General features: G+C 54.5%; 36 protein-coding genes. 11 read left to right on the top strand and 25 right to left on the bottom strand.

Annotation, left to right across the window (positions count from 1 at the left end; genetic code table 11):
• Positions 1-167: 167 nt before the first annotated feature.
• The 7 genes from QSV34_RS13100 to QSV34_RS13130 all read right to left on the bottom strand — a co-directional run bounded on the left by QSV34_RS13100 (position 168) and on the right by QSV34_RS13130 (position 7,811).
• Positions 168-419: a GlsB/YeaQ/YmgE family stress response membrane protein gene (locus tag QSV34_RS13100; RefSeq protein WP_289155408.1), complete on the bottom strand. Its 252-nt coding sequence runs from the start codon at positions 417-419 to the stop codon at positions 168-170.
• 35 nt (positions 420-454) lie between these two features.
• Positions 455-1,279, bottom strand: coding sequence for a mechanosensitive ion channel family protein (locus tag QSV34_RS13105; RefSeq protein WP_289155410.1), 825 nt, complete (start codon positions 1,277-1,279; stop codon positions 455-457).
• Positions 1,280-1,435: 156 nt separating this feature from the next.
• Positions 1,436-3,688: a DNA topoisomerase IV subunit A gene (parC, locus tag QSV34_RS13110; RefSeq protein WP_289155412.1), complete on the bottom strand. Its 2,253-nt coding sequence runs from the start codon at positions 3,686-3,688 to the stop codon at positions 1,436-1,438.
• Positions 3,689-3,855: 167 nt separating this feature from the next.
• Positions 3,856-5,739, bottom strand: coding sequence for a DNA topoisomerase IV subunit B (gene parE, locus QSV34_RS13115; RefSeq protein WP_289155414.1), 1,884 nt, complete (start codon positions 5,737-5,739; stop codon positions 3,856-3,858).
• A gap of 83 nt (positions 5,740-5,822) precedes the next feature.
• Positions 5,823-6,398, bottom strand: coding sequence for a YqiA/YcfP family alpha/beta fold hydrolase (locus tag QSV34_RS13120; protein ID WP_289155416.1), 576 nt, complete (start codon positions 6,396-6,398; stop codon positions 5,823-5,825).
• Between the two features lie 61 nt (positions 6,399-6,459).
• Positions 6,460-7,278 (bottom strand): metallophosphoesterase, encoded by an 819-nt coding sequence (locus tag QSV34_RS13125; protein ID WP_289155418.1) that lies wholly within the window; start codon positions 7,276-7,278, stop codon positions 6,460-6,462.
• A 59-nt stretch (positions 7,279-7,337) separates the two neighbouring features.
• Entirely contained in the window at positions 7,338-7,811 is a 474-nt protein-coding gene (locus tag QSV34_RS13130) for a DUF1249 domain-containing protein (protein ID WP_289155420.1), read from the bottom strand.
• Between the two features lie 249 nt (positions 7,812-8,060).
• On the opposite strand from QSV34_RS13130, the gene QSV34_RS13135 reads away from it, so the two are divergent.
• Positions 8,061-9,455, top strand: coding sequence for a TolC family outer membrane protein (locus tag QSV34_RS13135; RefSeq protein WP_289155422.1), 1,395 nt, complete (start codon positions 8,061-8,063; stop codon positions 9,453-9,455).
• Positions 9,456-9,569: 114 nt separating this feature from the next.
• On the opposite strand, the gene waaA is transcribed toward QSV34_RS13135, so the two are convergent.
• From waaA to ppk1, 14 genes are all read right to left on the bottom strand, one after another.
• A complete protein-coding gene (gene waaA, locus QSV34_RS13140; RefSeq protein WP_289155424.1) occupies positions 9,570-10,844 on the bottom strand; it encodes a lipid IV(A) 3-deoxy-D-manno-octulosonic acid transferase in 1,275 nt (424 codons plus the stop codon).
• A gap of 125 nt (positions 10,845-10,969) precedes the next feature.
• On the bottom strand, positions 10,970-11,707 hold the full coding sequence (locus QSV34_RS13145) for a glycosyltransferase (protein WP_289155426.1): 738 nt from the start codon (positions 11,705-11,707) through the stop codon (positions 10,970-10,972).
• A gap of 28 nt (positions 11,708-11,735) precedes the next feature.
• Positions 11,736-14,657 (bottom strand): bifunctional [glutamate--ammonia ligase]-adenylyl-L-tyrosine phosphorylase/[glutamate--ammonia-ligase] adenylyltransferase, encoded by a 2,922-nt coding sequence (gene glnE, locus QSV34_RS13150; RefSeq protein WP_289155428.1) that lies wholly within the window; start codon positions 14,655-14,657, stop codon positions 11,736-11,738.
• A 146-nt stretch (positions 14,658-14,803) separates the two neighbouring features.
• Positions 14,804-16,579: a type IV pilus assembly ATPase TfpB gene (tfpB, locus tag QSV34_RS13155; protein WP_289155430.1), complete on the bottom strand. Its 1,776-nt coding sequence runs from the start codon at positions 16,577-16,579 to the stop codon at positions 14,804-14,806.
• A gap of 128 nt (positions 16,580-16,707) precedes the next feature.
• Positions 16,708-18,135, bottom strand: coding sequence for a tetratricopeptide repeat protein (locus QSV34_RS13160; RefSeq protein ID WP_289155432.1), 1,428 nt, complete (start codon positions 18,133-18,135; stop codon positions 16,708-16,710).
• Positions 18,136-18,193: 58 nt separating this feature from the next.
• Entirely contained in the window at positions 18,194-18,826 is a 633-nt protein-coding gene (locus QSV34_RS13165) for an energy transducer TonB (RefSeq protein WP_289155434.1), read from the bottom strand.
• A 3-nt stretch (positions 18,827-18,829) separates the two neighbouring features.
• Positions 18,830-19,234, bottom strand: coding sequence for an ExbD/TolR family protein (locus QSV34_RS13170; RefSeq protein WP_289155436.1), 405 nt, complete (start codon positions 19,232-19,234; stop codon positions 18,830-18,832).
• A gap of 74 nt (positions 19,235-19,308) precedes the next feature.
• Positions 19,309-19,839 carry a MotA/TolQ/ExbB proton channel family protein gene (locus QSV34_RS13175; RefSeq protein ID WP_289155438.1) on the bottom strand — a complete coding sequence of 177 codons (531 nt, stop codon included), beginning with the start codon at positions 19,837-19,839 and terminating at the stop codon, positions 19,309-19,311.
• A gap of 2 nt (positions 19,840-19,841) precedes the next feature.
• Positions 19,842-21,224 (bottom strand): MotA/TolQ/ExbB proton channel family protein, encoded by a 1,383-nt coding sequence (locus QSV34_RS13180; RefSeq protein WP_289155440.1) that lies wholly within the window; start codon positions 21,222-21,224, stop codon positions 19,842-19,844.
• Positions 21,224-21,991 (bottom strand): DUF3450 domain-containing protein, encoded by a 768-nt coding sequence (locus QSV34_RS13185; RefSeq protein WP_289155442.1) that lies wholly within the window; start codon positions 21,989-21,991, stop codon positions 21,224-21,226. Before QSV34_RS13185 ends, QSV34_RS13180 begins: the two co-directional genes overlap by 1 nt.
• Before the next feature lie 316 nt (positions 21,992-22,307).
• Entirely contained in the window at positions 22,308-22,823 is a 516-nt protein-coding gene (locus QSV34_RS13190) for a dihydrofolate reductase (RefSeq protein WP_289155444.1), read from the bottom strand.
• A 12-nt stretch (positions 22,824-22,835) separates the two neighbouring features.
• Positions 22,836-23,669 (bottom strand): thymidylate synthase, encoded by an 834-nt coding sequence (locus QSV34_RS13195; RefSeq protein ID WP_289155447.1) that lies wholly within the window; start codon positions 23,667-23,669, stop codon positions 22,836-22,838.
• Between the two features lie 120 nt (positions 23,670-23,789).
• Complete coding sequence (lgt, locus tag QSV34_RS13200; RefSeq protein ID WP_289155449.1) at positions 23,790-24,572, bottom strand: prolipoprotein diacylglyceryl transferase; 783 nt, start codon at positions 24,570-24,572, stop codon at positions 23,790-23,792.
• A 115-nt stretch (positions 24,573-24,687) separates the two neighbouring features.
• Positions 24,688-26,817, bottom strand: coding sequence for a polyphosphate kinase 1 (ppk1, locus tag QSV34_RS13205; protein ID WP_502929021.1), 2,130 nt, complete (start codon positions 26,815-26,817; stop codon positions 24,688-24,690).
• 144 nt (positions 26,818-26,961) lie between these two features.
• Here ppk1 and QSV34_RS13210 point away from each other — a divergent pair, with 144 nt between their 5' ends.
• From QSV34_RS13210 to QSV34_RS13230, 5 genes are all read left to right on the top strand, one after another.
• Positions 26,962-29,121, top strand: coding sequence for a dihydrolipoyl dehydrogenase family protein (locus tag QSV34_RS13210; RefSeq protein ID WP_289155451.1), 2,160 nt, complete (start codon positions 26,962-26,964; stop codon positions 29,119-29,121).
• Between the two features lie 103 nt (positions 29,122-29,224).
• Entirely contained in the window at positions 29,225-30,304 is a 1,080-nt protein-coding gene (locus tag QSV34_RS13215; protein ID WP_289155452.1) for a methyltransferase domain-containing protein, read from the top strand.
• Between the two features lie 361 nt (positions 30,305-30,665).
• Positions 30,666-31,877, top strand: coding sequence for a 2-octaprenyl-6-methoxyphenyl hydroxylase (gene ubiH / locus QSV34_RS13220; RefSeq protein ID WP_289155454.1), 1,212 nt, complete (start codon positions 30,666-30,668; stop codon positions 31,875-31,877).
• Entirely contained in the window at positions 31,877-33,064 is a 1,188-nt protein-coding gene (locus QSV34_RS13225; protein WP_289155456.1) for a UbiH/UbiF/VisC/COQ6 family ubiquinone biosynthesis hydroxylase, read from the top strand. Before ubiH ends, QSV34_RS13225 begins: the two co-directional genes overlap by 1 nt.
• A gap of 101 nt (positions 33,065-33,165) precedes the next feature.
• On the top strand, positions 33,166-33,618 hold the full coding sequence (locus QSV34_RS13230; protein ID WP_289155457.1) for a phosphate-starvation-inducible PsiE family protein: 453 nt from the start codon (positions 33,166-33,168) through the stop codon (positions 33,616-33,618).
• 12 nt (positions 33,619-33,630) lie between these two features.
• Here the strand turns inward: QSV34_RS13230 and QSV34_RS13235 are convergent, their stop codons facing one another.
• From QSV34_RS13235 to QSV34_RS13245, 3 genes are all read right to left on the bottom strand, one after another.
• The gene (locus QSV34_RS13235; RefSeq protein ID WP_289155459.1) at positions 33,631-34,452 is read right to left on the bottom strand and encodes an aminotransferase class IV; all 822 of its coding nucleotides are present in this window, start codon (positions 34,450-34,452) and stop codon (positions 33,631-33,633) included.
• A complete protein-coding gene (locus tag QSV34_RS13240; protein ID WP_289155462.1) occupies positions 34,449-37,070 on the bottom strand; it encodes a bifunctional diguanylate cyclase/phosphodiesterase in 2,622 nt (873 codons plus the stop codon). The genes QSV34_RS13235 and QSV34_RS13240 overlap by 4 nt, the downstream gene beginning before the upstream one ends.
• A 64-nt stretch (positions 37,071-37,134) precedes the next feature.
• Positions 37,135-38,139: a serine/threonine protein kinase gene (locus tag QSV34_RS13245; protein WP_289155463.1), complete on the bottom strand. Its 1,005-nt coding sequence runs from the start codon at positions 38,137-38,139 to the stop codon at positions 37,135-37,137.
• A gap of 99 nt (positions 38,140-38,238) precedes the next feature.
• On the opposite strand from QSV34_RS13245, the gene gcvT reads away from it, so the two are divergent.
• From gcvT to QSV34_RS13270, 5 genes are all read left to right on the top strand, one after another.
• Positions 38,239-39,330, top strand: a complete 1,092-nt coding sequence (gene gcvT / locus QSV34_RS13250; RefSeq protein ID WP_289155465.1) for a glycine cleavage system aminomethyltransferase GcvT — start codon at positions 38,239-38,241, stop codon at positions 39,328-39,330.
• Positions 39,331-39,453: 123 nt separating this feature from the next.
• The gene (gcvH, locus tag QSV34_RS13255) at positions 39,454-39,843 is read left to right on the top strand and encodes a glycine cleavage system protein GcvH (RefSeq protein ID WP_289155467.1); all 390 of its coding nucleotides are present in this window, start codon (positions 39,454-39,456) and stop codon (positions 39,841-39,843) included.
• Positions 39,844-40,018: 175 nt separating this feature from the next.
• Positions 40,019-41,215: a class I SAM-dependent rRNA methyltransferase gene (locus tag QSV34_RS13260; RefSeq protein ID WP_289155469.1), complete on the top strand. Its 1,197-nt coding sequence runs from the start codon at positions 40,019-40,021 to the stop codon at positions 41,213-41,215.
• A complete protein-coding gene (locus QSV34_RS13265) occupies positions 41,205-41,423 on the top strand; it encodes a DUF1653 domain-containing protein (protein ID WP_289155471.1) in 219 nt (72 codons plus the stop codon). The genes QSV34_RS13260 and QSV34_RS13265 overlap by 11 nt, the downstream gene beginning before the upstream one ends.
• Positions 41,424-41,642: 219 nt before the next feature.
• Positions 41,643-43,085, top strand: a complete 1,443-nt coding sequence (locus QSV34_RS13270; RefSeq protein ID WP_289155473.1) for a PhoH family protein — start codon at positions 41,643-41,645, stop codon at positions 43,083-43,085.
• A gap of 215 nt (positions 43,086-43,300) precedes the next feature.
• Here the strand turns inward: QSV34_RS13270 and QSV34_RS13275 are convergent.
• Positions 43,301-43,470, bottom strand: a 170-nt coding sequence (locus tag QSV34_RS13275) for a transposase (protein ID WP_289151995.1), incomplete at its 5' end; no start/stop codon positions are given.

The following is a 43,470-nucleotide window of genomic DNA, read 5'->3' on the forward strand; positions in this document are numbered from 1 at the left end:
TGGTCGGCAGGAACTAGCTCGTCAATGCTGACGAACTCCATAGTGGACTGGGTTTGGGGGCGGTCTTTTAACATGCCCCATTATAAAAAGTCCCCGCACGAGGGCGAGGACTTTGTCAGCAGTCTGAGGGCAGCTTTTGCTGCCCTTTTTGCTTTCTGAATAAACGGCTACTTCTTAATCACTTTATTGTAAATAAACAGCAACAACAGTGCGCCAATCACAGCGGTAATCAAACCGCCAAAACTGAACTCACCTACGGCGCCCATGCCGAACAATGAACCCACCCAGCCGCCGACAAAGGCGCCAGCAATGCCGAGTAAGGTGGTCATAATAAAACCGCCACCGTCCTTGCCAGGCATGATCCATTTGGCCAGTATGCCCGCCAAAAGTCCCAGTACAATCCACGAAAGAATTCCCATTTGAAATCTCCTGATTGATGGTTGAAAACTGATCTTTAGTCAGCGCCGTTAGCTGCCACAGTGTGCATATGCACATCCTGTTGTGGGAACGGGATAGAGATGCCTTCGGCGTCGAAGCGTTTCTTAACCTGCTCGTGAACGTCGTTGTACACACCCCAGTAATCCGCAGTACCCACCCAGGGGCGCACGTTGAAGTTGACGCTGCTGTCAGCCAGTTCGGCTACCGCAACCGCTGGGGCCGGATCGGCCAGTACGCGATCATCTGCCTCAAGAATGGCTTTGATGATATTGCGCGCCTTGTCGATGTCGTCGCCGTAGCCAATGCCAAATACCATGTCTACACGGCGGGTATCGTGGGCGGAATAATTGACGATATTGCCGCCCATGGCCGCAGAGTTAGGCACGATCACTTTTTTATTGTCGGGAGTAGCCAGTTCAGTGGTGAAAATCGTGATTTCTTTTACTGAGCCAGAGGTACCGGCCAGTTCCACAAAATCGCCAATTCGGAATGGCTTGAAAATCAGAATCAGCACACCGGACGCGAAGTTCGACAGGGAGCCCTGTAGCGCCAAACCAACCGCCAAACCGGCGGCACCGAGAATGGCCACAAAGGAGGTAGCAGCAACGCCCACTTTCGACAGTGCAGCGATCACCACAAAGGCAACAATGCCGTAGTAGCAAAGGCTGGAAACAAACCCGGCAACCGCTGGGTCTACGTTTTTCTTGCCCATTACATTGCGTATGCCGCCGCGAATTTTCTTCGCCACCCACATACCAATAAACAAAATGACCAGTGCAGCCACCAGCTTGGGTGCCCACTCGATGGACATATTGGTTGCAGTTTCGATCAGTTCTTCCACGATATTCCCCTTTTATTGTTGATAGCTTGCCTGAAAATATAGGCTGTTTTTAATGGTCAGGCACAAAATGACAGTCTAAATAAGAACACTACGCCTTTAAGATCAGTGAAAAGTACCAAACCCTGTAACAGGGTTTTGACATTCAATCACTCTTTGTCAATCCACCACCTCAACTGAGTCCACTTTTTGAAAGCCCCTTGGCAATTTATGCCCACGGCGACCGCGCTCGCCCACATAGTGTTCCAGATCGCTGCGCTTGAGGCCAATATGGCGTTTGCCGGAATAAACTTTCAGGGTTTGCGAATCGTTTAAAGTAACCAACGCCACCATAAACTCTTCCCGATTCTGCACCCTTGCAGTGGGGATGCTGAGAATTTTGTTACCCTTGCCTCGCGCCAGTTCCGGCAGCTCTTTGACTGGGAAAGCCAGCATACGGCCTTCGTTACTGATGGCCACAAGCAGATCATTTTCCGGGTCGTCCACCAATTTGGGCGCCATCACCCGCCCGCCTTTGGGCACTGACAGGGATACTTTTCCTGCTTTATTTTTGGTGTACAGCTCACCGAGGCGGCCAATAAAACCGTAACCGGCATCGGTACACATCAGGATAGCCTGCTTATCGTCACCCATCATCGCGCCCTCAAACGTCGCACCAGACGGCGCGTTGAGGCGGCCAGTGACAGGCTCCCCCTGCCCTCGCGCCGACGGCAGAGTGTGGGCGGCCAAGGCGTAACTGCGACCGGTGGAATCCAGCAGAATCACATTCTGGTTGCTGCGCCCTTTCGCGGAAAGAGCGTAATCGTCGCCAGATTTGTAGTTAAGCGCCGCCGGGTCAATCTCGTGGCCCTTGGCAGCGCGAATCCAGCCCATTTTTGAAATCACCACCGTCACCGGGTCGGAACTGAGCAGGTCAGTTTCCGAGAAGGCTTTGGCTTCATCCCGTTGCATTAATGGCGATTTACGCTCGTCGCCAAATTCCTCCATGGCCGCCAGCAGTTCTTTTTTGACCAGGGTTTTCAGGCGCGCTGCAGAACCGAGGATCAATTCCAGCTGCTCTTTTTCTTTTTGCAGCTCTTCCTGCTCGGCGCGGATTTTCATTTCTTCCAGGCGCGCCAGCTGACGCAGCTTGGTATCGAGAATGTAGTCCGCTTGCACCTCGGTTAGGTTAAAGCGCTTCATCAGCACTTGTTTCGGCTCATCCTCGGTGCGAATAATATGAATCACTTCGTCGATATTGAGGAAGGCGACCAGCAAACCATCCAACAGGTGCAGGCGCTTGTTGACCTTTTCCAGCCGATATTCGAGACGGCGGCGGGTGGTGTCGGTACGGAATTTCAGCCACTCCGCGAGAATACGATTGAGCGGTTTGACCCCCGGTTTGCCATCGATACCGATCATATTCAGGTTGATGCGGTAGTTGCGCTCCAGGTCCGTGGAGGCAAACAGGTGGCTCATCATCTGTTCCAGATCCACGCGGTTGGAACGGGGCACAATCACCAGTCGAGTGGGATTTTCATGGTCGGACTCGTCCCGCAAATCCGCCACCATGGGCAGCTTTTTGGCTTGCATCTGGCTGGCAATTTGCTCCAGCACTTTGGAACCAGACGCCTGATGCGGCAGTGCAGTCACCACCACATCACCGTCTTCCTTGTGCCATACCGCGCGCATTTTTAGCGAGCCGCGACCGGTTTCGTAGACCTTTTGAATTTCGACCTGCGGGGTAATGATTTCCGCGTGAGTGGGGAAGTCCGGCGCCGGCACAAACTGACACAGGTCTTCCACGGTGGCCTTGGGGTTTTCCAGCAAATGTACCGTGGCTTTGACCACTTCATTCAAATTGTGCGGCGGAATATCCGTGGCCATACCCACCGCAATACCGGTGGTGCCATTGAGCAACACATTAGGAACTCGCGCGGGCAATACTTCCGGCTCGTCCAATGTGCCGTCGAAATTCGGCTGCCAATTCACTGTGCCCTGGCCCAGCTCCGACAGCAGCGCCTCGGAATATTTAGTGAGCTTGGATTCCGTATAACGCATAGCGGCGAACGACTTGGGATCGTCCGGCGAACCCCAGTTACCCTGGCCATCCACCAGCGGATAGCGATAGCTGAACGGTTGCGCCATCAGCACCATAGCCTCGTAGGCGGCGCTGTCTCCATGTGGGTGGAATTTGCCGATCACATCCCCCACGGTGCGCGCGGACTTCTTGTATTTGGCGCTGGCCTTTAAGCCCAGCTCACTCATGGCGTAAACGATGCGCCGCTGCACCGGCTTGAGACCGTCGCCAATATGAGGCAACGCCCGGTCGAGAATCACGTACATGGAATAGTCCAGGTACGCCTTCTCCGCGTAGGTGCTGAGGGAGGCTTTTTCGATGCCGTCGTCGTCGATTTTTACGTAGTCAGTCATAATTTTTTGTCGCTTCGCTGTCATTCTGAGCGAAATAAAAGTAGTGCCTACAAATACACTACCGTCATTCCCGCGCAGGCGGGAATCCAGATACCACCTTTTTTCAATTCTGTAGTGCCATAGCCGACATGGATCCCCGCCTTCGCGGGGATGACGGCACTAAGCCTTTACACTTCCGCCAGATCGCCCTTGCTCTCCAACCACGTCTTACGGTCAGCAGCGCGCTTTTTCGCCAGCAGCATATCCATGATGGAATTGGTGTCATCGCCGGGTTCGATGGTGAGCTGCACCAGGCGGCGGGTATCCGGATCCATGGTGGTTTCACGCAATTGCAGCGGGTTCATTTCGCCCAGGCCTTTAAAACGCTGTACGTTCACTTTGCCGCGCTTACCCTCCGCAGCGATACGGTCGAGCACACCCTGTTTTTCGTACTCATCCAGGGCGTAGTACACCTCTTTGCCGATATCGATGCGATACAAAGGTGGCATGGCCACGTACACGTGCCCAGCCTGCACCATATGACGGAAGTGGCGCACAAATAAGGCACAAATCAGAGTGGCAATATGCAGGCCGTCGGAGTCGGCATCCGCCAGAATACAAATTTTGTGGTAGCGCAGGCCGGAGAGGTCATCACTGGCCGGGTCGATGCCCAGAGCCACGGCAATATCGTGTACTTCCTGGCTGGCCAAAATTTCCTGAGAGTCCACTTCCCAAGTGTTGAGAATCTTGCCCCGCAAAGGCAGGATCGCCTGGGTTTCGCGGTTGCGAGCCTGCTTGGCGGAGCCACCGGCAGAATCCCCCTCCACCAGAAACAGCTCACCAAAACTGGGATCGTCCCCGGAACAATCTGCCAACTTACCCGGCAACGCTGGCCCTTGGGTAACTTTCTTGCGCGCCACTTTTTTGCTGGCACGCATACGCTTTTGGGCATTGCTGATACACAGGTCAGCAAGTTTTTCCGCCTCTTCCGTGTGCTGATTTAGCCACAGGCTAAAAGCGTCTTTGACCACGCCGGAAACAAATGCTGCCGCCTCCCGTGACGACAAGCGCTCTTTGGTCTGACCGGAGAACTGCGGGTCTGCCAGCTTGGAGGACAGCACGTAACAGCAGCGATCCCAGATATCATCCGGGGTCAGTTTCACACCCCTCGGCAGCAAATTTCGGAATTCACAGAACTCGCGCATGGCTTCCAATAAGCCGCTGCGTAAGCCGTTAACATGAGTGCCACCCTGAGCGGTGGGAATCAGGTTAACGTAGCTTTCCTGGGTGAGTTCGCCACCTTCCGGCAACCACTGCACTGCCCAGTCCACTGCTTCTGTTTCCGCACTAAAGGTGCCCAAAAACGGTTCCGTGGGCAGTACGTCCCAACCATGAGTGGCACTGATCAGATAATCGCTGAGGCCATCTTCATAACACCATTCTTCGGTGTCACCACTGGCCTCTTCTTTAAAGGTAACCGTGAGCCCGGCACACAGCACTGCCTTGGCGCGCAATACGTGCTTGAGGCGGCGCACGGAGTATTTGGTGGAGTCGAAGTATTGCGGGTCGGCCAAAAACCGTACCGTGGTGCCGGTATTGCGCTTGCCGCAGCTGTCGATCACTTCCAGGTCGTTGTATTTGTCGCCGTTGGCAAAGGCAATCTGGTGCACCTTACCGTCCCGGCGAATGGTCACTTCCAATTTCAGGGACAGGGCGTTAACTACCGACACCCCAACCCCGTGAAGACCGCCGGAAAACTGGTAGTTTTTGTTGGAAAACTTGCCGCCAGCGTGGAGGGTGGAGAGGATCACTTCCACACCGGGCTTACCCTGCTCCGGGTGAATATCCACTGGCATACCACGGCCATCGTCAGTCACTGACAGGGAGCCATCTTTGTGCAACACCACATCCAGCTTGCGGGCGTGCCCGGCCAAGGCTTCATCCACAGAGTTGTCAATGACTTCCTGGGCCAAGTGGTTGGGGCGAGCGGTATCGGTGTACATGCCCGGGCGTTTCTTTACCGGGTCGAGGCCGGTAAGGACTTCAATATCTTCGGCGGTGTAGTTGGTCATTCGCTGTGTTCTTATGGTTTGACGTTGGATGTTCGACGTTTGACGAAAAGTCGTATCTGGATCGAGCGTAACTCGTCCAACGTCTAACGTCGAACATCAAACAAAAATTGGTAAATTTCCGGCAGAAACCGCTCATAGCCTTGAAAGCCGTGATCGCCACCTTGCTCTATGGTGAGTTTACAGGCAGCGTACTTTTCTTCCGCATCGCGATAATCCAACACTTCGTCCTCGGTCTGCAAGAGCGCCCACAAATTTTCTGGGCGCTGCAGAGTTTCCACGTCAAACTGGCGGTACTGCTCTACATGGTGATGCTCCATCACCCAGGTTTCGCCGGTGTGGTAGTTGGCGTTTTCGCCAACGTATTCGTGCATACCCCGCCAGGGGCGCACAGCGGGGTTAATAATAGTCGCACGCAAAGCGTATTTTTCAGCAAGGTAAGTGGCAAAGAAGCCGCCCATGGAGCTGCCTGCCAGTGCCGGAGGTACATCGCACTGGACAATAATATCTTCCAGCTGAGCAATGGCCCGCTCTGGGTAGTTATGAAGCTGTGGGCAGTGGAACTCTACTTCGGGGTGGTGCTCTTTCAGCCAGAGACGGGTAGCTTCAGATTTAAAAGATAACGGTGAGCTGTTAAAACCGTGCAGATAAAGTAGGAGCATGAAAAATCGGTACCTGAAAGATACCGATTATAACGATGTGCTGCTGGCTAACAAGGAGTGATCAGTAGCCAACACAACGCCGGTCAAGGCTGTCCATGGCGGGCAATTCAACCACACCGGTATCGATGGTACCGTCGTCATTGAAGTCGATCCAGCGAAAGCCCGGCCCTTGATCACCAAAGGCAAACTCGTCGCTGTTAGCGGCAAACTGGAAGCAGGTAGACGGTGTGGTGTACACCGTGATGCGATAGCGCTTGACCGCAGTTGGCTGGTGAACATGGCCGCCAAACACGGCTTTGATGTTGGAGCACTCCGCCAACTGCTCAAGGATGGCATCGCCATCGGAAACTTTTTGCTTGTCCAGCCAGGCACAGTTCACATCCACCAGCGGGTGGTGCATAAATACTGCCACCGGGCCGTTGTGTTTTTCGGCAGCAGCCAGTGCGGACTGCAATTGCCGCTCACCAATATGGCCACCCACTTTTCCGGGTTGGCGACTGTCGAGCATCAATAACAACCAGTTGCCCACTGTCACTTCGAAGCGAAACGGGGTGTTGAGGGTAGCGGCCATGGTTTCCAGGTCGTCGTGATTGCCGGGCAGCCAATAGTAGGGAACAGCTTCTGCTGACAGTTTTTTATCAAACAGTTCGTAGGCAGGCAGCGCACCATCACCGGCAATATCACCGGTCACAACAAAGGCATCTGCCATCTCCCGACAACGCTCCAAGACCGCATTGAGGCTGTCGCAGGTATTGATACCCGCCAACTGGTAGTCCGCCGACGGCCCCAGGTGGGGGTCGGTGAGTTGAACCACTCGTACCCGCTGTTGGCAAGTTGGTTGGCAGGCTTGTTTGTTAATGGTTTTCACCGTTGCTGTCATGCCCTGTTAATCTCTGCCGATCGCCCTGTTCTTTAACAAGTGAGGGCTTATCCATAAGCTCAGCTGGATACGCGATCAAAACAGTTCCCCGTTTCATAGCCGTGTTGCAGGCAGTGCGCCAGCAAATCGGCCAGGAACTTGTTCCACTGAGCCTTTTCATCCTGCTGGTACATTTTCGGGTTGGGGTATTCAAAGCGTGGGCTCGGGCTTCTGTGGCCTTCGCAATCCAGCACTTCGGCAACCTTGGCATCGTGATAAAGGCGAACCTTTAACGCCGGTATTTGTAACCAGCCGATATCACTGCCCTGTTTCTGTTCCAGCTCCGTTTGTTTCAACGTCAGCAAGGTGGTGTAGGGGGTGCGCTCAAGTACTGTGATGGTGACCACACGATTCTGTCCATTGAGGACAAAAGTGCGCGAGGATGCTGACTGGTACTCCGGAAACAGCTTGATAAACCGGAGATAGTTGGCATCGCAATCCGCCATGTACCGCCTCAGGTCTACCTTGTATCGAAATTTATCAATAACAGCCACTGTCACCTACCCAGAATGTTAACCAGTTGCCATTCGCAAAATGGAGTTGTGAAATGCTTCCAAAAAACCTCTACTTAGTGGATTTTTTACGGTGTCGCCAAACCACTCTACCCATGGTATCGGCAGCTGTCTAGCGAGCCTGTAGCAACGGTTAACAAAACCTTACTCTGTGAACAGCCTCACAAGTGTATCCGGAATGGCCGTTCTGATAGACTCGCGGCAACGCAAATGGACGCAAGGCATCCCCCGATGAAGAATTTCACCAAGCTGGCTCTCGCTACCCTGTTGGCTTCAAGCACAACCGCTCAGGGCGAAACCCTGGCAGAGATTTACCAATTGGCGCTGGAAAACGACGCCACGTTTAAAGCCTCGGAAGCGCGCTTTTTGATCGATCAAGAGGCGATTGTGGCACCGCGTAAAAACCTGTTGCCGTCGTTTGCGGAGAACGCGTCGATTGGGTACGGCCTTGGGGCGGGGAAAAGCCGTTCCCGCCAGGACAACACGCCACTGAGCCAGACCCGCACATCCGATGGCATTAAAACCTTCTCCGTAGATGGCCTTAACTACAGCTTTAATGTGCGCAACTGGTTTGACTTTAAAGCCGCCGGGCACGATCTGGAACGGGCCGAGGCGCAGTTTGCCCTGGATCAACAAAACCTGATTGTGCGGGTTGTCGGTGCTTACCTTGACGTGCTGCGCGCCAGCGAAGCCCTGCGCATTGCCCGCAGCAACGAAACCGAATCCAGCCAGCGACTGCAAAATGCCAAGGAACGATTTTCCGTAGGGCTGGTAGCCATTACCGATGTTCACCAGGCCCAATCCACCTTCGACAACGCCGTAGTGGCGGTGTTGCAGGCGGAAGGCGATTTCGCGATTCGCTTTGAAGCTCTGGAAGTGCTTACTGGCAAACGCCACTTCGAGTTATCCGGACTGAAAAACGACTTTCCTATCGACGACCCGGAACCCCTGGACAGGGAGCAATGGGTGGACTTCTCCCTGCAAAACAACAATAGCCTGAAGATCGCTAAGTCCACTCAGGAAAGCACGGTAGATCGCGCCAAAGGCAGTCAGTACAACTACACACCAACCGTTTCCGTCACCGTCGGGGGGTTCAGATACACCGACACGCCGGGCTCGGTGATCGACTTCGGTAATGGCCCGTTTCTCACCAATGCCAGGGAAAGTTCTTCCTACCGGGATACCAACGTGCGTGTGTCAGTGCCTATCTTTACCTGGGGGCTCAATCAATCTCAACGCAAAGTAGCCGCTCAACAAAAAGTGCAGGCTCATCACAACTACGTAGGCGCCCGCCGCCAGGTGATCCAAAGTGCCCGCACCTCGTTCCTCACCGCCAAGACCAACGCCGCCCGGGTGCGAGCACTGGACTCAGCGGTGACCTCTGCAGAGAGTGCTTACAAGGCGACTCTCTCTGGCTATGAAGTCGGCACACAGAATATTCTCGATGTACTCAGCGAGCAGTCGCGTCTGTTCCAGGCGCAGCAAAATTACGCCAACGCTCGCTACGACTACATTCTGAGTTTTATGGAGTTGAAACTGCAGTCGGGACAACTGAGCCCTGAGGATGTGTTTACCTTGAATGGTTGGCTGGAAGACAGCGCCAAGGTTATAAAAGAGAAAGGCTGACCACTTACCGTCATTCTGAGGAGGCGGAGCCGACGTGAGAATCTCACAAGTTGAAAGTTGTGGGATCCTCGCGGTCGCTTCGCTCCCTCAGGATGACAAAGAAAAGACGCAGCCTCAGGGTGAAGGGCTGGTGTCTTCAATAACTGTCATTAACCGCTGTAACGCACCACGATTTTGTTCCGCCACCGCTTGTGCGGCTTCGCCCATGGCAACACGACGCTGCGGATCATTGAGCAACGATTCCATTTCAGCGGCAATCTGCTCGCTGTTATCGCACACCACCATGCCTTCCGCCGACAATAGCAAGCGGGACGCTTCAGCAAAGTTAAACAGGTGAGAGCCAGACAACACCGGCACCCCCCAGGCCGCCGGCTCAATCAAATTGTGACCCCCGACGGGCACCAGCGAGCCGCCCATAAACACCACATCACTGGCGCCGCAAAACGCCAATAACTCGCCCATGGTGTCGCCCAGCAGCACCTGACTATCCGCTGGCGCCACTGCTTCACTGCGTCGGGTTACGGTCAGTTTGCGACTTTCACACAGCTGTGCCACTTCGTCAAAGCGCTCTGGATGACGGGGGACCAATACCAGCAACAAGTCGTCGTGGTACTTTAGAAGCTCCTGAAAACTGTCGAGAATAACTTCATCTTCGCCCCGGTGGGTACTGGCCACCAGCCAGACAGGGCGCTGATTGTCACCGCGCCACTGTTGTTTCAGGTCATTGGCTTTTTGACGAACATCATCGGTAAGCAGTAAATCAAACTTGATATTGCCCGTAATAGACAGGCTTTTTTCCGGTAAACCTAAGTCGAGAAAACGCTGGCCGTCATCGCTGTGCTGAGCCGCCACAGCACTGATATTTGCCAACAACGATTGCATAAGCGCCGGCATTTTTGCGTAGCCGTCTGCGGACTTTTGCGACAACCGGGCATTGGCCACCACCACCGGAATATCCCGTTTTGCGCAGCCGAGAACCAGGTTGGGCCACAACTCTGTTTCCATAATCACCAGTACATCCGGCTGTACCCGTTTGAGAAAACGCGCTACCACATCCGGCAGGTCGTAAGGCGCGTAAACGTGATACACCGAATCACCAAAGCTGGCCACAACCCGCTCTGAGCCCGTGGGGGTCATGGTGGTCACCACCAGCTGCGCATTGGGATAACGCTGTTGCAGTTGTTTGATCAGCGGCACTGCTGCCAGGGTTTCGCCCACGGAAACCGAGTGCACCCAGATAACCTTGTCCGCTTTCAGGCGCGGCACAAAACCAAAACGCTCACCCCAGCGTTTGCGATACGCCGGCGCTTTGCGGCCGCGCAGCAGCAGCCTCAACAGCACCAGAGGTACAGCGAGGTAGAAAGCGATGGTGTAGAGGGCTCTTATCATAGTCTTCAGCCTCGTCATTGCGAGCCGCGAAGCGGCGCGGCAATCTCGTGAAGTTTACTCCGTATCAGGAGATTGCCGCGTCGCCTTTCTTTGGAAAGCAAGGCTCCTCGCAATGACGGACTTTTTTATTTCCAGTAATTTTTCAACCACGGACATGGACGAATCGGGCGATACCATTTGTGGGTCACCCCTTCGATGGCTTCATCCGGCAACGGGTGGCCATGGAAAATCAGAATCTTGCTGCCTTCAGGGGCTTTGGGCGTTTTGAACAACCCCAACGGCCATGGGGAAGCACAGTCGTATTTGAAGCTGACACACCACTGGGTTGGCCAAAACCTCAGCTCGCCGCGCTGATGCACCTCGTCGCTCAGATAAGCCTGCTCATTGCGGAAGCTGTTTTTTACCTGGTCAAAATTTTGCTGGAATTTGCGCAATGATTGGTCGTAGCGACCAATTTTAAAGCGGTATACAGACGAGTTACCGATCAGGCGCTTTTTGAATTTCTTGTCGCGGATAATCAGGAATTCACCAGGGTGATCAAACAGCTCGTCGATATTGCCTACAATCACTACATCCAGATCGAGAAACAGAGCCTCCCCTTCCAGCCCACCAAACCCTTCTGCCAGTGTGGAGAGTTTGTTCCAACCCCGCTCCGGGGTGCCGGGGGGCAGCTCCAGGGATGGCAGCGGCTGCGCCTCAATGCCATCCAGCAGGCCATTGTCATCATCGGTAAAGCAGATAAACCGGAATGGCCGGGTGATGTTGCGATCCACCATGCGGTAGAGGCGATTGGCGTATTCGGCGCCGTATTTCTGACCCCATTTCATACAGATAATATTGACCGGCTGCTGCTCGTTGGCCATGGCATTCTCTCTGTCGTTCTTTGAATGGTTAATTGGGTAACAAACGCTGCCAAAGGTGGCTCACTTGCTGGCGATATTGGTGAAACGGCTGGCTGGCTACCACCGTCGGTTGCTGCTGCAACTGGGCACGGTGGCCAGCGGCGCGATACTCCCGGTAGGCATCGATCAACCAGTGAGCTTGTTGCGGGGAGGGGCCATCGGCGAGCGCCCCGCTTTCTGTACCGATCGCTGCCAGGGTTTCCAGTATGCGAATGTTATCGCTCCAGCGCAGCAATTGCGGGTGCTGGCTGCCCCAAGCCAAGACGGCAAATTGAACCATAAATTCAATATCCACGATACCGCCGCTACCCTGTTTGAGGTCAAAGCTGGTGTTGTCTGTTTCCTTGCTTAAGTGGGCGCGCATTTTGTCGCGCATTTCCACCACATCCGCTGACAGCTGCTGTACGTCCCGCACTCTGGCCAATACGTCTCGACGCACCTTCTGGAAAGCCTCTGCCAATGGCTCGCTGCCCGCGACCGGCCGCGCCCGCACCAACGCCTGGTGCTCCCAGGTCCAGGCGTCGCTTTCCTGATAGCGCTGAAAGGCGTTGAGCGAAGTTACCAACATGCCGGAATTCCCGGATGGTCGCAGGCGCATATCCACCTCGTACAGCTGGCCAGAGCTGGTCTGGGTGGTGAGCAAATGGATAATGCGCTGCCCAAGGCGCAGATAGAAGGTGGCATTGTCGATACTGCGGTCGCCGTCGGTGCTGCCCTGGGGATCAGCGTCGTAGAGGAACACAAGATCCAGGTCAGAACTGTGGCCCATTTCAATGCCACCTAACTTGCCATAACCAACAATCAGAAAATCTGCCCCGCCACTGCGGAGAACCCCCTGCGGATAGCCGTAGCGCTGGGTCATCTGTATCCAGGCCATATCGAGCACCTGTTCCAGAAGCACTTCGGCGATCCAGGTAAGGTTGTCACTCACTTGCATCAGCGGCAGTGCATCGGTGACTTCACAGGCGGCCACCCGCAAGCGGTTGGAGCGTTTGAAATAACGCAACACTTCCAGTTGGGCTTCCAGATCATCTTCCGGAACCCGCAACACTTGCTGGCGCAGTTCATCCGCCAGCATGGCGCGATCACGGGCGCTGTAGAGGGTGCGCGCATCCAGCAGCTCATCCAGCAGAGACGGGTGTGCCGCCAGCTGACTGGCAATCCAGGGGCTGGCAGCACACAGCAATAGCAGCTGTTGAAGAGCCTGGGGATTTTCCGTCAACAACAACAGGTAGGCGCTGCGGCGGGTAACCGCCTCCACCAGGGCGAGGGTTCGCTGCAACAATTGCGATGGATATTGCCCCCGGCTACAACCTTCCAGCAGCATGGGCATAAAACGCTTGAGGCGGTCGCGGGCGCTGCTTTGCATCTGCTGTACCGCACGGCTATTCAACAAAGCCTGCAGAGTGCGCTCTGTATCGTCTGGCTGGTCATAACCGGCATTCTGCAGAATTTCGCTCACCGGCTGGTCACGGCGCAACAGCTGCCAGGTCAGGGTGGCCCACTTCGGTGTTTGCTGACCATTATCCGCCCCTGGCACCGGCTCGGCAACCACGGCGGCGAACTCTGTGGCTACCGTTTCCCGCGCCTGTACAAGGCGCTCACAAAACTCTTCCCAGCTGTGGCAACCGACAACCGCAACCAAGCGCTCCCTGCCCAAATGATCATCCGGCAGGCGTTGAGTTTGTTGATCGGCGATGCCTTGCAGGCAGTGTTCCACCTTTCGCAGTAATTGATAGCTGTCTGCCAGTTGACCAGCCTTACCTGCAGGCAGCAGTTTTTCTTCTTCCAGAATTGGCAGTACCCGCAATAACGGCGGTTGCTGCAACCGGGTATCGCGACCGCCGCGAATAATTTGAAAAGCCTGGGCGATAAACTCCACTTCCCGGATGCCGCCACGGCCTCGTTTGACGTCATTTTGAGCGCCGCTGCGATGCACTTCCTGCTCGATCAATGCCTTGATGTCGCGCAGCGCCTCAATGGCGCTGTAGTCAATGTACTTGCGATACACAAACGGCTTGAGCGCTGTTTGCAGCTGTTCACCAGCGGCAATATCACCGGCTACCGGGCGGCCCTTGATCATGGCAAAGCGCTCCCAGTCACGTCCCTGGCTTTGGTAGTACTGCTCCATGGCGGCAAAACTGCCCACCAGTGGGCCACTGCTGCCATAGGGCCGCAAGCGCATATCGACACGAAACACAAATCCCTCGGCAGTACGGCTATCGAGCAATTGAATCAGTTGCCGCCCCAGGCGCTCAAAAAACTCCTGGTTGCTGCGGCTGCGTTTTGATGAGGCTTCGCTGGTATCGGTTTCTCCGCTCTCCGGATAAGCAAATATCAAATCGATATCAGAAGAAACATTCAGCTCCCCAGCTCCCAGTTTGCCCATGCCAAACACCACCAGTCGCTGCGGCTGACCACTGGCTGCGCCTATGGGCACACCGTAGCGGTTGCACAGGCTGGGGTAGAGAAAGTCGATGGCGGAATCGAGACAACAACGTGCCATTGCCGTCATATCTGCGGTGGTTTCCGCCAAATCTGCCAAGTCGCTGAAATCCCGCCAGACAATGCGCACCATATCCCGGTTGCGCAGTTGTCGCAGAATGGTGGCTAACTGTTGCTCGCTGTCGATTCCTGCGAGTGCTTGCCGATAGCGTTGCTGCCACTGTTGATAATTAAACGCGCGCTGTAGATCACCGCTACTCACCAGCTCCATAAATGCGTCGGGGCGCTGACAGGCATAGTCAGCGACAAAGTCGCTGCAGCTCCACAGCAGTTGCAGTTGGGCGGCAAATTCGGGCTGCTGCTGACAGAGTTGTTGCAGTTGCTCGGCACACTCAGGAGAGACATTTTGAAAACGGGACAGGGTTTGTTGCCACTGGTTTTGCAGTGGGGGGCTGGACTCAAACACCTTAAATACTCACCGTCATTGCGAGGCCGCAGGCCGCGGCAATCTCAGCCAGTTTAGCAGCGTAATTCGGGAGATTGCCGCGTCGCCTTTCTTTATAACAAAGGCTCCTCGCAATGACGGGAGAACTAAACGATTTCACCAACAATTTACTTCCCAGAGTCCGGAGCCACCCGCATCACTTCGGTGATGGAAGTCAGCCCGGCGGCCACTTTCTGAGCGCCGGACAAGCGCAGAGTACGCATGCCTTCCTTCATGGCCTGAACCCGCAGGTGCTCAATATCGCCATCGTCTTTTACCAGAGGCCGCAAGCTATCGCTGAGGGGAAGAATTTCGTAGATGCCCTGGCGGCCCAAGTAACCAGTGCCGCGACACTCCAGACAACCCACCGGGCGGTAAACCGCTTTTGGTGGCGCCACTTTCCAGGGGCGCACCAGTTGTTGCCAGGCATCTTGCTCCAGCTCCGTGGTTTCCTTGCAGTGCGGGCACAATGTGCGCACCAGGCGCTGGGCCATCACACCGTTGAGGGTAGCGCGAATCAAGTGGGCGGGCACGCCGATATCCAGCAGCCGGGTAATGGCGGTGGGGGCGTCGTTGGTGTGCAAAGTGGAGATCACCAGGTGGCCGGTCAGCGCCGCCTGGGTGGCCATATCAGCGGTTTCCCGATCACGGATCTCACCCACCATAATGATATCCGGGTCCTGACGCATCAGAGTGCGGATACCGGCGGCAAAATCCAGGTCGATTTTGTGATGCACCTGAGTCTGGTTGAAGTTATCCACCACCATTTCGATGGGGTCTTCCACGGTGCTGACGTTAACGCTCTCGGTGGCCAGCTGCTTGAGGCTGGAGTAAAGGGTAGTGGTTTTACCGGAACCGGTGGGGCCGGTGACCAGTACGATGCCATGGGGGCGTTCCACCATTTGCTGCCAGCGCTTGCTGTCTTCCCCCACCAGTCCCAGCTCGGCGAAGTTACGCAGTAAGACATCCGGGTCGAAGATGCGCATCACCAGCTTTTCACCAAAGGCGGTGGGCAAGGTGGAAAGCCGCAATTCCACTTCGCCATTGTCCGGAGACATGGTTTTGATGCGTCCATCCTGTGGTTTGCGCTTTTCCGCCACATTCATGCGTCCCAGCACTTTCAGGCGGCTGGTCATGGCAATCATGATTTGCAGTGGCATCTCGTACACGAGATGCAAAACGCCGTCGATGCGAAAGCGGATTTTGCCCTTTTCCCGTCGCGGCTCGATATGAATATCACTGGCCCGCTGTTCAAAAGCGTACTGCAGCAGCCAGTCGACAATAGCGACAATGTGCTGGTCCTGAGCATCCGGGCTGGCCGCTTTGCCCAGCTCCATCAACTGTTCTACGTTGGTGACCACCGAACTGGCACCGGGCTGCTTGTCTGCACCGGAAATAGAACGCGCCAGCGTATAGAATTCCATGCGGTACTTGTGAATATCCGCTGGATTGGCCAGCACCCTGCGCACGGTTTTGCGGGTGACCTGCTCCAACCCCTCTACCCAACTGCTGGCGTAGGGTTCTTCGGTGGCAATCACCAGCTCATCACCCAGCACATCCACACAGAGAATGCCGTGGCGCTTGGCAAAGGCGAATGACATCACCTCGGTTACCGCCGATACTTGTATTTTCAGTGGGTCGATATGCACCACCGGCATGCCGGTCTGCTCGGCGAGCCAATGCGTCAGGCGGTCCAGATCCAGCACCCGCCCTGACATATCGCCACAGCCTTCCAACTGCTGTTTGGCAATATAGATCAGTGGGTGTTGCAGAGCCTCCTCACGGCTGCGGGTGCTACCCGAGACCAGGTTTACACACTCCTGGGACAACAAACCCTGCCCTTGCAGCTCTGCCAACAGGGGACGCAGTTCCAAACGACGGTCTTGTACGGTTACTTCAACCATGCATTTCTTCCCGCAAAATCACACATTTATCAGGAATTGTAGCGACTATAGTGATGAGTTTCAGCCAAGAAAAAAGCCGACCACTTTGCAGTGATCGGCTTTGATAACAAAAGCTGTGAAAAGAGAGATTAACCGACGCCTTTGGCCAATTCCTCTTTCAAGTCCTTCTCCATTTTACGGGTGGCCTCAAGCTCTCTAATACGGCTTTTTACGTAGGCCGCCCAGGATTGGGCATTTTTCTTCATTTTGTCGTGCTTGGACGCTCTTTCAAAGGCTTTGGCGGCTTTGGCATAGGACTTCAAATAGAACAGTGCCTCGCCTTCGCGCATGTGGCTAAGCCCCGGTTGCCTGCCCTGATCTTTCAACTTCTGGGCTTTGCGGGCCGTATCCACAGCTTTCTGGTAAGAGCCAACACTGGTGTATTCGCCTGAAAGTGCGTTCATCATATCGACATCATTGGGGTCGAGTTTGATATAGCGCTCCAGAACCTTGATGCCTTCTTTGCGCTCACCCGCCTGACTCAGAGTGAAAAACAAATCTTTCAGGTGCTTTGGATTTTCTTCCAAGTAGCCCTTTTGCAGACCGTATTGGTAAACCTTGGCCATCTGATAAGGAGCACTGTTGCTGTTGTAGCCATAGGCCAATGCCTTGAGGAACTGAGCTTTGGTTAACTGATCCTGCATAAACAGGGTGTCCAGCAAAACCATAGAATCCACCGGTTTCTCAAGATCCTGTTGGAAAATAACCGCCAACTCCTGCCAATAACGTTTCTTGGGGAAGTGAGTCACCAGAATCTCGAGAATTTCCGCCACTTTTTTGGGATTTTTCTTTTCGTAGTAAATCCCTTTCTGGGTGCGGTACCAACTCTCTTTGGGAAGTTCACCCTTGGCCTTAACATCAGCGATGGCTTCTTCAACCCACTCAAGGGACAGATCGTACTCTTTCAGAAAGAAATGAGCCTGACCAATCTGAAATTTTTCCGCAGGCCTGATTTCCTGCCCCATACCCAGCCATTCATGGTAGTACTTGAGTGCGGTGCGAAAATCGCTGGATGCCATATGCATTTGCGCCAGGGCACTGAGTATCTGGCGAATCGCCGACTCACGCATTTCCGTATGGAAGGTCAGCAATTTCTCGTAAAACCCTACGATTTTACTGTAGTCACTTTCGTAATTGGGATCTTGCTCACTCTTGATACTTTCCTGGGCAAACTCATAGGCAATCTCACGCCACAGGAAACTGACCTTTTCCCCCGGCGCGTATTTGTCGTATCGCGAGCGCATACCCGCAAGCACTTCACCGTATTTTTTCCAGTCCTTTGCCTCCTCAGCCTTTATCAGCTGATCAATTTTTCGGCCAAAGGACTGGCTCGGCGGCGTAAAACGCTTTTTTTCCTTTTCTTTTTTGTATTTGGATTTTTTCTCGGGCCAGGTAGCCGCCTCAGCAGAGGCGCCGACATCCACATAGGTTGTCAGCACCGGAGGCGCCGCCATTATGGCCAGAGCCAACGCGCCACCCGTAGTGGCTTTTATCGCCATTTTGTGAAAACTAAACATCATCTCGCTCCGACTTAATACCTGTCTGAAACCAAATTACTTAACTTGGGACAACCAATCAGCTGTCTTTCTCCAGCTCAAAGGTAAACTGGTAAGTGGTAATAAATTCAACCGGCTGGTTATCTTCCATTTTCGGTTTGAACTTCAGCTTTTTGGCCGCTCGTATGGATTCGCTATTAAACACCGTGCTGGGCTTAAAGCTGCCATCTTTATTTTTCACCTGGCCGTCAACTACTCTGGGGTCTAACACAACACCATTAACGGATACGGTGAATTCCACCACCACAAAACCTTCCAGCCCACGTTCCAAAGCACGTTGTGGGTAACGGGGTGCCACCCGCTTGATGGGGCGGGCTTCACTGTTGCCACCAAAACCACCAGAGCCAATATTAAGGCCAGAATCAACTCGAGGGGCGTCAATATTCACCGCCAGTTGCACATCTTCCGCTTTAGCGGCTTGTTGTTGCACACGGGGCGGTGGTGGTTCTTTGGGCTCCGGTTTTTGAGGGTCAAACTTTTTAAAGTTGTCCTCAATTTCTTCTTCAGCCTGGAAGATGTTGGCCAGCACTTCACCTTCACCTTCGTCGGGAGCTTCAACATCTGAAGAAACCAGGGTATACATCAGTACCAGCAGACCAAAGGTAATGGTAAAACCCAAGAGACCAGAGAGGCCTAATCTTACTACCTTCATGTTTTACTCCCCTTTGCTCGTGGCAATGATCACACCAGCAACGCCGGCATCTTTGGCAGCGTCGTATACTTTGCCGACCGCTTCCAGGGTGGATTTCGCATCCACCTGAATGACCACATTACCCTTGGGGTTTTCCAGGAAAAGTCGCTTGATTGTGGGTTTCAAGTCGTTGTCTTCAACTGGCTTTTTGTCGATGTGAACTTGGTTGTTGGCGTTAACGGAAACCAACACCGAAGTTGGCTTCAGCCGCGCTGTAACGGTTTCTACTTTGTCGATTTCCTGTCCCGGCGTCTTGATAAAGGACGCGGTAACAATAAAGAAAATCAACATAATAAAAACCACGTCGAGCATGGGCGTCAGGTCAATGGACTGACCCTGTGCATCCGCTTTGCGTGTTCTTTCCCGCATAACAGTTCTCGTTTGCTATGTGACTTGAATGTAAACCATTCAAATTAAAACCACTGAGCCCGGCTGGGCCGAACTCAGTGATCCATGGTCATATGGTCTTCAAGCAGGCCTTTCTCACGGGTTGAAACCCGATCCAGGTACGTATTACCGAATACACCGGAGATGGCGGTAACCATGCCAGCCATGGTGGGAATAGTGGCTTTAAAAACACCACTGGCCATGGATTTGGCGTCACCGCCTCCGGTAATACCCATAATGTCGAAGACGTGAATCATTCCCCATACAGTGCCCATCAGGCCAAACAGCGGCGCCAGGGCAATCATGGTTTTCACCATGTCCATATTTTCGTCGATTTTCATTTCAACGCGGGAGATCAACGCATCGCGTACTTGGTGAGCCCGTTTGGAGCGACGCTCGGCGCGCTCCTCCCAGGTGTCAATAGCAGCCTGAACGTCCCCTTTCAGGGAGGTCTTGAAATACCATACGCGCTCGAATATCAGCGTCCACAACAGGAACAGCAGGGGAACGATGAAATACTTGAGTACTTCTCCCCCCATGTTGAGGAAATCCTGAATTCCAGTGAGTGCGTCGTTCAGTGCATCCATGATTAATGGCCCTCGGCGTTCTCAGCAACAATACCCGCGCTTTGCTCTTCCAGTATATGGAGGACACGCTGTGCGCGGCCATTTACCAGGGTATGCAGCAGAATGGTTGGAATGGCAACTACCAGACCCAATACGGTGGTAACCAACGCGGAGGAAATACCGCCTGCCATGTTTTTCGGGTCGCCGGCGCCGAAGATGGTGATCGCCTGGAAGGTCAGGATCATACCGGTTACGGTACCCAACAGACCCAGCAGCGGTGCCACCATGGCAATAATCTTCAACAGGTTGAGACCAGATTCGATGGCCGGGCGCTCTTTCAGCACCGCTTCGTGCAGCTTCAGCTCCAGAGATTCGGCATCGGCGTTGGGGTTCTCTTCCGCCACTTTCAATACGCGACCCAGCGGGTTGTTGGTATTGGCTGTGGAAGTGTCACGCAGCTGCGCATTCACTTTGGCGCCAATGCCAGAGAGAACAACGAAGCGCAACAGTGCCAACAATACGGCGAATACACCCACGCCACTGATGACATAACCAACAAGTCGGCCTTCATGCCATTTTTCAGTAAGGGTCGGCAAGTCGACCAATTTGGTCATAAGGGTTGGCCCCTGAGCACCTTGCGGATCCAGTGCGGCTGCAGTAAACCCGGAAGTCGCATTACCGAGTGCGGCAACAGATGAGGTGTAAGAACCCTGCGGCTGACGGGGCAATGAAGAGATGTTGCCAGTCACCTTGTCATAGTTAAGGTACTCATCACCGGATACCAGCGCGTAGTTACCCACTCGCATCACTTCGGCGTCCACCTTCTCACCACCGCGGAAAATGGCAGTGTTGTACTTGACGATCTTGGTGCTCTGGTTGATTTCAAACAGAATCGCCTTCCACATGCCTTCAATTTCACTGATTTCCGGCAGCGTTGGAGTAGCACCTGAAATTTTTGAACGCAGGCTGTCGATTGCCTCAGTACGACCAGGGTATTGAGCGCTGACAATGGAGTCGCCCAAGTAGCTGATCACGTCACCGGAAGTACCGGACAGGTGGCCAAACAATTCTTTCAATGAACCCAGACGCTTGTTGTACTGCTCCTGAAGTTCACCAATCGCCCTTTCGTTATCGGCTTCGGTTTTTTCCAGAGCCTCGGATTTTCTCTTTGCGGCATTGAGCTGCGCCTTGACGTCATTCAGCAGTCTCTGGCGATTTTGTTGCTCGCGCAAAAAGCGCTGCTCGCGCTCGCGATGCTCTTTGGACTCACTGAGAGTGCCCTGGTCAATCATCTGCAGCAGCTCTTCAAGAGACTTGGCTTTTTCCTCTTCGGCAGCGTTAACAGAGAACGCCAGAGTAGCCGCAGCGACAGCCATCAGGCCTTTTTTAAGAATTCGCTTGTTCATTATTGTGCCTCCGGCGCTTTGATAGGCATGGTCATAATATCCAGAGTCGCTGTTTTCTTGGCGATACGAATCGCAGTAGAAATGGCGTTGCGGTACTCACTGGGGTCCAAGGCAACCCAAGCACGGCTGTCCTGATCCCAAACACCGGCTTTGCTCTTGTCTTTGGTCTGATACACCAGCGCGGTGCGGCCCATACGGAAGATGTTTACTTCCTGGGGTGCGCCATCCACTTCAATTTCGGTGACGTAGGTGTCGATCTTGTTGCCGTATTCCAGCTCGATACGGTAAGCCTCCAGCACCTGGCGGAATTTCTCGGCAACACTTTTGCCGGAATCACCCAGGCCTTCGCGGAAGCGTTTCACGCGCCCTTCGCGCTCTTCCATATCGAACGGCAGGTCGAGGGCAATGTGCTGCTCAAGCCCTTCAATCATGCGCTCAATCAGCGGTGGGATGCTGCGCTCAGTATCCTGAACACCGGCAATAGACGCTCTGAGGCGGTCCATTTGCAGCTGCTGGTGGGCAATCACCAGCTCTTTCTGGCGGTTGTACACTTTGGTGTCTTCCAGCTCATCGCTGGCAGTCTGGAAATCCAGCACCAAGTCGTCAGTCGCAGCAGAAATTTTGTCTACACGTTTCTGCGACGCCTGGGCGTTAGCCAATTTCTTTTTACCAGCCTTGAGAATGTCGTCGACATCAGCGGCCTGTGCACCGGCAGCGCCAACACTGAGTGCGGCGGCGGCAATCATCAGTTTCAAAGAGTGTTTCATACGTCCCTCGATATGGGTATCAAACAGTTATAACGAGCTGCCCTACCATTTCGGGTTAGGCATGGGTCACCGTTTTATGGCAACGGGGCAGCAATTATTAACAGGCGCCGATTTGTTTGGCAAAGAATGGGGCGGGAAAAGAGGCGTTTTTCTGGAGGCTGTTACCTTAGGTAACAAATGATAAATATGTAGAATTCAAAAAGTAGGCGTAGGGTGGATTAGACGCGAAGCGGCGTAATCCACCATTTAAAGAATACTCGGTGGGTTACGCTGCGCTAACCCACCCTACATGAGGTTGCTATTACCGCACCAAGTGTCAGGAATTACGATCCAGCACCACAAAGTCGTAGCTGTAATCACCACCGGGGTCACCTGCGGTGCGTTGTAATTCGCGCCACTGGCTGTCGTCCATTTCGGGGAAAAACGCATCGCCTTCAACATCGGCGTTCACTTCGGTGATGTAGAGTCGTTTGGCAAGGGGCAATGCCTGGCGGTAAATCTCCGCTCCGCCCATTACCATCAGTTCGGACACGCCATCCGCTGTGGCCACCTGTTCTGCCAACTGCAAAGCCTGCTCCAGAGAATGGGCAACTTTTACCGTATCGGGGTTATCGCACTCGGGGAGCCAGCCAGCTTGTCGGGTAATGACAATATTGGTGCGCCCCGGCAGCGGCCTGCCAATGGATTCCCAGGTTTTGCGCCCCATCACCACCGGCTTGCCCATGGTCACCGCCTTGAAATAACGCAGGTCGCCAGACAGATGCCAGGGCAACTCATTGTTGCGGCCAATGGTGCCATTGCGAGCCATAGCGACGATCAGAGCAATATCCATGGACTTTCCTTTTTAAACGGCAATGGGTGCGGGAATATGGGGGTGGGGATCGTAGTCAACGATCTCGAAATCCTCAAACTTGTAGTCGAAAATCGAGTCCGGTTTGCGGTGTATCAGCAGCTTGGGCAACGGGCGGGGCTCGCGCTCAAGCTGAATACGCGCCTGTTCCAGATGGTTCTGGTAAAGGTGCAAATCCGCCATGGAGATCACAATTTCGCCGGGCTCGTAGCCACACTGCTGAGCCAGCATATGGGTGAGGAACGCCAAGCTGGCGGTGTTGTAGGGGTTGCCCAGGAACAGGTCATTGGAACGGATGTAGAGCATCGCCGACAGTTTGTTGTTCACCACATAAAACTGATACAGCAGGTGGCAGGGCGGCAGCGCCATGCGCCCCTCAGCGGCGTTTTGCCAAGGCTTTTTGCTCTCGTCTGGCAACTGGGCAACGTTCCAGGCGTGGAAGATATGGCGGCGGCTGTTCGGGTTGTTTTTCAGGCCGTCCACCAACTGGGCAATCTGGTCGATATGACCACCATCGCCATCGGGCCAGAAGCGCCATTGATAACCGTACACCGGCCCCAGTTCACCATCAGGAGTAGCCCACTCATCCCAGATGGTCACGCCATTGTCTTTCAGGTATTGAATATTGGTTTCGCCATTCAAAAACCACAGCAGTTCGTGAAGGATAGAACGGATATGGAGCTTCTTGGTGGTGAGTAGAGGAAAGCCTTCGGCGAGATCGTAGCGCACCATTCGGCCAAATACGGAACGGGTGCCTGTGCCGGTGCGGTCACCTTTATCAGTGCCATTTTCCAGCACATCACGCAGCAGGTCGAGATAGGCTTTCATTAAATTACCCCTTTTTGTAAATGCACGTCATTGCGAGGAGCCGCAGGCGACGTGGCAATCTTTTGAATGCGAAGTGGCAGGATGGAGATTGCCGCGTCGCTTCGCTCCTCGCAATGACGATTAATCTATTTTCTTTTTGCGCCAGGCCCAGGCAATCAGCACAATGCCCGCCACCATCATCGGCACACACAACTGCTGGCCGCGCGTCATCCAGTCAAACAGCAGCGGTATGCCCTCATCCGGTTCGCGCACAAACTCCACCAGATAACGGAACAGGCCATAAAGAAATAGAAACAGGCCGCCAACTAAACCGGCCGGACGGGGTTTGCGGCTGACCCAAAAGAGAATGGCGAACAGCAAAATGCCTTCCAGGAACATTTCGTAGAGTTGCGATGGATGGCGCGGCTGGTCGCCAGCACCGGGAAACACCATGCCCCACCAGCCATCGGTAGGCCTGCCCCACAGCTCGCCGCCAATAAAATTGCCCAGGCGACCAAAGGCCAACCCCAGCGGCACCATAGGCACAATAAATTCAGCTGTGGCCACAAACGGCTTTTTGATACGGCGGCTAAAGCGCCACAGGGCCACCAGCACACCAATCAAACCACCGTGGAAGGCCATACCGCCTTCCCAGATGCGGAATATCCACAAGGGGTCAGTGATCCAATGACTGAAGTTATAAAAGATTGCTGACCCCAAACGGCCACCAATAATCACACCAAAGGCGATGTAGACAATCAGGTCTTCCACGTCTTTGGTTTTCACCACCGACCAGGACTGGCGGCTACGGTAACGCGCCAGCAACCAGGCGCTGGCAAACGCCAGCAGATACATCACGCCGTACCAGTGAATTTTGACAAATCCCAGGTCAAGGGCGACGGGGTCGATATTGGGGTAAGTCATTGGCAGGGGGTTCTCGTTGACCGTTGGACAGCGAGGGGATTCTAACGTGGATGCTTTGGAATGGCACTACTCGCCCGTCATCGCTTCGCTCCCTGGCAATGACAAAAATATTGAGTTATCCGGAAAACTTCTCCAACAACTCCAGCTGTGCGCTGCGAGCGTCTTCCCCTTCCGCCGGTTGCAGCTGGCGATATTCGCCATTGGCTTGCAGCTCCCAGCTGTGGGTGTTGTCGTTCAAGTAGCAGTTGAGCTCCTCGACAATGCGCTTGCGCAGCTTTTTGTTTTCCACCGGAAAGGCGATTTCCACCCGGTGTTTGAGGTTGCGCTCCATCATATCGGCACTGCCGCAAAACAGTTGTGGGGCGGCGTTCTCGAAGTAATAGGTGCGAGTATGTTCCAGGAAACGACCAATAATGGACACTACGCGGATATTCTCTGACAACCCTGGAACGCCGGGGCGCAGACAGCACATACCGCGCACAACCAGGTCAATGGTTACTCCTGCCTGACTGGCTTTGTAGAGTTCCTGGATGATGTTGCCTTCCGTCAGGCTGTTCACCTTCATAATAATGCGCGCGGGTTTGCCTTCCTGGGCGGCGCTGGCCTCGGCGCGAATCATGCGGGTAATTTTTTTGTGCAGACTGAAAGGCGCACTGAGCAACCGCTTCAAGCCCTCCGCTTTACCCATTCCAGTGAGTTGCTGAAAGATTTTGTGCACATCGCTACCCAGTTCCTCGTCGCAGCTGAGCAGGCTGTAGTCGGTGTACAAACGGGCATTGCCGGCGTGGTAATTGCCGGTACCTAAGTGCACATAGCGGCGCAGTTTGTTGCCTTCGCGACGCACAATCAGCAGAGTCTTGGCGTGGGTTTTGTAGTTCACCACCCCGTAGGTGATTACCGCGCCAGCGTCTTGCAGGCGGCTGGCCAACTGCAGGTTTTCCGCTTCATCGAAACGGGCACGCAGTTCGATTACTACTGTCACTTCCTTGCCATTACGAGCCGCTTCCACCAGCGCGTCGACAATTTCCGAGGTAGCACCAGTGCGGTAAAGAGTCTGTTTGATCGCCAATACATCCGGGTCGCGGGCGGACTCACGCAGCAGATCGATAATCGGGCTGAACGACTGGAAAGGGTGTAACAACAACACATCATCCTTGCGCACCGCATCAAAAATCGGCGTTTCCTCATTGAGCAGTGCTTTCGGCAATGCCGCGGACAGTGGCGGATGTTTGAGGTCCGGGCGATCCACTTCTTTAATCAACTGCATCATACGGCCCAGGTTAACCGGCCCATGGACTCGATAGAGCTGATGTTCGGTGAGGTTCACCTGATCCAGCAGGAAATCCACCAGTTCCTGAGGGCAATCGTCGGTTACTTCCAGGCGCACCGCACTGCCAAAGCGACGGGAGTGCAACTCACCGCGCAGGGCACGGGCGATGTCTTCTACTTCGGTGGTGTTCAGATCCAGATCGGCGTCGCGGGTCAGGCGGAATTGGTAACAGCCGGTGGGGCTCATACCGGGGAACAGCTCGCCGATATGGGCATGCATCATGGAAGACAGATAAACGAAATTGTCGCCGCCATCGCACAATTCACTGGGCACTTTGATCAACCGCGGCAGGGAACGGGGCGCCGGCACAATGGCGCGGTTCATTTCCCGGCCAAAGGCGTCAGTGCCCTGCAGTGAAACAATAAAGTTGAGGCTTTTGTTGGCCAAACGCGGGAACGGGTGCACCGGATCCAGACCCAGGGGGCTGACCACCGGTTGTATCTGGGTGTGGAAGTAGTCTTTTACCCAGGCAGCCACCCCTTCGTTCCACTCGCAGCGCTTCAGGAAGCGAATATTTTCCTCTTCCAGCGCAGGCATCAGTACTTCATTGAGTATGCGGTACTGCTTGTCGAATCCCTCGTGGCATTGCTGACTCAGCTGTTTGAGCACTTCCTGTGGGTGGATGCCATCCAGTGCGACGCTTTCTCGGGAGTAGTTAATCTGCCGCTGCAGCCCCGCCAGGCGAATTTCAAAAAACTCGTCCATATTGCTGCTGAAAATCAGCAGGAACATCAGCCGCTCCAATAGCGGGTATTCTTCATTGAGCGCCTGCTCCAGCACCCGCAAATTGAACTGCATCAGGCTCAGGTGGCGGTTGATGTAGTAGTCCGGGTTGGACAGGTTGATCTCACCATTGTCCTCAGGGTGCAGAGGGACAACGCTATCGGGCAGCTGTTCGGACATGGCTTTTTTCATGGCGGGCTCAGGGAGAAATCATCTTCAGCTATTTGTATGACAGATTTTAGACATTTTTGTGTCAACAGAGGCACTTTACAACCAGCTATTGAACCCGATGGGCGTTTTTTGCTCTAAGGGCCACGTTTTAACCGGGAACACACGATGTCTGTTAAAAAAATTCTGATCTTGCTGGTAGTGGCCGCCGTGCTCTACCTCTATTTTTTCACCGGTTTGGGTGATTACATTACGCCAAGTTATTTCCAGCAGCTCTACGCCGAGCAGCCAATGTTGACCGTGGCGATTTTCTTTGCAGCCTACATACTGCTTTGCTCTTTGCCGGTGGCTGCGTTACTGACGGTGATGGGCGGCATGGTATTTGGCGCAACTACGGGCACCCTGGTGGTTTCCTTTGCCAGTACCCTGGGCGCTACCTTGGCGTTTTTGGTAGCTCGCGGCCTGCTGGGCGACTGGGTGCAAAGCCGCTTTGGCAGCTACCTGGAAACCGTTAACCGCGGTGTGGAAAAAGACGGCGCCTTCTACCTGTTCAGCCTGCGCCTGATCCCAGCGGTGCCATTCTCGGTAATCAACCCGGTGATGGGTTTAACCAAAATGAAGCCGTTTACCTTTTACTGGGTAAGCCAGCTGGGCATGCTGCCGGGCACGTTTGTGTATGTGAATGCCGGCGCACAATTGGGCGCAGTGGATGAATTCTCTGTCGCTGGTGTACTGACCCCAGGCCTGATTGCCTCCTTTATTCTGTTGGCCATTCTGCCGTTTATCGCCCGCGCCATTGTCGGCTCGGTGCAAAAAGCCAAAGTCTATAAAGGCTTCAAAAAACCCAAGGCCTTCGACACTAATATGGTGGTGATTGGCGGTGGCAGCGCCGGCTTGGTGAGCTCTTATATTGCTGCGGCGGTAAAAGCCAAGGTCACTCTGGTGGAACGCCACAAGATGGGTGGCGACTGCCTGAATACCGGCTGCGTACCCAGCAAAGCGCTGATCCGTTCCGCCAAAATCGTCAAGGAGGTACGCAACGCCGAGCACTACGGCGTCTCTGCTGGCGAACCCAAAGTGGATTTCGCCAAGGTCATGGATCGCGTACAGCAGGTGGTAAAAGACATTGAGCCCCACGACTCCATTGAGCGCTACACCGACCTGGGTGTGGATTGCGTTACCGGTGAAGCGAAGATTGTTTCCCCTTGGGAAGTGCAAGTGGGCGACGACACAATTACGACCAAGAATATTGTCATTGCCAGTGGCGCGCGCCCCTTTGTGCCACCGATTCCCGGCCTGGATCAAGTGGACTATTTAACCTCGGACAACCTGTGGGAGCTGCGTGACCTGCCCGAGCGCCTGCTGGTGCTGGGCGGCGGCCCCATCGGTAGTGAGCTTGCGCAATCCTTCCAGCGCCTGGGCTCTCAGGTGACCCAGGTGGATATGATGGATCGCCTGATGCCTCGCGAAGACGCCGACGTGTCCGCCTTTGTGATGGAGAAGTTTGCCGCTGAGGGCATCGACGTCAAAGTGAACCACAAAACCGTCGGCTTCGAGGTGCGCGATGGTGAAAACATCGCCCTGCTGGAATCCGGCGACGACAAAGTCGAAGTGGCGTTCGACAAGGTACTGATCGCCGTAGGCCGCAAAGCCAATGTCACCGGCATGGGCCTTGAAGAACTGAACATCGACACCCTGCCCCAAGGCACTGTGGCGGTGGACGACTACCTGCGCACCCGCTACCCCAACATCTACGCCTGTGGCGATGTGGCTGGCCCCTACCAGTTCACCCACACTGCCGCGCACCAGGCCTGGTATGCGGCGGTGAATGCGCTGTTCTCCGGCCTCAAGAGCTACAAAGTGGATTATTCGGTGATTCCCTGGGCCACATTTGTAGACCCGGAAGTGGCGCGGGTGGGCTTGAGCGAAGCAGAAGCTCAGGAGAAAGGCATCGAATACGAAGTCACCAAATACGGTATCGATGATCTGGATCGAGCTATCGCCGACGGCGAGGCACAGGGCTTTGTCAAAGTGCTTACCCCTCCGGGCAAAGACAAAATACTGGGCGCCACCATTGTGGGCTACCACGCCAGTGACTTGATTACCGAATTTGTGACGGGTATGAAGCGCAATATCGGCCTGAACAAGATACTCGGCACCATTCATATTTACCCCACCGTAAGCGAGGCCAATAAGTACGCCGCCGGTGAATGGAAGCGCGCCAACGCCCCGGAGAAGGCTCTGCAATGGCTGTTCAAATTCCACAACTGGCGCCGCGGCGCATCAGGCAGCGAAGCCCCTCCGGTAGCAGCCACGGCAAAAGAGTAAAGGCCCAACATTAAAGTAAGTTAAGCCAATCGACGAAGGGCGTTCTACCCAGTAAAGTAGGCGCCCTTCTTTCGTCTAACGCCCACTCGCAAATGGAAACAACATGAGCGCCCAAGACTCTTTTCAAGACAACGTTAAAGACTCTGTCAAAGACTATTACGGCAAAGAACTGCAAGGCTCCGCCGATCTGAAAACCGACGCCTGCTGTACTATTGGCAGCCTGCCGCAGCACCTGAAAGACATCATGTCCCGCATTCATCCGGAAGTGAGCAGCCGATACTACGGTTGCGGCCTGGTAGCCCCGGATTTGCTCAACGGCATGCGCATTCTCGATTTAGGCAGCGGCTCCGGCCAGGACGTGTACGTACTCTCCGCCATGGTGGGCAGCAGCGGTTCCGTGGTGGGTGTGGACATGACCGACGAACAGTTGGCGGTGGCCAATGCTCATATCGACTACCACCGCAAGGAATTCGGATACTGCCAGGCCAACGTCGAATTTAAAAAAGGTTATATCGAAAAGCTGGATGAGCTGGGCCTGGAAGACGAGAGCTTCGATATTATTGTGTCCAACTGCGTGATCAACCTGTCGCCGGACAAGCAAGCTGTACTGGAACAGGCACACCGCCTGCTCAAGCCCGGCGGCGAGCTGTACTTCTCCGACGTATACGCCGACCGCCGTGTACCCGCCGAACTGGTGGACGACCCGGTACTTTACGGGGAGTGCCTGAGCGGCGCCCTGTACTGGAACGACTTTATCAACCTGGCCAAACGCGCCGGATTTGCCGACCCCCGCCTGGTGGAAGACCGCCCCTTGGGCATCGACAACGACAGCGTAAAAGCCAAAATCGGCCATATCGGCTTCTACTCCGCCACCTACCGTTTGTGGAAACTGGACTCTCTGGAGCCTGCCTGCGAAGACTACGGCCAAGCGGTCATTTACAAAGGCAGCATCCCCAACTGCGAACGTGAATTCACTCTGGATAAAGGCCACGTGATCACCGCAGGCAAAGTATTCCCAGTGTGTGGTAACACCTGGAATATGCTGACGCAAACCCGCTTCGCGGAACACTTTGAGTTTGTCGGCAACTTCGATACCCACTACGGGATTTTTGAGGGCTGTGGGTCGTCGCTGCCTTACGATAGCAAAGTGTCTGAAAGTTCTGCTGGTGGCAGTTGCTGCTAATCTTGCTTAGCCCCGGAGCTGTGTATTTACTTTCAGGGCTCGCAGCAAGTACATCCCTGTATGCTCGTCGTCAGCATCCACGCTGACGGCGGCCCTGAATGCAAATACACAACTCCTCCCTTTTGCCCGTGTGCATCTATCTCTGATGAGAAGATTTGGTATGGGGTGCGCTTTCCCTGACCGTATGCGGCAAGGATGCCGCATCCGAGCGTGCAGGGACGGCTTTCTTATCCAAAAGAGTACAGCGTGTCAGGGAAAGCGCACCCCATGGCAAATCGCCACCCAAGCCTGCAAGGCCATCTTGTTTATAAGTTCGTTTAGAGTTAGCTTAAGTCCACTATTCAACTCGGCGTAATTCCCTTTGAACCAGCCAACCCAACAGGTCGATATCGCCATCGCTGGCGCCGGTATGGTGGGCGCCACATTGGCGTTACTGCTGCGTCAGGCAAACCCCAACTGGCGTATTTTGGTTGTGGAGCCGCACCCGCAACAAACCAGTGACGACTACAACCCCAGTTTTGATGACCGTTCGACAGCACTTTCCTGGCGCACGCGAGAAGTATTTGAAGGGTTGGGTCTGTGGCAACAATTGGAGCAACGCGCCGCTGCTATAGAGCAGATTCAGGTCAGTGATCGGGGGCATATCGCTTCCACCCAACTTAGTGCCTGTGAGCAGGGGATGACCGCTTACGGCTATGTGGTGGAAAACCGATGGCTGGGTCAGATATTGCAACAACAACTGGCCAACAGCGATATCACCTTGGCGGCGCCAGCCACTATTGAGCAGGTGACCATGACGGCCAATGGCGCCGAGCTATCCATTAGCAACAGCAACACCCCCATCACTTGCGAATTACTGATTGTTGCCGACGGCGCCCGCTCCACTACCCGAGATTTGCTGGGCATTGGCGTAGATGTGCAGGACTACGGCCAGATGGGGCTAATTGCCAATATCGCCCTGGCGCAGCCTCACAACGGCGTTGCTTACGAACGTTTTACTGCCAATGGGCCAATGGCGCTTTTACCATTACCGGACAGCAGCGAAGGCCAACACCGCAGTGCATTGGTGTGGACACTGCCACCAGATCAGGCGAAACACCTATCTGACTGCGACGAAGCGGAGTTTTTGGCGCAGCTGCAACAAGTGTTTGGCTACCGCCAAGGAAACTTGCTCGGCGTTGGCGAACGCCACCTCTACCCGCTGAAATTAATGGAAACCTGCGAACAAGTTCGTCGCCATCTGGTGGTGGTGGGCAACGCAGCCCATAGCCTGCATCCAGTAGCGGGCCAGGGATTTAACCTGGCGATCAGGGATATTGCCGCGCTGGTAGAAGTGTTGGCAGAAGGCACCAACAATGGCTGTGATTTGGGCGATTTGGCGCTGTTACAAAAGTATCAAAATAGCCGCGAGTCGGACCAACAGCGTACCGTTGCCGCCAGCCATTGGCTGCCGAAATTTTTTGCGGTGGATAACCCAACGGCAGCATTGGCTCGCGGTGCCGGACTGTTTGCCATGGATATGGTGCCGTCACTGCGGGGGCAGTTTGCCCGCTACGGCATGGGGGTGGAGTGATGACTGGTCAATACGATTTGGTGGTGGCTGGTGGCGGCCTGGTGGGCTCGGCGTTTGCTGCCTTGCTGGCCGATCGTTGCCCGGATTTATCCATTGCTGTGGTGGAATCTCGCCCTTTTTCCGGCCACTACCAAGACAGCGAATTTGACCCGCGAGTAGTGGCTCTTACCGAAACATCGCGCCAGTTGTTGGTGCAAATTGGCGTCTGGCCCGCTATTGCCGAACGGCGGGTTGCTCCGTACACCCATATGTCCGTATGGGATGCAGACGGTACCGGTTTTATTGAGTTCGACAGCAGCGATGTAGGCGCACTTTGCCTGGGCCATATTGTCGAGAATTCCAATATTGTCGGCGCACTGCAACAACGCCTGCAGCAGCTGGCCAATATTGATTGGATTTGCCCCGCCAAAGTGGCTCAGGTGGAGCAACAAAACAACCAAATCAGCATAGAGCTGGATAACAGTGAACAGCTCAGCTCGACATTATTGGTGGCCGCAGACGGCGCATTGTCCAGCGTCCGTGATCTGTGTGGTTTCCAGCTGGACGATACTCCTTACGGTCACAGTGCCATTGTTGCCACCGTTCGCTGCCAACACCCCCACAGCAATACCGCTCGCCAATGGTTTGCCAGCGATGGGCCACTGGCATTTTTGCCGCTGCCGGAAAAGCACAGTATTTCCTTTGTCTGGTCGCAGCGAGAGCAAAAGGCCGATGAGCTAATGGCGCTTTCGGACGAGGAATTTTGCACCCAGCTGACCCGCGCCAGCAGCGCTTGCCTGGGCACAGTGGAATCGGTGTCAAAACGTTTCTGTTTCCCCCTTCACCAGCGCCACACCAGCGACTATGTGCAGCCGGGTATCGCCTTGCTGGGGGATGCCGCCCACACCATTCACCCCCTCGCCGGGCAAGGCGTCAACCTGGGCTTTAAGGATGTTATTGCCCTGGTGGATGAATTGCAGCGCGCCAGCCAGCGCGGTTTACCTTTGGGGGACATGTCCGTGCTGGGTCGCTACCAGCGCCAGCGCAAGCCGGACAATCTGGCCACCATGCTCGCCATGAAGGGCTTTAAAGAACTGTTTGCCAGCGACAATCTGGAAGTGCGCCTGTTGCGCAATGAAGGCATGTCGCTGGTCAACCGTATGGGCTTGGTAAAAAAGCAGCTGGTACGACAGGCAATGGGTTTATAAAAGTGGATTTATAAAAGTGTGTTTTTGTAAATCCGCTTCTAAGCCGTGAAATAGATTTGCTAGGCTGACAATCTCAGTCGGCGAAATGGAAGCGGTTAACCATGATCCACGAAGAAATCCCCAAAGAACATTCCGATCCGTTTATCCAAAAGCTCCACCGCGCCATTCGGGTGGCGGTAAAAATTCTCGCGGTACTGATGGTGTTGGTGATTTTCTGGAGCATTCTGGACGTGGTGTATGTGCTCTACCAACGGCTGACATCCCCGCCCATGTTCTTGCTGGATATTGGCGATATCCTGCAAGTATTCGGTGCCTTTATGGTGGTGCTGATCGCCATCGAAATATTTATCAATATCCGCCTCTACCTCGGTACGGAAGTAATCCCGGTACAACTGGTATTGGCGACAGCGCTGATGGCCATTGCCCGTAAAGTGATTGTGCTGGATCTCAATGAAGTCAGCTCCGAACAAATTGTCGGTATTGCCCTGGTGACTCTGGCGCTGGGTATTTCCTACTGGCTGGTGGCCAAAAAAATCAAAGTCGAGCGGGAGTAGCGTCAACAAATCCTAAGAATAATTTTCCAAATACTCTTGAAACACTGCCATCAACTTTTGGGTATTTTTGCCAACGCTTCCAGTGCCGATCGGTTTGTTGTCGATGGTTGATACCGGAAGAACGTTTTTGCTGGTAGAAGTTAAAAAGGCTTCATCAATGCTTGCCAGCTCCTCTAGCGGCATATCCCGTTCTTCAATATGAAATTCCGCCGTCGCTAATTGCAGAACGATTTTTCGCGTAATTCCATAGAGGATGTCTTCGGCGGGTGTAATCAATGTATCACCGCAAAAAGCAAAGAAGTTACTGCGCGGGCTTTCGGTGATGCTTTGCCGGTTGTAATAGAGCAAATCGAGAGCGTTGTGTTGACGTTTTTTCTGCTCCAGACGAATGGAGTTCAGATAATTGATGGATTTTACCTGAGGCAGCTCCCGCTGATACTCGATGGACATCAGCGCCGCGCCCTGGGAAAAATAAACCTCAGGATACGTGGGCAGTTCCTCAGCGATCATAATCAGATTGGGCTGCCTGGTATCAAGACTACTGCAACCCCCGGTAAGCAACAGGCGTATCGCCGGTGTGGTGAGATCACTCAAGTCGATCAACTGTTGGGCGATAGCGGTGATTTCCTGGTCACCTAACGGAACGTCTAAATGCAGTTCCGCAGCGGATTGCCGCAGCCGGGCAATATTGTCGGCAAAATGAAACAGCATGCCGTTATAGCTGCGGCCAAAGTCAAATACACCGTAACCACGCTGCAATGCCAAATCGGTGATACCAACTGTGCCTTTATCCTTTGGCAGAATTTCACCATTGACGTAACAGTAGGCACTCATGTGTTTGCGACAGCTGAGTTGTGGTAATCGGCAATCCAGCTTTCAAAGGCTTCCCCGTTCATTGGCCGCCCCAGGTGATAGCCCTGTGCATACTGGCAACCCTGCTTCCTCAGGAAGTTGAGCTGCTCTTCTGTTTCCACACCCTCTCCCACCACCTGCAGAGATAGCTTTTGCGCCAGGCTGATAATGGTGTCGGTGAGTGTGGCGGCAGATGAATCTTCTTCGATGCGGCTGACAAAAGCGCGGTCGATTTTGATGATATCGATGGGGAAGGTGGTGAGATAGCTCAAGGACGAATAGCCGGTGCCAAAGTCGTCAATGGCGATGGAAATGCCCGCACTTTTCAGCCGGTTGAGCACCTTCAGGGCACGCTCTACATTTTGCGCCAGCAGGCGTTCGGTGATCTCCACGGTGATGCTGATATCTGCGGCTTGCTCGGTGATCAAATCAAGCCACATTTCCAATGAGTTGTCCCGAGACGAGAATACCCGCGGAGAAATATTGACCGACAAACAGGGGTGCTGGCCGTGTTCTCTGTCCAGCTGGCGAACATAGTCGCTGGCTTTTTTGAGTACTAGGCGGTCGATGGCGTTAATCATGCCGGTTTCTTCCGCCAGGGGAATAAACTCGTTGGGGGGCACAAACCTGCCGTTATCGATCCACCGCACCAGCGCCTCGCACTTCAGCGGTAAATCCTCTTGCAGGGGCACGATGGGCTGGAAGTGAGCTCGCAGCTCCTCATTGGCAATGGCCGCCTGCAATTTGTTGTGCAGAATGTGGCGGCTCTCTGAGATGCGCTGCATTTCCTCGGTAAAGTAGAGGCAACCATTGCGACCGGATTTTTTCACCTCGTACATGGCCTGGTCTGCATTGGTAACCAGTTCTTCCGCACTTTGGCCGTGCTCCGGGAAGCTGGATATACCAACGCTGGCGCTGCAAAACAATTGATGTTCGAGGATTTCAAACGGCTCATTGATGCGCTTGAGTATATTGGCGGCAATGGCGTAAGCATCGCCACTGTTGTTGATGTTATTGAGTATCACCGTGAACTCGTCACCGCTGTAGCGCGCCACAGTGTCGGAGCGCCGGGTGCAGTTTTTAATGCGGTGGGCCACTTCAGTGAGCAACAAGTCACCGGCCTTGTGACCCAGGTTATCGTTGACCGCCTTGAAGTTGTCCAGGTCGATAAACAGGATGGCGATGTTCTTCTGTTCACGCTCCGCCTGGGGCAGCAGTTTCGCCAAACGGTTCTCGAACAAAAAGCGGTTTGCCAGGCCGGTAACCGTATCGTAGGTGGCCTGCCGCTGGATCATCTCGACAAATTTTTTCTTTTCGGTGATGTCCTGCACCGCGCCCACCACTTCGGCAATATGGCCGCGACGGTGTACCGGGTTGCCGATCATACGCACCCAACGGGTGTCACCAGCGTGGTCGATGCTCAGTTCAACATCGAATTTGCGGCCGCTGGTAATAGCCTCTTGAAACAGGTATTTGAGCTGCTTGCTCTGGGATTCCGGGAACAGTTCAAGGATGGCGTCGATGTCGTGCTCGGTGTCTTCCGGAAAGCCAAAAATTTGTGCCGACTGCTCACTGAGGTGGGAAAGTTCGCCATCGGCGTGCACCTTCCAGCCTCCAATCAACGCCAGTTTGCCCGCGTCCTGCAGCAACTGTTCGTTCTCCCGCAATTTTGACTCAAAGCGGCGGTGGCTGATTACCTCGCGGTGGCGATTGCGCAGTATCAGCAGTGCCAAAATGGAGATCACAATGGCCGCCAGACGCACCACCCAGGCGTTCAGCGGGGTGGAATACCAGCCGCCGTTGGGTTGCGCACTCACCTGCCAAAAGCCGGAGCACACCGGGATGGTGGCCTGAATATTATTCGGATTGGTGAACAGGCTGTCGTTGCCAAAAAACGCAGAATTGGTGGCGCTAAGGGTGGGCCGATTGCGAATCGCCATATTGGTGGTCAGGGAATCCCCCTGCAGGCCGATTCGTCGATAGAGTCCTTGGGCATCCAGGGGCGCGGAAACAATCCCCCAAAACTTTCCGCTGTCTGGGCCGCGACGAATAAACACCGGGGCGCGCACAATAAAGGCGCTGCCCCCCTGCACCAGGTCAACCGGCCCGGCAAGGATCAACGCCTTGGTATCGCGGCTCAACAGAACATCGGCGCGCTGCTGCGGGTTTTCCAGGTAATTAAGCCCCAATACCGCCTCGTTACCCTCCATGGGATACACCATGGTAACCGTCAGATCCGGCGCTGCCGCCAGGTTGATCAGTAGCGGATTATCCTGCAGCAGCTCGTGGGCAAACTCAGCGAAATCTTCCTGGCCGAGATCCGGGTCCATAGCAATATGTGCCGCCAAACCCAGCATAAGGGATATAACGCTATTGATTTCGCCATTGAGCCGGGTGGATATGGTGTTGACCTGGCGGGCGGTTTCATCCCTCAGGTCGCGGGTATGCTGCTGGCGCGCAACGTACTCGCTACCAAACTCCATCAGGAAAATGATTGTCAGGCTCAGCAGGGTCAAATGCCAGGGAATCACCCGGCGAATGCACAGGTAGATGGCAGCAGCCACAATCATGGCAACAATGGCAAAAAAGAGAATATCCATCCGCTATCCGGTGATGGTCTTTATTGTTATAACGGGCAGAGTATTCCCGCCTCTGTGGATGCCGTCAAGGTTGCAAACTCAACGGCGGTTCCTGCAAAGCTGCCAACTGCTCACGCAATTCCAGAATGTGTTCACCCCAGTAACGCTCGCTGTTGAACCAGGGGAATGCGCGAGGAAATGCCGGATCGTCCCAACGACGCGCCAACCAGGCGGCGTAGTGCATAATTCGCAGGGTACGCAGCCCTTCGATCAACGCCAATTCCGCTGGGTCAAAATCGCAAAACTGCTCATAGCCTTCCAGGATTGTGTCCAGTTGTTCGGTTTGCTGACGGCGGTCGCCAGACAACAACATCCATAAATCCTGAATGGCCGGGCCGCTGCGACAATCGTCAAAATCTACAAAATGAGGCAGGTCGTCGCGCCACAGAATATTGCCGGGGTGGCAGTCACCGTGCAGGCGAATGCTCTGGTACTGACAGCGGCCAAACAAATCTTCCAATTGCGGCAGTAAATCTTCCACCAGTGTGCAATAGGCAGTTTCCAATGCCATGGGCAGGCATTGATGATTTTTTAAAAACAGATAACTGTCGATGGCATAACTCTGTACATCAACAGCAGGGCGAGACTGGAATGACCCGGCCTTACCCGCCGCGTGAATACGCCCCAGGTAACGACCCAGGATTTCCAGATTGTCGAGGTTATCCAATTCCGGCGCGCGGCCACCGCGCCGCTGGAACAAGGCAAAGTCAAAATCACCGTCGCTGTGCAGGGTTTTGCCATCGCTATCCGCCAGCGGTGGTACCACTGGAATTTCCAGTTGCGCCAACTCCTGAGTGAATTGGTGTTCCTCAAGAATCTGATCTCGTGACCAGCGTTGTGGCCGATAAAACTTGGCAATCAGCGGCTCAGCGTCTTCGATACCCACTTGGTAAACCCGGTTTTCATAACTGTTCAGCGGCAGTATGCGGGCGTCGCTGAAGTAGCCCTGCTGCTCCACCGCATCGATCACTCGATCCGGTGTCAGGGCGTCGTACGGGTGGGCATTGTTGTTTCGATCGCGATCTGTCATGGCGGCATGATACATGAGTGTTGAATTGTTATTGGGTCTGGTATCAGTTTGCCTATAGAATGCCGCCTTTAACGGGAACAACATCAACGGATATTTGTTATGGGTAACCGCACCGCTTTGTTTCAGGTTCACAGCGACCTGGGGGGCAAAATTGTCGACTTTGGCGGCTGGGATATGCCACTTAATTACGGCTCGCAAATTGAAGAACACAACGCCGTGCGCCAAAAGGCGGGTATGTTCGACGTCAGCCATATGACAGTTATTGATGTCACCGGCGCAGACGCCCGCGCCTATCTGCGCAAGCTGGTTACGCACGATGTAGCCAAGCTGGATGGCCAGCCCGGTAAGGCCCTGTACAGCGGCATGCTCAACGAACAGGGTGGGGTGATCGACGACCTGATCATCTACCACAACAGCGCCACGGATTACCGTGTGGTAGTGAACTGCGCCACCCGTGAAAAAGACCTGGCGTGGATGAACGAACAGGCAAATGGCTTTGACGTCACCCTGACCGAGCGCCCGGAATTTGCCATGATCGCCATTCAGGGGCCGCAGGCCATTGAACTCACCAAATCCGTTGTTTGCGACGATGCGGTTGCTGCCATCAATGAACTCAAGCCCTTTGTGGCCAGTGAAGTGGGCAGCTGGTACATCGCCCGCACCGGCTACTCCGGGGAAGATGGTTTGGAAATTATGCTACCCGGCGACCAGGCCGCCGATTTTTGGCAACGACTGCACAACGCCGGGGTTGAGCCCTGCGGCCTCGCTGCCCGCGATACCTTGCGCCTGGAAGCGGGTATGAACCTTTACGGCAACGACATGACCGACGACGTATCGCCGCTGGAAGCCAATATGGCCTGGACCGTCACCTGGGAGCCAGAAGACCGTGACTTTATCGGCCGCGCCGCATTAACCCGGCAAAAAGCCGATGGCGTTAAAAACAAGCTGGTGGGGCTGGTGTTTGAAGGCCGCGGAGTATTGCGCGCCGGAATGCGCGTAGAGGTTGAAGGCAGCGACAGCGACGGTATTATTACCAGCGGTGCTTTTTCACCCACCTTGGGTACCGCCATCGCCTTTGCCAGGGTACCGAGAACCGTTGGTGACGAAGTTCAGGTGGAATTGCGGGGCAAACTGGCCCCCGCCCGAGTAATAAAACCCTGCTTTGTGCGCAATGGCGCCAAGGCGTTTTAATGTCATTACCTTGTAGGTCGGGCTTTAGCCCGACGAGTAAAGCAAATTAGCCTGATAACATGACGGGCTAAAGCCCGACCTACACAGCACAATCAAATTGAAAGAGAACTAGAGGAAGAACACATGAGCGAAGTAATCAGCGGCCTGAAGTACATAGCCTCCCACGAGTGGATTCGCGATGAAGGCGACGGCACCGTAACCGTGGGCATTACCGACCATGCCCAGGAAGCCTTGGGCGATATTGTGTTTGTGGAACTGCCCGAAGTGGGTGCCGAGCTGTCTGCTGGCGACGACGCCGGTGTGGTGGAATCTGTGAAAGCGGCCTCTGACATCTACAGCCCAGTATCCGGCGAAGTGGTAGCTATCAACGATGACCTGGAAGACGCCCCGGAAACCGCCAACAGCTCACCCTACGGCGACGGCTGGTTTTTCCAAATCAAGTTGAGCGATGCATCTGAGTTGGAAGCGCTGCTGGATGCGGATGCGTACCAGGAAGTGTGCGATAGCGAATAAAAAGAGCACTATTTTGCGCCTTGCGGCGTTGAATGCTTTGCTGCGCTGCTCATGAACTTATGTTCACTCCGCTGCTCGCGCAACATTCGCCTTGCACTGCATCAAAATATTGCACTTTAAGCCATTCCAAAGCCGCCCTTGATGGCGGCTTTATTTATTTTGTGGGATACCCTCCATGACTTTGCGCCTCAAACTCAAACCCGGCAAAGAGCGCCGCATTCGCGGTGGCCACCCCTGGGTGTACAGCAACGAAGTGGATGTGGCGGCAACACCACTGAAGGGTATGGCTGCTGGCGGAATAGCGGTTGTTGAAGACAGTCGCGGCAACAGCCTGGGAGTTGCCACTGTCAGCCCCAACAGTTTGATCTGTGCGCGCCTGTACAGTCGCAACCCCAGTCAGAAGCTCGACGGGGATTTTTTACGCCAGCGCCTGCAAACCGCGATGACACAAAGAGAGCAAGTCTACCCCGGCGGCTGTTACCGACTTTGCTATGGCGATGCGGACAGCCTGCCCGGTGTGGTGGTTGACCGCTTTGGCGATTACCTGGCCGTGCGATTAGCCACAGCCACTATGGATCAGATGCAACGTCAGGTGATTGAGGTACTGGTGGAACTCACCCGACCCAAAGGCATTCTGCTACGCAATATGGGGCCATTCCGACAACAGGAAGGGCTGCCGGAATCCATCGACGTTGCCTTTGGCGAGGTACCGGAATTTGTAGAAATCGTCGAGAACAACACCCGCTTTACCGTGCCACTGCTGGCCGGGCAAAAGACCGGCTGGTTTTACGACCACCGGGAAAATCGTGCCCTACTGCAACGATTGTGCCCCGGCAAAAGTGTGCTGGATGTTTTCAGCTACGCCGGCGGCTGGGCTGTGGAAGCGCTGATGGCCGGAGCCAAATCGGCTTGCTGTGTAGATGCCTCCGCAGAAGCACTTAACGCCGCTGCCGCCAGTGCCGAATTGAATGGTGTGAGCGACCGTTTCAGCTGCCGCCAAGGCAAGGCGGCGGAAATACTCAAGGCACTGGCCGCAGAGAAACAACGATTTGATATCGTGGTGTTAGACCCGCCGGCCTTTATCAAACGCCGCAAAGATATTCGCCAGGGCGAGAAGGCCTACCACCAGATCAACCAACTGGCTATGAAAGTGCTGGCCCCCGGCGGTTTGCTGGTGTCTGCCTCCTGCTCCATGCATTTGTCAGAAGCAATGCTGATGGATGTGGTGCGTCAGGCAGGCTCACGCAGCGGCCGCCAGCTACAGGTGATCGCCAGCGGCGGCGCCGGTTTGGATCACCCGGTTCATCCGGCCATCCCGGAAACCCGTTACCTGAAAGCCATCTTTGCCCAGGAGATTGTCAATGGGGAATGACTCCGTGCAACCCGGCCGCTACCGCCACTACAAAGGCAATGACTACGAGGTGATTGGTGTGGCCCGTCACTCGGAAACCGAGGAGCCGCTGGTGGTGTATCGGCCCTGTTACGGCAACCGCGACCTGTGGGTGCGGCCTCTGGCGATGTTTACAGAGACCGTGACAGTGGACGGCAAACCGATACCACGCTTTCAACGACAACAATAGTTGTGACCACGCATTTGCTTCTGGCCTCTTAAAATTCAAAAAAATTCTCTAAAAAAATAAAAAAAGATTTACAGACAGCTGCCGATATAGGCATAGTTGCCTTGCGTTTATAAAACGCAACACCAGCAAGTTTATTGGCAGGCTGTTTGGGTTTCTGCCATTGCTCACAGAGCATCCATAAGCCTGCCGTTTTCCACGACACGACCTGGAGAAGTGCTTATGGGAGACGCCATGCCAGTGGCTGAACACAGCGTTCAAGACTCTACTGTCGACAAGACTGCTCAACCTTCCAGCGAACAACCCACCATCTACATTCTGGACACCAACGTCCTGATTCACGACCCCACCGCCCTGCTCAACTTTGAAGAACACCACGTCGCCATTCCAATGACCGTATTGGAAGAACTCGACAAACTAAAAAGCGGCCGCAATACCCTGGCAGCGGACTGTCGCCAGGCGATTCGCGGCATTGACCAGATACTGGGGGGAGCCACTTCGGAAGAAGTGGAAAGTGGCGTCGCCATCCGCCGTGGAGAAAAAAGCGAGCCCCTCGGCACCCTCTCCATTTTGATGAGCCAGGCACCGGATAATGTCGCCGTGCTGCCCACTCATCTCAACGACAACAAAATCATCAACGACATCTGCCTGCTGAAAAAACAGTATCCGGACAAGCGCGTGGTGCTGGTTACCAAAGACATCAATATGCGCCTGAAAGCGCGCGGCTGCGGCATCGACTCCGAGGATTACCACAACGACCAACTGGTCAGTGACATCGAGCTGATCAACAAAGGTTTTGTGGAATTTACTGGCAGCTTCTGGGATTCCATCGAGTCGGTGGAAACCGAAGCAGACGCCGGTTACGCCTACCACCGAGTGCCTCGTTGTGATCGCTTGCAAGAGGTGTACCCCAACCAGTTTGTGCTCGACGAGCAGGGCTTTGTGGGTCAGGTGGTGGAAATCACTAATGACAGCATCACCCTCAAACAACTGGATCAACAATCCCTGCTGGAGCAAGAAGCCTGGGGGCTGAAACCTCGGGACATCTACCAGGCCATGGCCCTGCACTTGCTGATGGACCCAGACATCCACCTGGTGAATCTGGTGGGTTCGGCGGGTTCCGGCAAAACCATTCTCGCCCTGGCCGCAGCCATCGAACAAACCGTTACCACCAAAACCTACCGCCGCATTATCGCTACTCGCAGCACCCAGGGGTTGGATGAGGACATCGGTTTTTTGCCGGGTACCGAGGAGGAGAAAATGGAACCCTGGCTGGGGGCCATTACCGATAACCTGGAAGCCCTGCACTACGACGACGAAGACTGTTCCGGCAGTGTCGACTACGTGCTCAACAAAGTGCCGTTGATGTTCAAATCCCTGAACTACATTCGCGGCCGCAGCTTCCAGCACAGCCTGATATTGATCGACGAATCGCAAAACCTCACGCCCCACCAAATCAAAACCATCGTCACCCGTGCAGGTAAGGGCTCCAAGGTGGTGTGCCTGGGCAACCTGGCGCAAATCGATACCCCTTACCTGAGCGCCACCAGCTCGGGACTTACCTACCTCACCGAGCGTTTTAAAGGCTTTGAGTACGGCGGCAACATCCAGCTGCAAGGGGTACCCCGCTCGCTGTTGGCGGAGTACGCGGAAGCCAATTTGTAGCAAAGCGTACAACCAAAACGACAAAGCCGCCCTCGGGCGGCTTTCAGATCGCTGACAAACCCCGGCATTTTTGCTGGGGTTTGTTGTTTCTGGGCATTGCTAACCCAAAAGCCGGAGAGTCTCTCGAATCTAGGTTGAGCCTCGCAAACACCGCACTGAGGTATTTACAGAGGCTAAGCAAGGGGTTTGGAGTGTAGAGAGGGCTCAATAGAGGCTCAGGCCGCCATCTGAGCAATTTTCTTGATGTTTTGGGCAGTTGCAGCCATCAGACACTGACCAGCCACTCTATTAAGCCTGGTGTAGCGAGCATATCGATAACCGTGTAGTTGTTTAGCATCAGCGAAGCTGCGTTCAACTGTCTCCTGCCGGCGCCTGTAAATCTCTT

The organism is Porticoccus sp. W117, assembly GCF_030341905.1.
Taxonomy (GTDB): Bacteria; Pseudomonadota; Gammaproteobacteria; order Pseudomonadales; family Porticoccaceae; genus SCSIO-12696.

Excerpts from the sequence above, each read along its gene's own strand:
- QSV34_RS13230 (WP_289155457.1), top strand. The coding sequence starts at position 33,166 with ATGATCCACGAAGAAATCCCCAAAGAACATTCCGATCCGTTTATCCAA.
- QSV34_RS13210 (WP_289155451.1), top strand. The coding sequence starts at position 26,962 with ATGTCTGTTAAAAAAATTCTGATCTTGCTGGTAGTGGCCGCCGTGCTC.
- QSV34_RS13100 (WP_289155408.1), bottom strand. The coding sequence starts at position 419 with ATGGGAATTCTTTCGTGGATTGTACTGGGACTTTTGGCGGGCATACTG.
- QSV34_RS13180 (WP_289155440.1), bottom strand. The coding sequence starts at position 21,224 with ATGAACAAGCGAATTCTTAAAAAAGGCCTGATGGCTGTCGCTGCGGCT.
- QSV34_RS13245 (WP_289155463.1), bottom strand. The coding sequence starts at position 38,139 with ATGACAGATCGCGATCGAAACAACAATGCCCACCCGTACGACGCCCTG.
- QSV34_RS13125 (WP_289155418.1), bottom strand. The coding sequence starts at position 7,278 with ATGACAGCAACGGTGAAAACCATTAACAAACAAGCCTGCCAACCAACT.
- QSV34_RS13175 (WP_289155438.1), bottom strand. The coding sequence starts at position 19,839 with ATGGATGCACTGAACGACGCACTCACTGGAATTCAGGATTTCCTCAAC.
- QSV34_RS13235 (WP_289155459.1), bottom strand. The coding sequence starts at position 34,452 with ATGAGTGCCTACTGTTACGTCAATGGTGAAATTCTGCCAAAGGATAAA.
- QSV34_RS13225 (WP_289155456.1), top strand. The coding sequence starts at position 31,877 with ATGACTGGTCAATACGATTTGGTGGTGGCTGGTGGCGGCCTGGTGGGC.
- ppk1 (WP_502929021.1), bottom strand. The coding sequence starts at position 26,817 with ATGAAAAAAGCCATGTCCGAACAGCTGCCCGATAGCGTTGTCCCTCTG.
- tfpB (WP_289155430.1), bottom strand. The coding sequence starts at position 16,579 with ATGGTTGAAGTAACCGTACAAGACCGTCGTTTGGAACTGCGTCCCCTG.
- QSV34_RS13185 (WP_289155442.1), bottom strand. The coding sequence starts at position 21,991 with ATGAAACACTCTTTGAAACTGATGATTGCCGCCGCCGCACTCAGTGTT.
- waaA (WP_289155424.1), bottom strand. The coding sequence starts at position 10,844 with ATGATAAGAGCCCTCTACACCATCGCTTTCTACCTCGCTGTACCTCTG.
- gcvT (WP_289155465.1), top strand. The coding sequence starts at position 38,239 with ATGGGTAACCGCACCGCTTTGTTTCAGGTTCACAGCGACCTGGGGGGC.
- QSV34_RS13240 (WP_289155462.1), bottom strand. The coding sequence starts at position 37,070 with ATGGATATTCTCTTTTTTGCCATTGTTGCCATGATTGTGGCTGCTGCC.
- parC (WP_289155412.1), bottom strand. The coding sequence starts at position 3,688 with ATGACTGACTACGTAAAAATCGACGACGACGGCATCGAAAAAGCCTCC.
- QSV34_RS13270 (WP_289155473.1), top strand. The coding sequence starts at position 41,643 with ATGGGAGACGCCATGCCAGTGGCTGAACACAGCGTTCAAGACTCTACT.
- QSV34_RS13145 (WP_289155426.1), bottom strand. The coding sequence starts at position 11,707 with ATGGCCAACGAGCAGCAGCCGGTCAATATTATCTGTATGAAATGGGGT.
- QSV34_RS13195 (WP_289155447.1), bottom strand. The coding sequence starts at position 23,669 with ATGAAAGCCTATCTCGACCTGCTGCGTGATGTGCTGGAAAATGGCACT.
- QSV34_RS13265 (WP_289155471.1), top strand. The coding sequence starts at position 41,205 with ATGGGGAATGACTCCGTGCAACCCGGCCGCTACCGCCACTACAAAGGC.
- QSV34_RS13260 (WP_289155469.1), top strand. The coding sequence starts at position 40,019 with ATGACTTTGCGCCTCAAACTCAAACCCGGCAAAGAGCGCCGCATTCGC.
- parE (WP_289155414.1), bottom strand. The coding sequence starts at position 5,739 with ATGACCAACTACACCGCCGAAGATATTGAAGTCCTTACCGGCCTCGAC.
- QSV34_RS13165 (WP_289155434.1), bottom strand. The coding sequence starts at position 18,826 with ATGAAGGTAGTAAGATTAGGCCTCTCTGGTCTCTTGGGTTTTACCATT.
- QSV34_RS13135 (WP_289155422.1), top strand. The coding sequence starts at position 8,061 with ATGAAGAATTTCACCAAGCTGGCTCTCGCTACCCTGTTGGCTTCAAGC.
- QSV34_RS13190 (WP_289155444.1), bottom strand. The coding sequence starts at position 22,823 with ATGGATATTGCTCTGATCGTCGCTATGGCTCGCAATGGCACCATTGGC.
- gcvH (WP_289155467.1), top strand. The coding sequence starts at position 39,454 with ATGAGCGAAGTAATCAGCGGCCTGAAGTACATAGCCTCCCACGAGTGG.
- QSV34_RS13160 (WP_289155432.1), bottom strand. The coding sequence starts at position 18,135 with ATGTTTAGTTTTCACAAAATGGCGATAAAAGCCACTACGGGTGGCGCG.
- lgt (WP_289155449.1), bottom strand. The coding sequence starts at position 24,572 with ATGACTTACCCCAATATCGACCCCGTCGCCCTTGACCTGGGATTTGTC.
- QSV34_RS13120 (WP_289155416.1), bottom strand. The coding sequence starts at position 6,398 with ATGCTCCTACTTTATCTGCACGGTTTTAACAGCTCACCGTTATCTTTT.
- QSV34_RS13170 (WP_289155436.1), bottom strand. The coding sequence starts at position 19,234 with ATGCGGGAAAGAACACGCAAAGCGGATGCACAGGGTCAGTCCATTGAC.
- QSV34_RS13215 (WP_289155452.1), top strand. The coding sequence starts at position 29,225 with ATGAGCGCCCAAGACTCTTTTCAAGACAACGTTAAAGACTCTGTCAAA.